General features: G+C 68.4%; 57 protein-coding genes and 1 tRNA gene (1 of these 58 only partly in view). 28 read left to right on the top strand and 30 right to left on the bottom strand.

The window, feature by feature from the left end; all coding sequences use genetic code 11:
• The first annotated feature begins 56 nt into the window (after positions 1-56).
• Complete coding sequence (locus MSZK_RS06495; protein ID WP_099246058.1) at positions 57-407, top strand: heme-binding protein; 351 nt, start codon at positions 57-59, stop codon at positions 405-407.
• A 93-nt stretch (positions 408-500) separates the two neighbouring features.
• Here MSZK_RS06495 and MSZK_RS06500 read toward each other — a convergent pair whose 3' ends face one another.
• From MSZK_RS06500 to MSZK_RS06510, 3 genes are all read right to left on the bottom strand, one after another.
• Positions 501-1,952: a hypothetical protein gene (locus tag MSZK_RS06500; RefSeq protein ID WP_099246060.1), complete on the bottom strand. Its 1,452-nt coding sequence runs from the start codon at positions 1,950-1,952 to the stop codon at positions 501-503.
• Positions 1,949-4,123, bottom strand: a complete 2,175-nt coding sequence (locus MSZK_RS06505; RefSeq protein ID WP_099246061.1) for a hypothetical protein — start codon at positions 4,121-4,123, stop codon at positions 1,949-1,951. The genes MSZK_RS06500 and MSZK_RS06505 overlap by 4 nt, the downstream gene beginning before the upstream one ends.
• A gap of 81 nt (positions 4,124-4,204) precedes the next feature.
• Positions 4,205-7,855: a hypothetical protein gene (locus tag MSZK_RS06510; protein ID WP_099246063.1), complete on the bottom strand. Its 3,651-nt coding sequence runs from the start codon at positions 7,853-7,855 to the stop codon at positions 4,205-4,207.
• A 233-nt stretch (positions 7,856-8,088) separates the two neighbouring features.
• Here MSZK_RS06510 and MSZK_RS06515 point away from each other — a divergent pair, with 233 nt between their 5' ends.
• A complete protein-coding gene (locus MSZK_RS06515) occupies positions 8,089-9,309 on the top strand; it encodes an APC family permease (RefSeq protein ID WP_099246065.1) in 1,221 nt (406 codons plus the stop codon).
• Positions 9,310-9,367: 58 nt separating this feature from the next.
• Here the strand turns inward: MSZK_RS06515 and MSZK_RS06520 are convergent, their stop codons facing one another.
• The 3 genes from MSZK_RS06520 to MSZK_RS06530 form a co-directional block, all read right to left on the bottom strand.
• Positions 9,368-9,832 carry a hypothetical protein gene (locus tag MSZK_RS06520; RefSeq protein ID WP_099246067.1) on the bottom strand — a complete coding sequence of 155 codons (465 nt, stop codon included), beginning with the start codon at positions 9,830-9,832 and terminating at the stop codon, positions 9,368-9,370.
• Between the two features lie 2 nt (positions 9,833-9,834).
• Positions 9,835-10,695 carry a mycofactocin-coupled SDR family oxidoreductase gene (locus MSZK_RS06525; protein WP_099246069.1) on the bottom strand — a complete coding sequence of 287 codons (861 nt, stop codon included), beginning with the start codon at positions 10,693-10,695 and terminating at the stop codon, positions 9,835-9,837.
• Positions 10,696-11,357: 662 nt separating this feature from the next.
• Positions 11,358-12,434 (bottom strand): GGDEF domain-containing protein, encoded by a 1,077-nt coding sequence (locus MSZK_RS06530; protein WP_099246071.1) that lies wholly within the window; start codon positions 12,432-12,434, stop codon positions 11,358-11,360.
• Positions 12,435-12,636: 202 nt separating this feature from the next.
• On the opposite strand from MSZK_RS06530, the gene MSZK_RS06535 reads away from it, so the two are divergent.
• Positions 12,637-13,410: a hypothetical protein gene (locus MSZK_RS06535; RefSeq protein WP_142389883.1), complete on the top strand. Its 774-nt coding sequence runs from the start codon at positions 12,637-12,639 to the stop codon at positions 13,408-13,410.
• A 49-nt stretch (positions 13,411-13,459) separates the two neighbouring features.
• On the opposite strand, the gene MSZK_RS06540 is transcribed toward MSZK_RS06535, so the two are convergent.
• Positions 13,460-13,542 (bottom strand) — tRNA-Tyr (locus tag MSZK_RS06540).
• Positions 13,543-13,644: 102 nt separating this feature from the next.
• Here MSZK_RS06540 and MSZK_RS06545 point away from each other — a divergent pair.
• From MSZK_RS06545 to MSZK_RS06555, 3 genes are all read left to right on the top strand, one after another.
• Entirely contained in the window at positions 13,645-14,136 is a 492-nt protein-coding gene (locus MSZK_RS06545; RefSeq protein ID WP_099246075.1) for a YajQ family cyclic di-GMP-binding protein, read from the top strand.
• 77 nt (positions 14,137-14,213) lie between these two features.
• Positions 14,214-15,728 carry an NAD(P)/FAD-dependent oxidoreductase gene (locus tag MSZK_RS06550; RefSeq protein WP_099246077.1) on the top strand — a complete coding sequence of 505 codons (1,515 nt, stop codon included), beginning with the start codon at positions 14,214-14,216 and terminating at the stop codon, positions 15,726-15,728.
• Between the two features lie 154 nt (positions 15,729-15,882).
• Complete coding sequence (locus MSZK_RS06555) at positions 15,883-16,908, top strand: NAD(P)H-dependent glycerol-3-phosphate dehydrogenase (protein ID WP_099246079.1); 1,026 nt, start codon at positions 15,883-15,885, stop codon at positions 16,906-16,908.
• Between the two features lie 5 nt (positions 16,909-16,913).
• Here MSZK_RS06555 and MSZK_RS06560 read toward each other — a convergent pair whose 3' ends face one another.
• Positions 16,914-17,465 carry a hypothetical protein gene (locus MSZK_RS06560; RefSeq protein WP_099246474.1) on the bottom strand — a complete coding sequence of 184 codons (552 nt, stop codon included), beginning with the start codon at positions 17,463-17,465 and terminating at the stop codon, positions 16,914-16,916.
• Between the two features lie 179 nt (positions 17,466-17,644).
• Between MSZK_RS06560 and MSZK_RS31970 the strand changes: the two genes are divergently transcribed.
• Both MSZK_RS31970 and MSZK_RS06570 read left to right on the top strand, forming a co-directional pair.
• Entirely contained in the window at positions 17,645-18,553 is a 909-nt protein-coding gene (locus MSZK_RS31970; RefSeq protein ID WP_142389884.1) for a hypothetical protein, read from the top strand.
• 112 nt (positions 18,554-18,665) lie between these two features.
• Positions 18,666-19,583, top strand: coding sequence for a mechanosensitive ion channel family protein (locus MSZK_RS06570; RefSeq protein ID WP_099246081.1), 918 nt, complete (start codon positions 18,666-18,668; stop codon positions 19,581-19,583).
• Here MSZK_RS06570 and htpX read toward each other — a convergent pair.
• Complete coding sequence (gene htpX / locus MSZK_RS06575; RefSeq protein ID WP_099246083.1) at positions 19,580-20,446, bottom strand: zinc metalloprotease HtpX; 867 nt, start codon at positions 20,444-20,446, stop codon at positions 19,580-19,582. The genes MSZK_RS06570 and htpX overlap by 4 nt on opposite strands.
• Positions 20,447-20,522: 76 nt before the next feature.
• Positions 20,523-21,530 carry a nonaprenyl/(2E,6E)-farnesyl/geranylgeranyl diphosphat synthase gene (grcC1, locus tag MSZK_RS06580; protein WP_199203219.1) on the bottom strand — a complete coding sequence of 336 codons (1,008 nt, stop codon included), beginning with the start codon at positions 21,528-21,530 and terminating at the stop codon, positions 20,523-20,525.
• 20 nt (positions 21,531-21,550) lie between these two features.
• On the opposite strand from grcC1, the gene menJ reads away from it, so the two are divergent.
• Together menJ and MSZK_RS06590 are read left to right on the top strand one after the other, a co-directional pair.
• Positions 21,551-22,774: a menaquinone reductase gene (menJ, locus tag MSZK_RS06585; RefSeq protein WP_099246087.1), complete on the top strand. Its 1,224-nt coding sequence runs from the start codon at positions 21,551-21,553 to the stop codon at positions 22,772-22,774.
• 133 nt (positions 22,775-22,907) lie between these two features.
• Complete coding sequence (locus MSZK_RS06590; RefSeq protein ID WP_099246089.1) at positions 22,908-24,473, top strand: NAD(P)/FAD-dependent oxidoreductase; 1,566 nt, start codon at positions 22,908-22,910, stop codon at positions 24,471-24,473.
• Positions 24,474-24,534: 61 nt separating this feature from the next.
• Here MSZK_RS06590 and MSZK_RS06595 read toward each other — a convergent pair whose 3' ends face one another.
• Together MSZK_RS06595 and MSZK_RS06600 are read right to left on the bottom strand one after the other, a co-directional pair.
• Positions 24,535-25,152, bottom strand: coding sequence for a haloacid dehalogenase type II (locus tag MSZK_RS06595; protein WP_099246091.1), 618 nt, complete (start codon positions 25,150-25,152; stop codon positions 24,535-24,537).
• A 9-nt stretch (positions 25,153-25,161) separates the two neighbouring features.
• Complete coding sequence (locus MSZK_RS06600; RefSeq protein WP_099246093.1) at positions 25,162-25,851, bottom strand: demethylmenaquinone methyltransferase; 690 nt, start codon at positions 25,849-25,851, stop codon at positions 25,162-25,164.
• Between the two features lie 56 nt (positions 25,852-25,907).
• On the opposite strand from MSZK_RS06600, the gene MSZK_RS06605 reads away from it, so the two are divergent.
• Positions 25,908-26,732 carry an SDR family oxidoreductase gene (locus MSZK_RS06605; protein ID WP_099246095.1) on the top strand — a complete coding sequence of 275 codons (825 nt, stop codon included), beginning with the start codon at positions 25,908-25,910 and terminating at the stop codon, positions 26,730-26,732.
• Here MSZK_RS06605 and MSZK_RS32595 read toward each other — a convergent pair whose 3' ends face one another.
• Entirely contained in the window at positions 26,733-26,897 is a 165-nt protein-coding gene (locus MSZK_RS32595) for a hypothetical protein (RefSeq protein WP_199203220.1), read from the bottom strand.
• A gap of 135 nt (positions 26,898-27,032) precedes the next feature.
• Entirely contained in the window at positions 27,033-28,172 is a 1,140-nt protein-coding gene (locus tag MSZK_RS06610) for a glycosyltransferase family 1 protein (RefSeq protein ID WP_099246097.1), read from the bottom strand.
• A 118-nt stretch (positions 28,173-28,290) separates the two neighbouring features.
• Between MSZK_RS06610 and MSZK_RS06615 the strand changes: the two genes are divergently transcribed.
• A complete protein-coding gene (locus tag MSZK_RS06615; protein ID WP_099246099.1) occupies positions 28,291-28,941 on the top strand; it encodes a nitroreductase family protein in 651 nt (216 codons plus the stop codon).
• A 29-nt stretch (positions 28,942-28,970) separates the two neighbouring features.
• A complete protein-coding gene (locus MSZK_RS06620) occupies positions 28,971-29,633 on the top strand; it encodes a thioredoxin domain-containing protein (RefSeq protein WP_099246101.1) in 663 nt (220 codons plus the stop codon).
• Here the strand turns inward: MSZK_RS06620 and MSZK_RS06625 are convergent.
• The 7 genes from MSZK_RS06625 to MSZK_RS06655 all read right to left on the bottom strand — a co-directional run bounded on the left by MSZK_RS06625 (position 29,594) and on the right by MSZK_RS06655 (position 36,413).
• On the bottom strand, positions 29,594-30,097 hold the full coding sequence (locus tag MSZK_RS06625; RefSeq protein WP_371411298.1) for a DUF3592 domain-containing protein: 504 nt from the start codon (positions 30,095-30,097) through the stop codon (positions 29,594-29,596). The two genes, MSZK_RS06620 and MSZK_RS06625, sit on opposite strands and share 40 nt — an antisense overlap.
• A gap of 17 nt (positions 30,098-30,114) precedes the next feature.
• Complete coding sequence (gene menD / locus MSZK_RS06630) at positions 30,115-31,740, bottom strand: 2-succinyl-5-enolpyruvyl-6-hydroxy-3-cyclohexene-1-carboxylic-acid synthase (RefSeq protein ID WP_099246476.1); 1,626 nt, start codon at positions 31,738-31,740, stop codon at positions 30,115-30,117.
• A 42-nt stretch (positions 31,741-31,782) separates the two neighbouring features.
• Entirely contained in the window at positions 31,783-32,571 is a 789-nt protein-coding gene (locus MSZK_RS06635) for an alpha/beta fold hydrolase (RefSeq protein WP_099246105.1), read from the bottom strand.
• Positions 32,568-33,311: a DJ-1/PfpI family protein gene (locus tag MSZK_RS06640; protein ID WP_099246107.1), complete on the bottom strand. Its 744-nt coding sequence runs from the start codon at positions 33,309-33,311 to the stop codon at positions 32,568-32,570. Before MSZK_RS06640 ends, MSZK_RS06635 begins: the two co-directional genes overlap by 4 nt.
• Positions 33,312-33,322: 11 nt before the next feature.
• The gene (locus tag MSZK_RS06645) at positions 33,323-34,270 is read right to left on the bottom strand and encodes a GlxA family transcriptional regulator (protein WP_099246109.1); all 948 of its coding nucleotides are present in this window, start codon (positions 34,268-34,270) and stop codon (positions 33,323-33,325) included.
• A gap of 63 nt (positions 34,271-34,333) precedes the next feature.
• Positions 34,334-35,479: an LLM class flavin-dependent oxidoreductase gene (locus MSZK_RS06650; protein WP_099246111.1), complete on the bottom strand. Its 1,146-nt coding sequence runs from the start codon at positions 35,477-35,479 to the stop codon at positions 34,334-34,336.
• Positions 35,480-35,528: 49 nt separating this feature from the next.
• Positions 35,529-36,413, bottom strand: coding sequence for an SDR family oxidoreductase (locus MSZK_RS06655; protein WP_099246113.1), 885 nt, complete (start codon positions 36,411-36,413; stop codon positions 35,529-35,531).
• A 76-nt stretch (positions 36,414-36,489) separates the two neighbouring features.
• Between MSZK_RS06655 and MSZK_RS06660 the strand changes: the two genes are divergently transcribed.
• Positions 36,490-37,044 (top strand): TetR family transcriptional regulator, encoded by a 555-nt coding sequence (locus MSZK_RS06660; protein WP_099246115.1) that lies wholly within the window; start codon positions 36,490-36,492, stop codon positions 37,042-37,044.
• 81 nt (positions 37,045-37,125) lie between these two features.
• On the opposite strand, the gene MSZK_RS06665 is transcribed toward MSZK_RS06660, so the two are convergent.
• A complete protein-coding gene (locus MSZK_RS06665) occupies positions 37,126-38,079 on the bottom strand; it encodes an o-succinylbenzoate synthase (protein WP_099246117.1) in 954 nt (317 codons plus the stop codon).
• Entirely contained in the window at positions 38,080-39,648 is a 1,569-nt protein-coding gene (locus MSZK_RS06670) for a long-chain-fatty-acid--CoA ligase (protein ID WP_099246119.1), read from the bottom strand.
• A gap of 98 nt (positions 39,649-39,746) precedes the next feature.
• Here MSZK_RS06670 and fadD8 point away from each other — a divergent pair, with 98 nt between their 5' ends.
• The 7 genes from fadD8 (at position 39,747) to MSZK_RS06705 (ending at position 45,334) form a co-directional block, all read left to right on the top strand.
• Positions 39,747-41,348 carry a fatty-acid--CoA ligase FadD8 gene (fadD8, locus tag MSZK_RS06675; protein ID WP_099246478.1) on the top strand — a complete coding sequence of 534 codons (1,602 nt, stop codon included), beginning with the start codon at positions 39,747-39,749 and terminating at the stop codon, positions 41,346-41,348.
• Between the two features lie 25 nt (positions 41,349-41,373).
• Positions 41,374-41,916 (top strand): hypothetical protein, encoded by a 543-nt coding sequence (locus MSZK_RS32600; RefSeq protein ID WP_199203221.1) that lies wholly within the window; start codon positions 41,374-41,376, stop codon positions 41,914-41,916.
• Between the two features lie 20 nt (positions 41,917-41,936).
• Positions 41,937-42,626, top strand: a complete 690-nt coding sequence (locus MSZK_RS06685) for an HAD family hydrolase (protein WP_099246121.1) — start codon at positions 41,937-41,939, stop codon at positions 42,624-42,626.
• 16 nt (positions 42,627-42,642) lie between these two features.
• Positions 42,643-43,122 (top strand): nitroreductase family deazaflavin-dependent oxidoreductase, encoded by a 480-nt coding sequence (locus MSZK_RS06690; RefSeq protein ID WP_099246123.1) that lies wholly within the window; start codon positions 42,643-42,645, stop codon positions 43,120-43,122.
• Positions 43,119-44,021 (top strand): 1,4-dihydroxy-2-naphthoyl-CoA synthase, encoded by a 903-nt coding sequence (locus MSZK_RS06695; RefSeq protein WP_099246125.1) that lies wholly within the window; start codon positions 43,119-43,121, stop codon positions 44,019-44,021. Before MSZK_RS06690 ends, MSZK_RS06695 begins: the two co-directional genes overlap by 4 nt.
• A 71-nt stretch (positions 44,022-44,092) precedes the next feature.
• Positions 44,093-44,938 (top strand): SDR family oxidoreductase, encoded by an 846-nt coding sequence (locus MSZK_RS06700; RefSeq protein ID WP_099246127.1) that lies wholly within the window; start codon positions 44,093-44,095, stop codon positions 44,936-44,938.
• Positions 44,939-44,953: 15 nt separating this feature from the next.
• Positions 44,954-45,334, top strand: coding sequence for a VOC family protein (locus tag MSZK_RS06705; RefSeq protein ID WP_099246129.1), 381 nt, complete (start codon positions 44,954-44,956; stop codon positions 45,332-45,334).
• 3 nt (positions 45,335-45,337) lie between these two features.
• On the opposite strand, the gene MSZK_RS06710 is transcribed toward MSZK_RS06705, so the two are convergent.
• From MSZK_RS06710 to MSZK_RS06720, 3 genes are read right to left on the bottom strand one after another with little or no spacing between them, the layout of a single operon-like run.
• The gene (locus MSZK_RS06710) at positions 45,338-45,649 is read right to left on the bottom strand and encodes a DUF3349 domain-containing protein (RefSeq protein WP_099246131.1); all 312 of its coding nucleotides are present in this window, start codon (positions 45,647-45,649) and stop codon (positions 45,338-45,340) included.
• Positions 45,650-45,656: 7 nt separating this feature from the next.
• Complete coding sequence (locus MSZK_RS06715; RefSeq protein ID WP_099246133.1) at positions 45,657-45,941, bottom strand: hypothetical protein; 285 nt, start codon at positions 45,939-45,941, stop codon at positions 45,657-45,659.
• 42 nt (positions 45,942-45,983) lie between these two features.
• Positions 45,984-47,243, bottom strand: coding sequence for an inorganic phosphate transporter (locus tag MSZK_RS06720; protein ID WP_099246135.1), 1,260 nt, complete (start codon positions 47,241-47,243; stop codon positions 45,984-45,986).
• Between the two features lie 230 nt (positions 47,244-47,473).
• Here MSZK_RS06720 and MSZK_RS06725 point away from each other — a divergent pair, with 230 nt between their 5' ends.
• From MSZK_RS06725 to MSZK_RS06750, 6 genes are read left to right on the top strand one after another with little or no spacing between them, the layout of a single operon-like run.
• Positions 47,474-47,776: a DUF3349 domain-containing protein gene (locus MSZK_RS06725; protein WP_099246137.1), complete on the top strand. Its 303-nt coding sequence runs from the start codon at positions 47,474-47,476 to the stop codon at positions 47,774-47,776.
• A 50-nt stretch (positions 47,777-47,826) separates the two neighbouring features.
• A complete protein-coding gene (menE, locus tag MSZK_RS06730; protein ID WP_233211144.1) occupies positions 47,827-48,972 on the top strand; it encodes an o-succinylbenzoate--CoA ligase in 1,146 nt (381 codons plus the stop codon).
• A gap of 39 nt (positions 48,973-49,011) precedes the next feature.
• Positions 49,012-49,881: an alpha/beta fold hydrolase gene (locus MSZK_RS06735; RefSeq protein ID WP_099246141.1), complete on the top strand. Its 870-nt coding sequence runs from the start codon at positions 49,012-49,014 to the stop codon at positions 49,879-49,881.
• Complete coding sequence (locus MSZK_RS06740) at positions 49,878-50,291, top strand: TIGR03668 family PPOX class F420-dependent oxidoreductase (protein ID WP_099246143.1); 414 nt, start codon at positions 49,878-49,880, stop codon at positions 50,289-50,291. Before MSZK_RS06735 ends, MSZK_RS06740 begins: the two co-directional genes overlap by 4 nt.
• Before the next feature lie 46 nt (positions 50,292-50,337).
• A complete protein-coding gene (locus MSZK_RS06745; RefSeq protein ID WP_233211145.1) occupies positions 50,338-51,126 on the top strand; it encodes an alpha/beta hydrolase in 789 nt (262 codons plus the stop codon).
• 43 nt (positions 51,127-51,169) lie between these two features.
• The gene (locus tag MSZK_RS06750; protein WP_099246145.1) at positions 51,170-52,525 is read left to right on the top strand and encodes a hypothetical protein; all 1,356 of its coding nucleotides are present in this window, start codon (positions 51,170-51,172) and stop codon (positions 52,523-52,525) included.
• 389 nt (positions 52,526-52,914) lie between these two features.
• Here the strand turns inward: MSZK_RS06750 and MSZK_RS06760 are convergent, their stop codons facing one another.
• The 4 genes from MSZK_RS06760 to MSZK_RS06775 are packed head-to-tail and all read right to left on the bottom strand — an operon-like array spanning position 52,915 to position 56,003.
• Positions 52,915-54,045: a molybdopterin-dependent oxidoreductase gene (locus tag MSZK_RS06760; protein WP_233211146.1), complete on the bottom strand. Its 1,131-nt coding sequence runs from the start codon at positions 54,043-54,045 to the stop codon at positions 52,915-52,917.
• A complete protein-coding gene (locus MSZK_RS06765) occupies positions 54,042-54,671 on the bottom strand; it encodes a class I SAM-dependent methyltransferase (protein WP_099246147.1) in 630 nt (209 codons plus the stop codon). The genes MSZK_RS06760 and MSZK_RS06765 overlap by 4 nt, the downstream gene beginning before the upstream one ends.
• 1 nt (position 54,672) lies before the next feature.
• Positions 54,673-55,350 (bottom strand): DUF2064 domain-containing protein, encoded by a 678-nt coding sequence (locus MSZK_RS06770; protein ID WP_199203236.1) that lies wholly within the window; start codon positions 55,348-55,350, stop codon positions 54,673-54,675.
• On the bottom strand, positions 55,347-56,003 hold the full coding sequence (locus MSZK_RS06775) for a glycosyltransferase family 2 protein (protein ID WP_099246149.1): 657 nt from the start codon (positions 56,001-56,003) through the stop codon (positions 55,347-55,349). The genes MSZK_RS06770 and MSZK_RS06775 overlap by 4 nt, the downstream gene beginning before the upstream one ends.
• 93 nt (positions 56,004-56,096) lie before the next feature.
• Between MSZK_RS06775 and MSZK_RS06780 the strand changes: the two genes are divergently transcribed.
• A protein-coding gene (locus tag MSZK_RS06780; protein WP_099246151.1) for a response regulator transcription factor crosses the window boundary here: on the top strand, positions 56,097-56,214 show its 5' portion. 587 nt of this gene lie beyond the right edge of the window; 118 of the gene's 705 nt are visible here — the first part of the coding sequence; its start codon is at positions 56,097-56,099; the stop codon falls past the right edge of the window.

The following is a 56,214-nucleotide window of genomic DNA, read 5'->3' on the forward strand; positions in this document are numbered from 1 at the left end:
CCGCCCCGACCGGGCCCCCGCAACTAGGTCCATCCCACATCCTTAGGAGCAGTCCCATGGTCATCCGCAACGTCATCAGCGCCGCCCTCATCTCCGGCGCCATGCTCGTCGGCAGCACGGCCACCGCAGCCGCCGACGAACCCAATTGCACGGCAGGCGATCTCACCCAGGTCCTCTCCGGCGTCAACGCGGGCATGTCGGTCTACCTCTTCACCCATCCCGACGTGAACGCCTTCTTCACCAGCCTCAAGGGCATGTCCCGCGAGGAGATGCGCAGCGCGGTCTCCGATTACCTCGCAGCGAACCCCGACATCAAGGACCAACTCAAGGCGGTGCGCCAACCCGCCGCGGACTTCCGGGCCCGCTGCGACGCGACCATGCCTGACGACATCGGCCCGGTGGGCTGACGGGCCGATGTCCCCGACCGCGAAATTGACGTCACGCAGGCGTGCTCTCGCACTTCCCCTGCGTGGCGTCGATTTCGGCGCCGCACAACCCCGCTAGCGCGCCGACCGCTTGCTGCCGGCGGTGCCGGACTTCTTGGCCGACTTCGACCCACTGTCGCCGGCCTTGGCCGCCGAGGACTTGTTGCCGCTGGGCACCTTCGCCCCGCCGATGCGGAAGTTGTTGATCGCGATGCCCGGGTTCACCTTGGTGACGTTCTGACCGTTTGCGAAGATGGTGCCGGCCAAGGCAAGCGGACCGGGGCCCGCCTTCACGGTGTTCGTCCCGCCCAGGACGTTGAAGCCGGCGCTGAAGTTGCCACCCGCTCCGCCCGCGGACACCGTGTTGCCGCCGCTGAGCGTGTTCAGCGTCAGGTTCCAGTTGCTGCCCGCACCACCGACAGTCAAGGTGTTGTTGCTGCCGATGAAGTTGAACACCGCGTTCTGGTAGCCGCCCTGCGAGATGAGTTGGTTGTTGACGCCGCCGATGAAGTTGGTGGCGGTGTTGTAGATGCCGGCCGTGATCGAGACGACGTTGCCGGTGCCGAACCAGTTCTGCGCGTTGTTCCCGTAGCCGCTGCCCGTCGACGTGACAGTGTTGTTGCTGCCGAAGAGGTTTCCGACGGTGTTCTGGTAGCCGCCGGTGGCCGTGACGGTGTTGCCGTTGCCGAAGATGTTGCGGCCCCAGTTCGCATAACCACCGGTGGTCGTGACGGTGTTGTTGCTGCCGAACAGGTTGGTCGCGGTGTTCACCAAGCTCCCGGCCGTCACGACGGTGTTGTTGTCGCCGAGCAGGTTGGTGGCCCAGTTCCAGACCCCGCCCTGCGCGGTGACCACACTGTTGCTGCCGAACAGGTTGGTGGCCAAGTTGATCACCGAACCCGTACCCGCGGAGCCGGACTCGACGATGTTGTTGCGCCCACCCCAGTTCGAGGCGATGTCGAAGAAGCCGGCCGCCACCACCCGCATGCTGTTGGGATCACCGGCAGTCCCGCGGCCGAACAGATTCAGCGCGATGTTGCCCAGTCCACCGGTGCCACCGGCGGTCACCGTGCTGCTGGTCGTCGGCGCATTCGGCGGGGTGACATTCAGCGCGATGTTGAGCCCGAAGTTGGCCAGCGAGCCCGAACCTTGCGTCACCGCAGCGCCATTCGGCCCGAGCTGAGTGGCGATACCGAACAAGCCTTCGGCGTTCGCCGACGACCCGTTGCCGACCGCGGTCGCGATGGTGAACGCGTCACCGGTGGTGGCGGCGGCGTTGGTCCCGACCGCGAAGGCGCCGCCGAACAGCCCGCTGGCGTGTGCGGTGGCACCGGACCCGAGCGCGACGGCGATGCTCAGCGGCGTGCTGGAGCAGCTCGCGTTGTTGCCCAGACCGAAGAACGAGGCGCAGCTCGCATTCGCCGTGGGGGCCGACCCCAGGGCCGCCGCAGCGAGCACACTGCCGGCCGCCGCGCCGGCGACGAGGATGCCGGTGAGGGTCGAACGAGACTTGGTGACGGCGGTCATGCGGTTGCTCCGATCAGAACGTAGTGAGAAACGATGCGCGAGTTCGCGGCGGCTGCCGCGCTCCCGGCCGGGTTGAACCACAGCGCTGCGCCGGACGCCATCCCGAAGAACAGCGCCAACGCCGCGCCGGCCAGCTTGCCCACGGCGAACCCGATCGGGTTGTCGCCGAACAACGCGCCGATTCCGGTTCCGACCGCCATGCCGAGCGCAACCTGAAGGTCCTGGCTGTTCATCACGGCCGCGATCACGGTGCTCACCAGCTCGGCTGCCGGGACCCCGTTGAGGATGTCGCCGGCGAGCCCGCCGATCAAGTCCTGGGCGGCCGGGTTGGATACCAGGGAGTCCACCGCGGCCTTCGTCACCGTGCCTGCCAGCGGCTGGAGGACCGAATTGGACAGCGCTGTCCGATCGAGCAGGTCCACGACGAGACCCTGCGCCACGACGCTGACCACCTCTTGCACGGCGGGCGCTTTCAGAACACCTTGCAGTGCGGCCGGGACCGTGGCATTGAACGCTGCGACGACGGCGGCGTCGGCCTGCAGCGAGCCCAACGCCGCGAGTACCGCATCCGAGAGCGACGTTCCGGCCAGCAGCGCGGCGACGATCTGGGTGGTGGCCGCGGACAAGGCGTCGGCCACGCCGGCCTGGCCGAGGAAGCCGGTCACCACCGCACCCGCCGTCGCGGCGAGCTGCGCCGCCGAGGCCGGATCGGCCAGAGTGTTCACCAACGTCGGGCCGTAGCTGGGGCCGAGTAGCGCGCCGAGGTAGTCGCGGACGGCGGCGTTGCCGGCAACGTCGTTGACCAGCGCGGTGACGGTGCTACCCAACGCCGAGACCACGCCGGTATTGGTGGCCAACGAGGACACCGCGGTGCCGGCGGCGGGCGCCAGGGCCGCGACGAAGGCGGAATCCGACAACAGTCCTTGCCATGCCGTGTCCAGTGCGTCGAGCCAGTTCTGCCCGCCGAGGTATCCCGTGCCGAACGCGGTGACGAAATCGCCCAACGCGGCGGAAACACCGGGGGTGGCCAAGATGGTGGTCACCCCCGCCCCGACGGCCGAGGCCAGTCCCTGCATCGCGGCGGAATTGCTCAACAAGCCCTGCACCGCGTTGCCGACGGCGCTGCCGAGGCCGTCGGCAACGGCGCCGCCTCCCAACGCCTCCGACACCCACCCGTCGGCGAGGTCACCCAGCCAGGTGGCCAGGGCCGGGCCGCTGGTCAGGTCGACGATCGCTTGGGAGGTGGCCGACGCCAACGCGGCCCGCACCGTCGCGTTACCGAAGAAGGCGGCGACCTCGTCGGACGAGGTGGCGATCAGTGAGGTGAGGTAGTTGCCCAGCGGTGCGAGGTCGTCGGTGGCCAGGCCTGCGACGATCGCGTCGTACTGCGCCCCTGTCGGCTGCGACGTGGCGGCGATCGCGTCGATGGCCCCCTGCACACCCGGGTTGCCGAGCACGGTCCGCACCAGGCTGGCCGCGGTGTTGCCGATGACCGTGCCCACCGGCTTGGGCACGCCGAAGTAGGCGTCCAGCCCGTTGGAGATCTTCGCCGAAAAGAACTGCAGGATGGTGTTATTCGTGGCCAGCCGGTTGATCTCGGCGCCCACCGCGCCGTTGGTCAACAGATCCTGGATGCCGTCGGCGACAATCGGCGCCAGTTCGTCGGCGATCGGGCTCCACCCGCGCAGCCGGGTGTCGATGAAGTTCCTTACGGCGCTGTTCAGCGCCGGGCTGGCAGTCGGCGCCACCGGCGGATCTCCGGTGTCACTGGCACTGGGTACCAAAGGCGCTGCGCTGCTGACGGTTCCGCGGCTGGGAAGCTCGATCAGGCGGGCTGATCCGGCGAATTCGCGGCGAGTGGCCGCCGCCACCGCCCACGACAGCGGCGTGGCGGCTGGCGCCGGAGCGTTGCCGGTTCCCAGCCGGTCCACCGGTGTGCGGCCGGCCGCCGACAGCGCACCGTAAGGCTTGGCGGCCTGCTTGGCGGCGCGAGTGGCGGGCTTCGCCGAGTGGCGCGGCGCGTGCTTGCCGGAGGACGAGGTGCTCTTGCCCGAGTCGCCTGCTCCGGTGTCCGCGGACGCCACCGCGGGCAGTGCCGCGATCACGCCGCCGACGCCCAGAGCCACGGCCAATGCCCCGACTCGACCGATGTAGCGACCTTGCTGTCCCATGCATCCACCCGACGTTGACGTGATAGCTAATTTGCTAGGGGTATAGCACACCGCGACGTTGACGCGGAGGTGTATGAGCGGCTAACTGAATTCAGCCGCGCCCGACCAGGCCGGATAACTCGGCCGCAACACACCCCCGCCGCGCCCGTCGCCGACGATCACGGTGACCGCAAACGCGCCGGACGCCCCCTGATCGACCAGGTACGCGTTGCCGACGGCCGCCGCCGGGGCCGTCACGGACCTGATCCGCTCGACCAACAGAGCCGTTCCCGACGCCATCCCGATCGCCAGCGCCGCCGTCGCACCGATCACCCGGCCCACCAGGAAGCCGACCGGATTGGCCCCGAAGAGCGACCCGACCCCCGCCCCGACGGCCATACCGAACGCGATCTGCAGTTGCGGGCTGTCGATGACGGCCTGCAGCACGGTGCCGACCAGGTCGCTGGGCGGCGTCCCGTTCAGCAGGTCGCCGGCCAGGCTGCTGATGAGGTTCTGCGCGGCCGGGTTGGCCAGCAGCGAGTCCACCGCACCCTGGGTCACCTGACCGGCCACCCCGTCCAGCAGCGGATTGTTCAGCGAGGTCCCCTCCAGCAGGCTCACCACGACATCACGCGCGGCCGCACCGAGGGCCTGCTGGACCGAGGGCACCGTGAGTACCTGCTTCAACGCCTCCGGCACCACGGCGTCGAGCGCGGCCTTGATGACCTGGTTGGTCTCCAGCGATTGCAGCGCGCTCTGCACCGCGTCGGACACGCTGGTGCCGGCCAGGACGGCAGTGACGATTCCGATAGCGGTGTGCGACAACACGGTCGCCACCCCGGTCTGCGCCAGGACACCGGTCACCATCGACCCTGCCGCCGCCGCCAACTGAGCGGCCGCACCCGGATCGGCCAGGATGCTGACGAGAACCGGGCCGTACTTCGGACCGACCAGTCCGCTGAGGTACGCCTGCACCGCGGTGTTCGGCGCCAAGTCGGCGACCACGGCGGTCACGGCTTCGCTCAGCGCCGAGACCAGACCGGAGTCGGTCACCACCGCATACACCGCGTTGCCTGCGGCCGCTGCCAGCGCCCCGGTGAACGCCGAATCAGCCTGCAGCCCTTGCCACGCGGTCTGCAGCGCCACCGCGGGATCGGTTCCGATCACCAGCGCCGACACGATCGTCGCCGCCGCGCCGGCCAGCGCCTCCGGAACACCGGAGGTATCCAGCAGCGTCGACACCGCCGAACCGAGCGTCGCCAGCACGCCGTCGACGACCGCCGGATCGGCCACCAGACCCTGCACGGCACTGCCCACGGCCGCGCCGACTGCCGCGGCGATCGGATTGGCGCCCATCGCCGCCGTCACCAGCTGCTGCACCCGCTGCCCGATAATCGTCTGCACCGCCGGATCGGCTGCCGATCCGGTCACGATGTCGGAGATCATCGTGCCCACCGCCGATACCAGCGCGTGGTCGGTCACCAAAACCTTCACGGCTTTGCGCACGGCGGGGCCGACGGCGTCCTGGAAGGCGCTCTGGCTCAACAGATATTGCCCGGCCACCGCCGGGTCGGTTCCGGCTGCCAGCGCTGCTGCCAGCTGGCCGGCCGCCTCGCCGAGGGTCACCTTCATGCCTTGGGCATGCAGCAGGCTCGACAGCCCCGAACCCACTACTGCCAAAAGGCCGTCGACCGCCGCCGCATTGGCCACCAGACCCTGCACCGCGACCCCGACCGCGTTGCCGACACCCGCCGCCACCGGCCCTCCGCCCAGCGCCGACGTCACCGCGTGCACAACGGCTTGTCCGACAGCGGCTTGCACCGCCGAGTTGGCCGCCGACTGCGAGATCAGCGTCTGCACCGCCCCGGCGAGGGAGTTGACCGCGTTCTCGTTCACCAGAAGTTCGATCACCGCATCGGCGACGGCGGTGCCGACAGCGCCGGTGACGTCGGTGTTGGCCTGCACGCCTTGTAGCGCGGCCTGTAATGCCTGAGCAACCGGGGTGCCGCCGACAACGGCGGTGCCGAACTGAGACACCGCACCGGCCAGCCCTTCGACGGCCTTGGCATCGTTGAAGAAACTGTCCACCACCGATTGCGCGAACGTCGCCAGACCTGCCACGGCCTGCGCGTCGCCCAGCAACCCCTGGACCGCGGCACCGACCGCGCTGCCCAGTCCCGCGGCCGCGGCGCCGCCACCCAGTTGCGTCGTCACCCACCCGGCGAGCACGGCGCCGAGCGCCGCGGGCACGTCCGGCCCGTCGGCGAAGCCGTTGATCAGCGCCGCGACCACCGAACCCACTTGGTCGACGGTCTGAACGTCGCCGAAGAACACCGACACCGCATTGGCGACAGTGGCCACGACGGCGGGCGGGAGCGCCGAGGGCTGCGTCACCGGTCCGCCCTCGATGCTCTGCACAATGAAGAGGGCCAGTGCGTCGGCCACCCCGGCTTGGCCGAAGAAGAAGGACACCGAATCACCGAGCGCCCCGGCGATCGGATGACTCAGGCTCTCGATCGAGTTCACCACCCACGCATTGATGCTCGCGGAGACTTGCAGCGCGGCATCCGCATAGGCCGGGTTGCCGCCGAACAGCGCCGCGGCCACCGCGGCACCGACCTGATCGCCGAGGTATGCCGTAAGGGCTTGAGAATCGTAGGCGGACAACCATTTCGGCACGGTTTCGCCGGTCAGGACATTCACCGCCTCCGCGGTCGCGGTGGCCAGTGCGGACGCGAACGCGCCGTCCGCGAACAGGACCGCAAGCCCCTTCTCGGAGTTGGGGACGATCGTCTCGATGTAGTCGGCGAGTGGTTGAAGATCGTCGACGGCAAGCGCGATCAGGATCGTGCCCGGATCCGACGGCCGCACCGTCTTGACGAACTCGTTGATCGCTTCGCGGACCGGGGCATTGTCGGGTCCGCCGAACGCCGTTCGAAACCAGGTGACCGCAGCGTTGCCGACCACCACCGCGACCGGCTTGGGCACGTTGTTCGTCTCCAGCGCCGCAGCGATTTGCTGTGCGGCGAAGGTCAAGATCGCGTCGTTGGTGGCCAGCGCGTCGATCTCGGGGGCAACCGAACTCAACGTCAGCACGTCCCCGATCAGGTTGGTGACGATCGGCGCCAACTCGTCGGCAATCGGCGACAACTGCGTGTACTGCCGCAGGGCGTCGCGGACCGCGATGTCGACGGTGTGTTTCACCAACTCCCAGGCCAGGTTGTAGTCCTCGATGTCACCGGGCGTGGACGGCACCGTATCCGTCGTCTCGCTCGTCGTGATGACGGATGCGGCTGCGGCGCTGGGCTTTTCATCGGCACTGGCGGTGTTGACAACGCGGGCCGAATGAGCCACTCCGGCGGCCGGCTCGCCGGTGGTCGCCACGGCCACTGGAACCCGCAGGGCGGTGGGACGTGCCAATTCGCGCCGGGTGACCGCCAGCACTGCCCACGACAGCGGCTCGGTGATCGGAGCCAACGGGTTGTCACCCGCCCCCAGTTGGGCCACCGGGCGGCGACTGGCCACCGAGACGGTGCCGGTCGGCTTGGCAACCGCGACCGACTTTGGCGCGCGGGTTCCGGACTTGGCCGAACCGCGGGGGGCATGCTTACCGGCCGAGGAGGTGGTCTTGCCCGAGTCGCCGGTGTCGGCGTCGGCCACCGCCGGCACCGCGGCGATCAACCCGCCGACGCCCAACGCCACCGCCAAAGCTCCGACCCGACCGATGTAGCGGCCCTGCTGCCCCAAACCCATGGCACCCAACCCCCAACCTTGACGTGCAGGATAATTTGCTAGGGGTATAGCACACCCGAACGTCACTCTGGTTGCGCACTCCCAAAAATGCGTTGCTGGCCGCGGCGTTGACACCGAGCGGCTCGAGCCCCGATTACACTGCGCCGCATGGGCGAAGCGAGACGTTTCCCGGCCTTCGCTCGCCCAGGCGCGGTCGCCGTCTGCGCCGCCGTGGCCGAATCCTCGACCCGGTCATGACGGATACCACCGGCGGCAACGCTCGCCTGAATCGAGCCCTCGGACTGCCCCTGGTCACGCTCTACGGCCTCGGCAACATCCTCGGTGCGGGCATCTACGTGCTGGTTGGGAAAGTGGCGGGGTTCGCGGGATCCAGCACCACCCTGGCCTTCCTCATCGCGATGATGACAGCCACGGTCACCGCGCTGTCCTACATGGAACTGGCGGGCCGCTATCCGGTCAGCGCCAGCGTGTCGGTATACCTGCACCGGGCATTCGGAAAGCGTTGGCTGTCAACGCTAGTCGGCCTGACGATGGTCGGCGGGGGCGTCGCCTCGGCCGCTGCCCTGGCCCAGGGCTTCGCCGGCTACCTGTCCACCTTCGTCGACGTGCCCGCCGTCGTGGGCAGCGTCGGCCTGCTGGTGGTGCTCGGGGCGATCGCGATCAAGGGGATCGGCGAGTCGGCCACGATGGCCGCGCTGTTCACCGGCTTGGAAGTGCTGGGCTTGCTGTTGGTCATCTGGTTTGGCCGTAAAGCCTTCACACACATCGATGTTGGCCGCTTGCTTGCGATCGACCCGGCCGTCGGCCTGGGCGGGGTCTTCGCCGGCGCCTTCCTGGCGTTCTACGCCTTCATCGGGTTCGAGGACATGGTCAACGTCGCCGAGGAAGCCAAGAATCCCAGCCGGACCATGCCGCTGGCCATCCTCTTCGCGCTGATGACCTCGACCGTGCTGTATCTACTGGTTGTCGTGGTCTCGACGACTCTGGTCTCACCGGCCGAACTCGCCGGCAGCGAAGCGCCGCTCACACTGGTTTTCCAGCGCAGCGGCGCCAGCCACGGCGTCTTCCTCAGCGTCATCGGGATGATCGCCGCGATCAACGGCGTCATCGTGCAAGTCATCATGGGCTCGCGGATTCTCTACGGCCTGGCCAAGGAAGGCTGGATCCACGGCAGACTCGGCCACGTCCACCGGTCCTACCAGACACCGGTGACAGCCACACTCGTCGTGGTGGCCGCCATGGCCGTCGGCACCCTGGTGCTGCCACTGGTGTCGCTGGCTCAATTGACCAGCCTGCTGGTACTGGCGATATTCACCATGGTCAACGCCTCGTTGATCGTCATCAAGCGGCGCCACCGCGATCACCGGGGCTATATCACCGTCCCGGCGCCGATCCCCTACCTAGGCGTGGCGCTCTGTCTGGGAACCATCGTCCTGGCGGCCGTCAACTGGTGAGCGTTCCCGCCCCGGGCCCGCAACCGCTTCTCGGACAACGTGGCGCCAGTCGGGGCCCTTAGTCCTCGCCGATACCGGACGCCCGCGCCTGTTTGGCCGAGCCGAAGGCACCCACCGTGTCAAGAAATTGCTGGAGTTGTCCGGCATCCGTGGCAGCGGAGGTCGCCACCTCCCAGCCGCGACGGCCGGCGCCGCGGCACCGTCTCAGTTCCAGCGCCTGAACGGGTTCCCGAAAGACCAGCGACACCAGCGGTGCGGCCTGCCCGGCCGATCCGGTGAGCCCGTCGCGCTGATCAACGATGGCGACTTGCAACGGCCTGCCGTCGACGCGATCCACGGTCACCGAACGCGGTCGCTTGCGGACTCGGAGCGCGCCGGTCTGCGGCGCGTCGCGAACACCGATGTGGACGATGTCGTCGCACAACGGAACGCTCAGAGTGACGGTGCCGCAGCAGATCTTCTCGAAGGCTTCCGACCGGATGGTGATCGATGTGCGGCCGCGGCCCGGCGTCACCACCGTCATCGCTACACCCCGAGCTTGAGGGCCGCTCCGCCGTCGATGAACAGCTGCTGGCCAGTGATGTAGCGCGACTCATCGGCGGCAAGATAGACAACGGCATAGGACACGTCGCTGGGCTCGATGTACGGAATCGGCATGGCCTGCATGAACGGGAACGTCAGTTCCGCGTCCTCGCGCGTCGGATTCTCCAGGTCGGGGCGAAATGTTCGGTACATGGCCGGGTTCTGCAGCATGTCGGTGTTGACATTCGTGGGATGTATTGCGTTCACCCGGATGTGGTGGGGCCCCAGGGTAAGGGCCAATGACCGCGTGTAGTCGCGGATCATCTTCTTCGCCAAGCCGTATCCGTCGCCGCCGGGCCCCTGAAGACCGCCCTGGCCGTTCACACCGCCGGCCTGGGGCACCAATCCGGCGACCGACCCGGTCACGATGATCGATCCGCGCTCGGTGAGGTGCGGCAAACCGACATGGACAGTGTTGACGACGCCGATGAAGTCGACATCGAACGCATCGACGAAGCCCTGGACCGACACGTCGTGACCGAGCGGGCAGATGCCGGCATTGGCGACAATGACGTCCAGGCCGCCCAGTTCGGCGACCGCCTCGTCGAGAACCTTCTTCAGGCCGTTGCGATCACGCACGTCAACCTGGGCGGCAACGACTCGCCGTCCGGCCTTCTCGATGAGGGTTGCGGTCTCATCGAGGTCCTCCCGGCTCGCCAGGGGGTAATGGTTGGTGGCGATATCGCCAGCGGCGTCGACGACGATGATGTCGGCGCCTTCATCGGCCAAATGCACTGCGTGGCTGCGCCCCTGGCCGCGCGCCCCGCCAGTCACAAAGGCGACCTTGCCGGTCAGTCGACCCATGTTCACACTCCTTGCTCCAAACCCAGCCGCTGACGACCCCACGGGGCCGCGGTCACCACGCCGGGTTCTTATTGAGAATGATTTTCGACAACGCTCGTGTCGCACTGTAGCGTGAAGTCGGGTCAATTGAAAACGGTTGTCAATAAGGATCGGCTTCTCCCGGCAGCCCAGGCGCGCGGGACCGACCATGCACAAGTGCGGCATCCGGAAAGGGGCTGAGATGGCGGACCAACGCCATACCTGTCGGCCATTCACCGTGGTCATCTGCCGGCGCTGCGTAGACGAGACGGCTGTGTCGTTGATGGGGCCGCTCAGCGAAGTCGTCAGCGGCTGCCCGCACGCCGTCCTCATTGCCAGTCAATGCCTGCTGGGCGAATTCGCCTGCGCAACAAGAGGCACTGAGCGCGGGGCGACGGTGGTTCTGCAGCCGTGCACACCTGACCGAACCCCGACTGCGCCGGCGGTATGGATCGGTCCGATCAGATCCGACGCCGATGCGGAGACGGTGTGCAGATGGATTTCCCACGGCCGGTGGAACACTCACGAACTGCCCGACCGATTGCGGCTCACACTCAATCTAGCGCGGGCCGCCGCGGCCAACTGACCAGCTGGGCGAGCATCTGCGGCCGGGCTCTGGATCGCTACGCGGCCAACCGCTGCACCTAGCTCTGCCCGCTCGAGTCGACGAGTTGTTCGGAGAAGTAGGCGCTCTTACCGCGGCCCAGTCGCTTCGCGTGGTACATCGCCAGATCCGCGTCCCGCAGGATGGCGGCCGCATCGCTCTCGCCGTGCTCGCCGATGGGGGCGATGCCGATGCTGGCCGTCATGCCCAGAGTGGCATCGCCGATGCTGACCGGCTCGGCCAGCGTGGCATGCATTCGCTCACTGAGCCCGTCGAGCACCTCGCGAGTCGTCGGCCCGAAGACCAGCGCGACGAACTCGTCGCCGCCGAGCCGGGCAACCACATCCCCGGCGCGCACCGATCGCGCAAGTCGTTCGGCCGCAACCTGGAGCATCGCGTCGCCCGCCTCGTGCCCCCATGAGTCGTTGACGACCTTCAGATTGTCGACATCGAGAAACAGCACGGCAGACAACGCATCTCGCCCCTCCTTGCCGAGGGCGTCGGTGATGCGCGCCAACACATACGCCCGGTTGGGTAGCCCGGTCAAGGTGTCATGGGTGGCCTGGTAGGCCAGTCGCTCGCTTGCCGTTCGCTCCGAAGAGATTTCGGCGATCTGGCGCGAGTGGACGTACGTCGCGAGGAATGCCGCGCAACAGAGGTAGGCGTACACCGCGACCAGAAACCAGGCCGCCGGCCAACCGATCTTCTGGTGGATCGAGGAATCGGCCAGCAGCGTCCCGAGAAACGCCACCACACTGAGCGAGAGGATGACCGCCGCACGCTGCCAGGACAAGTCGACGATCACCATCAGGGGAAGCAGCCCGACGAGCAGCAGCGGCACGTACCCGCCCGAGGTCAGCAGGTGAAAGCCCGCCAGCGCCACGATGTCGGTCGCGGCAGTGGCGATGCGCCACCGCGGACCGCTGATCAAGCGGCCGGCCGGCGAGACCGCGAGGAGGCCCGCTCCCACCGCGGCCAGTGCGTACACCCCGATCCAGATACATTCGGCGAGCCAGTCGTCCGGCGAGGTGCCGATGATCATCGCTCCCACCATGATCAGCACGACGCCCAACCGCAGCACCGCCTGGCGGGCGCGACCCAGGGCTACCAGGTCCATCGCAGCTCAGCCCCTACGTCGAAGCCAACACCGACCGGAATTACGCACTCGTCAATAATTTCACAAACCTCCGAGAAATGATGATCGGCGCCTCCGGCGCCGGAGAGTGCGCGACGCGCAGGCCGCCGGCACAATGAACGATTCTTTGCCACGCTTCCTGATAAATTCTCAGGATTCATCCGCCTACGGATCGAGGACCCGCGTGACCACCATCTGCACCGGGCTGCGCACTGTTTGCGCCACAGGACTGGCCGCAGCCCTACTGGCAGCGGGGTGGGGAGCCACCGCACAACCCGAGGTCACCCGGCCACACGCCGCCCCGATACGACATCTGGAGGCCACCCTCACCGCGGCGGTCACGGCGACAGTCGCGTCGTCTGAAATGTCATATTCCGTTGGGGAAGAACGGAACTCGGGCGCGAGTGCGGCGGCGTCGGATACTGCGCTGAATCTCGGTCAAGCACTGGTGTTCACCGCAGCGGCAGTGTTGGTGACTCCGCTGTGGTACGTCGGCTTTCCGGTCACGATTCCGCTGACCGGGGCCTTCCTTTTCCTTCTCCTGCGACCGTTTGTGGCCGCCGAAGGCGGAACAGTCGGCGCCGGCCTCGCCGGCGTCGCGCTCGCGATGGGGGCGATCGGTTGGGCGATCCTGCCCCCGGCGGCGATCCTCGGAGGCCTGCAAAACGTGTGGCAGGGATTGTTCCCGAAAGGCGCCTTCGCCAAGCCCGCGGCTGCCGCGGGCAAGGCACACCGCGACGCGAGCAGTGCGGGCTCCCCGGCCACCGGCCGCTCCGGTCGCGCCGCTGCGATGCCCAGCCGCCCGCCGGCGAACGCCGTGCCGCGCCGCCCGGCACCGACCGCTGCCGCCGTTGCCCTGAAGCGCGGCAACTCCCCCGCGGCGGGCGCCTCGCCGAAGAAGTCGACCGACACCGCCGGCGCGAAGCGAGCGGTGGGGAACAGCGGACGACACCGCTGACCCGCCCCGAAAACGAAGCAGGCCCGGTATTCACCGGGCCTGAACAACGTGGCAGGTACAGGATTCGAACCTGTGTAGGCTTCCGCCGACGGATTTACAGTCCGCTCCCATTGGCCGCTCGGGCAACCTGCCTGGGTGCGCCGCACCGGGGATCCGGTTTGGTGCGACTAGCAGGGTACAACGAGGATGTACCCCAGACACAAACCGGCCGATCAACCGAAGGGAACGAGTCCAATGGCGGATTCATCATTCGACATCGTGAGCAAGGTCGACCGCCAGGAGGTCGACAACGCGCTGAACCAGGCGGCCAAGGAGCTGAGCACCCGGTTCGACTTCCGCGGCACTGACACCACCATCGCCTGGAAGGGCGAGGAGGCCATCGAGATCGTGAGCTCCACCGAGGAGCGGGTCAAAGCCGCCGTCGACGTCTTCAAGGAAAAGCTGATTCGCCGAGACATCTCCATGAAGGCCTTCGACGCCGGAGAACCGCAGGCCAGCGGCAAAACCTACAAGGTCAGCGGCGGCCTCAAGCAGGGCATCGACCAGGAGAACGCCAAGAAGATCAACAAGCTGATCCGCGACGAGGGCCCCAAGGGCGTCAAGACCCAGGTCCAGGGCGACGAGATCCGCGTCAGCTCCAAGAAGCGCGACGACCTGCAGGCCGTCATCGCCCTGCTCAAGTCCGCCGATCTCGACGTCGCCCTGCAGTTCGTCAACTACCGGTAGGCCAAAGCCCCTCGCTCGACCAACCGCTCAGTGCCTAATGTGGTGAGCACCACATCCGTCACGAAGCGAGGACCGCGATGACCGCTACCCCGGCGACCGAGCCCGTACCCGCCGAGACCGACGGCGGCTCCTACGACGTGGTGATCATCGGCGCCGGATTCTCCGGGCTGGGCGCGGCCTACCGGATCGCCGAACGCAACCCCGGCACCCGCTACGTCGTGCTGGAGCGCCGGGACCGCATCGGCGGCACCTGGGACCTGTTCCGCTACCCGGGCGTGCGCTCCGACAGCAGCATCTTCTCGCTGTCCTGGCCGTGGGAGCCGTGGACCCGTAAGGAAGGCGTGGCCGACGGTGACCACATCCGCGAGTACATGGAGGACACCGCCCACAAGCACGGCATCTACGACCACATCCACTTCCACACCCACGTGCGGTCGGCCGACTGGGACTCGACCACCGACACCTGGACCGTGCACGTCACCGAACACGGTCAACCCAGGACCTACCGCGGTCGCTTCGTGTTCTTCGGCTCCGGCTACTACAACTACGACGAGGGCTACACCCCCGACTTCCCCGGCCTCGACACGTTCGGCGGCACGATAGTGCATCCCCAGTTCTGGCCCGAGGACCTGGATTACACCGGCAAGAAGATGATCGTCATCGGCAGCGGCGCCACGGCCGTCTCGCTGATCCCCGCGCTGGCGCGCAAAGCCGCCAAGGTGACCATGCTGCAGCGCTCGCCGACGTACCTGCTGGCCGGCTCGCGCGTCAACCCGATCATCGAAATCGTCCGGAAGCTGTTCCCCCGCAAGTTCTCCCACGCATTCGCGCGCTATTTCGCGGTCGCCTTCGAAAGCATCGTCTGGTTCATCGCCCGCACCGCCCCCGGACTGGCCCGAAAGATCATCCGCGCCCAGAACGCCAAGGAGCTGCCGCCCGGCTATCCCGTCGACGTGCACTTCAAGCCGCGCTACAACGTGTGGGATCAGCGGCTGTGCCTGGTGGCCGACGGCGACCTGTTCGAGGCCATCTCCAGCGGCCGCGCCGAGGTGGTCACCGACCACATCGACCACTTCGACCCGACCGGAATCATGCTCAAGTCCGGTCAGCACCTGGACGCCGACATCGTCGTCACCGCCACCGGCCTGCAACTGCAGGCGCTCGGCGGCGTGCGAATCACATTGGACGGCACCGAGATCAAGCCGCAGGACCGGTTCTCCTACAAAGCCCACATGCTCGAGGACGTGCCCAACCTGATCTGGTGCATCGGCTACACCAACGCCTCGTGGACACTGCGCGCCGACATGACCGCCCGCGCCGCGGCCGAGCTGATCGCCCACATGCGCTCACACGGCTACACCCACGCCTTCCCACACCTCGGCGGTGAGCCGATCGCCGAGAAGCTGGCCTGGGACATCCAGGCCGGCTACGTGCTGCGCAACCTGCACGCGCTGCCCAAGTCGGGCCTCAAGCGGCCGTGGGTGGTGCGGCAGAACTATCTCGCCGACGCCATCGACTACCACTTCATCGACAAGGTCGACGAAGACATGACCTTCGGCCGGATCGCGTCCCCGGCTCGGGTGACCGGATAGTTCGGCTGCGGGTGGGTCGGTGCGCATTTCCCGAATGCGATATCACCGGTGATATCGCATTCGGGAATAGACACCCACCCTCCCGGCCCAACCGCGCACCCCGATTGCCCGAACTCCCCATGAACAACGAGGGGTTCGCAATACCCTGAACGCCATGACGTCTGAGCGCCGCGAACCCAAAGTTGTCGTACTCGGTGGCGGATCCTGGGGAACCACCGTCGCATCCATCTGCTCCCGCCGTGGGCCGACGCTGCAGTGGGTGCGTTCGGAGGAGACCGCCAAGGACATCAACGACAACCACCGCAACTCCCGCTACCTGGGCGACGACGTCGAACTCTCGGAAACCCTGCGCGCCACCACCGATTTCAGCGAAGCCGCCGAATGTGCCGACGTCGTCGTGATGGGTGTGCCCTCGCACGGCTTCCGCGGCGTGCTCGCCGAACTGAGCAAGGAACTGCGGCCGTGGGTGCCGGTGGTCAGCCTGGTCAAGGGCCTGGAGCAGGGCACCAACATGCGGATGAGCCAGATCATCGACGAGGTGCTGCCCGGCCATCCGGCCGGCATCCTCGCCGGGCCCAACATCGCCCGGGAGGTCGCCGACGGCTATGCCGCCGCCGCGGTGCTGGCCATGCCCGATCAGCACCTGGCCGCCAACCTCGCGAAGATGTTCCGCACCAGGCGTTTCCGCGTGTACACCACCGACGATGTGGTGGGCGTCGAGATCGCCGGTGCGCTGAAGAACGTCTACGCCATCGCCGTCGGCATGGGCTATTCGCTGGGCATCGGCGAGAACACCCGAGCCATGGTGATGGCCCGGGCCGTGCGTGAGATGTCCAAACTCGGCGAAGCCATCGGCGGCCAGCGCGACACCTTCTCCGGCCTGGCCGGCATGGGCGACCTGATCGTCACCTGCACGTCCAAGCGCAGCCGCAACCGCCACGTCGGCGAGGAGCTGGGCTCCGGCAAGACCATCGAGGAGATCATCGCCTCGATGAACCAGGTCGCCGAGGGCGTCAAGGCCGCCAGCGTGATCATGGAGTTCGCCGAGAAGTACGGGCTGAACATGCCGATCGCCCGCGAGGTGGACGCCGTGGTCAATCACGGCGCCAACGTGGAGCAGGCCTACCGCGGCCTGATGGCCGAGAAGCCCGGCCACGAGGTCAACGACTCACACTTCTAGTCGGCTCAGCCGGGGAACGACGGGAACAGCGGGTTGGAGTTCTTCGGTCGATCCAGCATCGGGCTGGGCCCCGAGGTGAACGTCGCCCCCGGCCCGACGACGAACCCGACCTGGTCGTGGTTGTTCACGCAGGCGACCGTGCCTCCGCCGTCGACACCGCAGCTGATGTCGCGAAAACTCAGCCGGGTGTTCGGCGGCAGCGGCTTGACCTCACCGGCCGCGGCGTAGATCGACGCGCCGGTGCTGGAGAACCCCGGCTCGCCGGACGGGCCGCCGCTGACCAGGTTGGCGCCCCCGGGGGCGCCCGGCAGCGCACCGCTGCAGCCGTAGCTGCCGTTCTGCCGGTCCAGCACGCAGGTCACCCCGGGCGGGCCTGCGAAGGCGTACCAGTTGCCGCCCATCACCGAATAGTCGACCGGGCTGACCGGCGTATAGGCGTTGACGTTGGGAAGGACCGGGGCCGGGGCGGCATCGGGGTCGGCCGCGGCAACGCCCGGCACACCGATCGCAGCTGCTCCCGCAGCACCCACCAGGCCGATCAGGATTCTGCTCAGCATCTCCACACCCTACGTAGGCACCGCTCGCGGCGCAGTTTGCGTCCTCACCCGTACCTTCGGCGCAGCGGTGCCGATTCGTTACCGTGTCACCGATTCCGACCGGCGCGTTCGGGTCAGATCCGGCCTACACTTGAACGATTCCGACTTGACTCTGGAGAGGCTGTTCGGTGCAGGGGCAGATGGGGCGGCGACCACTGCGCGCAGGCGCGGTGGGGGTGAGCCTCGCTCTCGCGGCCATGGTGGTGGCCGCCACTGAACCGCAGACCGTCAGCACGCCCGTCGTCGGCCTGGCGGGGCTGGTCTTTCCCGACGCCACCGTCCACCCGGCGGCTGACGCCATTGTCGAGTTCTTCGACTACAAGATCCTGCCCGCCGACCGCGACAGCGCACTGCTGTCCATCGGCGGCCCGGACGACGCCGCCACCCTCGCCGAACTCTTGGACTCGACCGCCCCGTCGACCAACGTCTTCCACGTCAACTACGAATTCGACGCCGACGCCAAGGTTCAGGTACTCAACGTCTTCACCGACGCCAACGCGCTGAACACCCATGACTCCACCAAGTCGGTCGATCCCTCCGGCGGGGTGAACTGCACCGGTGCCACGATCTGCCACACCGATCCGCGCACCCACACCACCACGCTGACCTACCCGGACGGCGTCGTCGCCGTCGTCGAACGCATCAACGACCTTGCCGTCGTCGCCTACCGGTCGCTGGGTGCGGCCGTCCTCGGCCATCTCGACCCCCTGCCCCCCGCCGAGCCCGCACCCGAACCCGCGTCGGTGCCCGCATCGCCGGCACCCGACCCTGCGCCCGCCGACGAGCCGGCCGGTGCCCCGGCCGCTCCCGCCGCCAGCGTCGGGCCACGGCTGAACGTCATGCGGCCTGCACCTGACTTCACCCCGGGCCGGCCCGCCGCACCGAGCAGCTCCGGTGGCGCCAAGCCCGCGCTGGCCGACACCACCGAGAAATTCGTGACCAACGTGCTGACCCAGGTGTCGGACACGGTCAATCGCCTGTTCAAGCGCGACGGCGCGCGCTCCGGTGTCGGCAAACCGAGCACCCCGGCGCCCACCGCCGACGAATGATCGAGGCCACCGGCGAGGTGTAAAACCCGCCGGATCGGGAACGCAACGACGGTCCCCCGGTGCTCGCCGCACGTCAAACGAGCGCCACTTCAAGGCAATTCGCGACAGGACCATGAACTCACTGACGACCACGTATCTGGCTGACGGCCAGTGGCACGACTTCTGGAACGGCAACCTCGGCGAGTGGCTGCGCACCAAGGGACTGCACATCGTGCTGGTGATCGTCGCCGCATTGCTGGCCACCCGGTTGATCCGGTGGATCGCCGGCAAGATCGCCCGTCGCCTGGACACCGGACACGAGTTGGTGCGCTCGGAGACCGCCAAGCACCGCGCCGCCGTCGCCTCGGTGATCTCCTCGGTGGCGATTGCACTCCTGTACGTCCTGGTCGCCGTGGACATCATCGACCAACTCGGCCTGCCGATCGGTTCGCTCGTCGCGCCGGCCGCCGTGCTCGGCGCCGCCCTCGGTTTCGGCGCTCAGCGGGTGGTGCAGGACCTGCTGTCCGGGTTCTTCATCATCACCGAGCGGCAGTACGGCTTCGGCGACCTGGTGTCGCTGACGGTCACCGGATCCTCGGAGGCGCAGGGCACCGTCGAGGACGTCACCCTGCGGGTGACCAAACTGCGCACCAGCGACGGCGAAGTGTTCACCATCCCCAACGGCCAGATCGTCAAGGCGCTGAACCTGTCCAAGGACTGGGCCCGCGCCGTCGTCGACATCCCGGTGCCGACCAGCGCCGACCTGAACACGGTCAACGACGTTCTGCACGACGTGGCGACCGCGGCGACCACCGACGCCCGCCTGGAGCAGCTACTGCTCGACGAGCCCGCCCTGATGGGCGTGGAAAGCATCAAGCTCGACATCGTGAATCTGCGGATGGTGGCGCGCACCCTGCCGGGCAAGCAGTTCGAGGTCGGCCGGGTGCTGCGCGCCATGGTGCTGCGCTCGCTGCATCAGGCCGGGATCGCCAGCTCCGCCAAGACGACGACGGTCAGCACGATGGCCGGCACCAGCTCCGGGACGGGCTAGTACCCGGCCATCTTCTCCAGCCGGGCGATCCGGTCCGGGATCGGCGGATGGGTGGAGAACAGCTTGCCGATCTTCTCGCCCGAGCGAAACGGGCTGGCAATCATCAGATGCGCCTGGTCGGCCAGCTGTGGCTCGGGCGGCAGCGGGGCGTTCTCGACGCCACCGCTGATCTTGCGCAGCGCCGAGGCCAGCGCCAGCGGGTCGCCGGACAACTCGGCCCCGGACTCGTCGGCCTGGTACTCCCGCGAGCGGGAGACCGCCAGCCGGATCAGCGAGGCGGCGATCGGACCCAGCAGGGAAACCAGCAGCAGCGCAAACGGATTGGCACCGCCTTCGCGGTTGCCGCCACCGAACATCCCGGCGAACATCGCGACGTTGGCCAGTGCGGTGATCACCGAGGCCAGCGCACCGGCCACACAGGAGATCAGGATGTCGCGGTTGTACACGTGCGACAGTTCGTGACCCAGCACCGCGCGCAGTTCGCGTTCGCTGAGCAGGTCGAGGATCCCGGTGGTCACGCAGACCGCCGCGTTGCGCGGGTTACGACCCGTCGCGAACGCGTTCGGGTTGGCGGTGTCACTGATGTAGAGCCGCGGCATCGGCTGGTGCGCGGTGGTGGCCAGCTCGCGGACCATGGCGTAGATCTGCGGGGCCTGCACCTCGGTGATCGGCTGAGCGTGCATGGCGCGCAACGCCATCTTGTCGGAGTTGAAGTACACGTAGGCGTTCATGCCGAGGGCGAAGATCAGCGCCAGGAACATCACGTTGCGGCCGAACAGCGAACCGATGAAGACGATGAGCGCCGACATCCCGACAAGCAGCATGAACGTTTTGAACGTGTTGGCGGTCGGGTGCCAGGTCATCGAGTTCCTCCTAGGAGCAAACGCACTCTCACGGGAGGTTAACGCCTCGAACCGACTACCAGGTTCCGCGAATCGCTCAGCCGTGCCGGTTGATCGTGTAGTCCATCAGCGAAGCCAGCGCACGCCGGCCCGGGACATCGGGCAACCCGGCCAGCTCCTGGCCGGCCTCCTCGGCGTAGCGCTGCACGGTGGCCTTGGCTTTGGCGATGCCGTCGCCGGCGCGCAGCAGCGCCAGCGCCTCGGCCAGGGCGTCGTCGTCTTCGATCGGGCCTCTCACCAGCTCACGTAGCCGGTCGGCGTCCGGGCCGGTACCTTGCAGCGCGTACAGCACCGGCAGGGTGTGCACCCCTTCACGCAGATCGGTGCCGGGCAGCTTGCCCGACTCGTCGGGGTCGCTGTCGATGTCGATGATGTCGTCCGAGATCTGGAATGCAGTACCGACGATGCCGCCGAGCCGGCTCAGCCGCTCGACCTGGTCCTCGGTGGCCCCGGCGAAGGTCGCACCGAACCGGCCCGAGGCCGCGATCAGGCAGGCGGTCTTCTCGTAGACCACCTTCAGGTAGTGCTCGACCGGATCGACGCCGTTGGTGTTGCCCTTGGTTTCGCGCATCTGGCCGGTCACCAGCTGGGCGAAGGTCTCGGCGATGATGCGCACCGCGTCCGGGCCCAGCCGGCTCACCAACCGCGAGGCCGTCGCGAACAGGTAGTCGCCGGCCAGGATCGCGATGTTGTTGCCCCAGCGGGCGTTGGCGCTGGGCGCCCCGCGGCGCATCTGCGCCTCGTCCATCACGTCGTCGTGATACAGCGTGGCCAGGTGTACCAGCTCGATGACGGCGCCGGCCACGGTCACCTGCCAGGCGTCCGGGTCGGGGCCGATCTGCGCGGAGAGCACCGTGAACAGCGGCCGGAACCGCTTTCCGCCGGCCTCGAACAGGTGCACCACGGCCTCGGTCATGAGCTCGTCGCCGCCGCGAAGTTCGATGCTCATGAGCTCTTCGACCCGGCCCACACCGTCGCGGACGCTCTGGGCGAACGCCGGGTCGCCGAAGTCCACCCCTGCTACCACCGTCGCCGGAGTTCTCACCCTGCCAACATACTGGGGGCATGGATACTCGGTCAGACGTGGTCGTCGTCGGGGCCGGGCCCGCCGGGTCGGCGGCCGCCGCCTGGGCCGCCCGTGCCGGCCGCGACGTGCTGGTGATCGACGCCGCCGAGTTCCCCCGGGACAAGCCCTGCGGCGACGGCCTGACCCCCCGCGCGGTGCTGGAGCTGCAGCGCCTCGGCCTGGGCGACTGGCTCGACGGCCACATCCGCCATCACGGTCTGCGACTGACGGGCTTCGGCGCCGACGTCGAGGTGCCCTGGCCCGGCCCGTCGTTTCCGGGCAGCGGGTCGGCGGTGCCCCGCACACAACTCGACGACCGGATCCGCAAGGTCGCCGAGGATGCCGGCGCGGCGATGCTGCTCGGTGTCAAAGCCGTCGACGTTTCGACCGACTCGCACGGCCGGGTGGACGCGGTGATCTTGGCCGACGGGTCGCGGGTGTCGTGCCGCTGGGTGATCGTGGCCGACGGCGCGCGCTCCCCGTTCGGTCGCGTGCTCGGCCGGCAGTGGCACCAGGAGACGGTGTACGGGGTGGCCGTGCGCGGATATGCGGCCTCGCCGCGGTCCTCGGAGCCGTGGATCTCCTCGGATCTCGAGCTGCGGTCTGTCGACGGGCAGGTGCTGCCCGGCTACGGCTGGATCTTCCCGCTGGGCAACGGCGAGGTGAACATCGGCGTCGGCGCGCTGGCCACCGCCAAGCGGCCCGCCGACGTGGCATTGCGCCCGCTGATCAAGCACTACACCGACCTCAAGCGGGCGTCCTGGGGCTTCGACGGGCCGCCGCGGGCGGTGTCGTCGGCGTTGCTGCCGATGGGCGGCGCGGTATCCGGCGTGGCCGGACCCAACTGGATGCTCATCGGCGACGCCGCGGCGTGTGTGAATCCGCTCAACGGCGAGGGCATCGACTACGGCCTGGAGACCGGGCGGCTGGCCGCGCAGATGGTGGAGGACGCCGGCGATCTCTCTCAGGCCTGGCCGGCGCTGCTGCAGGCGCACTACGGGCGCGGCTTCTCGGTGGCCCGCCGGCTGGGCCTGCTGCTGACCCTGCCCCGGTTCCTGCCGCTGACCGGGCCGATCGCGATGCGGTCGTCGCGGCTGATGGGAGTGGCCGTGCGGGTGATGGGCAATCTGGTGACCGACGAGGACGCCGACCTGGTGGCGCGGGTCTGGCGGGTCGCGGGCACAGGGTCGCGGATGGTGGATCGGCGCAAGCCGTTCAGCTGAGAGCCGCCACGTTGAGTGAGCGCTGACGCAGCGATCGACGGGGTTTTCGCGCCGTCAGCGCTCACTCAACGACGCGACCGTCCAAATGACAAATTTGACAAAACTTGGGCCGGATATGGCTAAGCTCCGCCGCATGACTGATTACGACGCGATCATCGTCGGGGCCGGACACAACGGCCTGACCGCAGCGGTGGTGCTGCAACGAGCGGGGCTGCGCACGCTGTGCCTGGAAGCCAACACCTACAGCGGCGGTATGGCGGCGACCGTCGAGCTGATCGACGGGTTCAAGTACGAGATCGCCGGATCCGTGCGGTTCCCCACTGCGCAGAAGATCAACAGCGAACTCGGCCTGGACACCCTGCCGACCATCGAGTCGGAAATCATGTCGGTCAACCTCGGCGAACACGGCGAGGAAGCGATGGTCTTCCACAGCGACCCGATGGCGATGATGACCCATCTCAACGAGAAACACGGCATGGAAGCCGTGATGGCGATGGCGAATCTGTACGCCTGGAGTACCGGCCCCGGCAAGGCGCTCGGCCGGTTCGACGCGTTGGCACTGCCCAAGACCATCGACGAGATGTACGCGTGTGCCGCCGACGAGAACGAACGCCGAGCAATCCACGAGATGCTGTTCGGCTCGGCGATGGACGTCATCGACCGCTTCCTGCCCGACAAGGAAAAGCACGCCGTCATCCGGGGCATGCTGGCGTTCTTGGCGGTGAACTCCACCTACCGCGGCCCGTACACCCCCGGCAGCGCAACATGTTTGGCGTTCGCGATGGCGATGCCCCCAGAAGGTGGGCAGATGACCACCAAGCTCAAGGGCGGCATCGGGGTGCTCTCCGACCATCTCAAAGCACTGTTCACCGAGGCCGCCGGACAGATCCGCTACCGCACCAAGGTCGAGCAGATCCTCGTCGAGGACGGCAAGGTGACCGGAGTTCGACTCAAGGACGGTGAAGTGATCACCGCACCCATCGTGGTGTCGAACCTCGCGCCCGAGACCACGCTGCTGGACCTCGTTGGGGTGGACCATCTTCCGTCCTCGCTGGTGACCCGCCTCGGCGGCCGCGACCACCGGGCGTCGTTCATGCAGATCCACTTCGCCCTCGATGGGCCGCCGGAATACGCCGCGCCCTACGACTTCCTGAACGCCCCCGGCATGCAGATGTCGGTGGGCATGTTCGGCTCGCCCGAAGAACAACAGCGCCAATGGGAGATGGCGCGTGCCGGTGAGGTCCCCGACAACCCCGCACTGTCGATCCAGATGCCGACGGTCGGCGATCCCGAGATGGCTCCCCCGGGTAAGCACGCGGCCAGCGTGTACGCCTACGGCTTCCCCATCGAGGCGCCGCGCGACCAACACGGCCACCTGAAAACCGTGATGGCGCAACGGGTCGTCGACAAGATCACCCGGTATGCCCCGAACTTCAAGGACATCCTGATCCGCGACATCACCTTCGCGCCGTATCACATGAACACCATGTTCGCCGCGCCCAACGGTGACTTCTGCCACGGCCTGTTGCAGCCGGAACTGATGGGGCCGAACCGGCCGGGGCCCAAGGGTTTCCTGGACGAGCCGATCCCGATCGAGGGGCTCTACCTCGGCGGCGCCGGCTGCCACGGCGGCCCGGGCATCACGTTCATCCCCGGCTACAACGCCGGCTACCAGGTGCTGGCCGACGCCGGCCGCTAGCGTTTTCTAGCGATTTCGGCGCGTTTTCCGCCGCTGAGCGAACGAAAACGCGCCGAAATCGCTACTTGCCCAGGGCATCGGCGATCGCGAGCAGGTCGGTGCCCACGATGTCGGGCTGCGGGCCGATCGGCATCAGTGCCTGGCCGGCGCGCGCCACGAACGCGCCACGACAGCCTGCGGTGAGCGCGCCGGCGATGTCCCAGCCGTGTGCGGCGACGAGACGCACATCGCGCAGCGGCACCCCGAGTGTGCTGCTGACATGCCGGTAGGCCTCGGGGCGCGGTTTGAGGGCGCGCACCGTGTCCGCCGACAGGATGGCGTCGAAAAGCGCTGTCACACCGTTGAACTCGAACTGTTCAGTCACCACCGACAGCGGCGAGTTGGTGAGCGCGACCACCGTGAAGGCGCGCAGCCGCTCCAGGGCGGGCACCACATCGGGGTGTAACGGCAGCTCCCGCATGCGGTCGGGCAGCTCATCGGCGCCGGGCAGGCCGAGCATCTCCAACGCCGCACGCTGAGCGCTCGGATAGTCGACGTAGTCGCCGGTGAGCCCGCCGACGAACGAGATCTGCAGCATCTGGGCGAACCACCGCCTGCGGTTGTCCGCGCCGCCCACGAGCTCGTCGAGCGGGCTGAGGTCGAGCAGGGTTTCGTTGACGTCGAATGCGAGGACCGGCATCCCTCCGGCCTACTCCGGTTTGACCGCCGCGTGCAAGGCGACGATGCCGCCGGTGAGGTTGCGCCAGCGCACATCCGCCCAGCCGGCGTCGCGGATCTGCCGGGCCAGCGTCGCCTGATCGGGCCAGGCCCGAATGGACTCGGCCAGATAGACATAGGCCTCCGGATTGCTCGACACCGCGCGGGCCACCCGCGGCAGCGCCTGCATCAGGTACTCCTTGTAGACGGTCGAGAACACCGGAACGACCGGGGTGGAGAACTCGCACACCACCAACCGCCCGCCGGGGCGGGTCACCCGGGCCATCTCGCGCAGACCGGCCGGGTGGTCGACGACATTGCGCAGCCCGAAACTGATCGTCACCGCGTCGAACACCGCGTCGCCGAACGGCAGTTTGGTGGCGTCGGCCGCCGCCTTGGGCACGGGCCGCGCGGCGCCGGCGCGCAGCATGCCGACCGAGAAGTCCGCCGCCACGCACCATGCCCCGGAGCGGGCCAGTTCGACCGTCGACACCGCCGTCCCGGCCGCCAGGTCCAGCACCCGGTCGCCGGGCCCGATGCCCAGCGCCGCGCGGGTCGCCCGCCGCCACGAGCGGTCCTGTCCCAGCGAGAGCACGGTGTTGGTGATGTCATAGCGACGCGCGACGGCATCGAACATCGACGCCACATCCCGGGGATCCTTGTCCAGCGTCGCGCGGCTCACGGTGCCGACGCTACCCGAGTGGGAATCATCGGCGGGCGCAGGCGTTGGCTACGACCATGAGCGAAAAAGTCTGGTTCATCACCGGCACGTCCCGCGGCTTCGGCCGGGAGTGGGCGATCGCCGCCCTGGAGCGCGGCGACAAGGTCGCCGCCACCGCCCGCGACACCGGCACCCTGCGGGATCTGGTCGCCAAGTACGGCGACGCGATCCTGCCGATCCAGCTCGACGTCACCGACCGGGAGGCCGACTTCGCCGCGGTCGCGCGGGCCCATGACCACTTCGGCCGGCTCGACATCGTGGTCAACAACGCCGGCTACGGCCACTTCGGCTTCATCGAGGAACTGTCCGAATCCGACGCCCGCGACCAGCTCGAGACCAACGTGTTCGGCGCGCTGTGGATCACCCAGGCCGCCCTGCCCTATCTGCGGGCCCAGGGCAGCGGCCACATCATCCAGGTGTCGTCGATCGGCGGCATCACCGCGTTCCCGCTCGTCGGCATCTACCACGCCTCCAAATGGGCGCTGGAGGGTTTCTCCCAGGCACTGGCCCAAGAGGTTGCGCCGTTCGGCATCCACGTCACGCTGATCGAGCCGGGCGGCTTCGACACCGATTGGTCCGGCTCGTCGTCACGTACCTCCGCAGAGTTGCCCGATTACGCCGACCTGCACCGTCAGGTCGCCGAGGCCCGCAAGCAGCGCTGGTCCAAGCCCGGCGATCCGAAGGCGTCGGCTTCGGCCATCCTGAAGGTCGTCGACGCCCCCACCCCGCCGCTGCGGGTGTTCTTCGGGGAGTCGCCGCTGCAGACAGCAAAGGCGGACTACGAGAGCCGCATCGCGAACTGGGAGCAGTGGCAGCCTGTCGCCGTCGAGGCCCAGGGGTAGCTACATCGCCTGCGCGTCGACTCTCGGTAATTGACGCGCGCGACTGGCCATGCGTTCGCTGAGGTGAATCAGGCGATCCTCGTGGCCGGCGGGCATGGTGTAAGCCAGCTTACGGAGTTCGACGGCAAACTCGCCGAGGTCTTGGCGATACGACGCGTCACTCATCAGACGTTCCCCCGTCGTGGAGAGGTGTGTTGACATTGGCGTTTTGCGTTCCCCCGCTATGGGTTTCAGTCTGCTCCAGCCCGTAAGGGATGGAAAGGTTTCTCAGCAACAATTAAGAGTACGGTACGGCGTGGCTCAGGCCGCACGGCTACGGCGACGACGGCGTCCCTCGACGCGTACCGCCTCGTAATGCCCGATTAGCTGGTCGCAGATCGCCGGCCAGGTGCGGCCGAGCACGCTGCGCCGCGCGGCCAGCGAGTAGCGCGCCCGCTCGTCGAGCAGATGATCCACCGACTGGGCCAGCCGCGACTCGAATTCGTCGACCTCCAGCAACAGTCCCGTGCGATATGGCGCCACCAGGTCCCGGGGTCCGCCCGCATTAGGCGCGACGACCGGCAGGCCCGAGGCCATGGCCTCCTGCACGGCCTGGCAGAAGGTCTCGTGCTCGCCGGGGTGGACGAAGACGTCCATGCTCGCGTACGCGGCGGCCAGCTGCCGGCCATACAGCGCGCCGGTGAACACCGCCGACGGCAGCAGCGCCTGCAACTTCTCCCGGTCGACGCCGTCGCCGACGACCACCAGCTGAAGATCGTCGCGACGGGCCAGCACCACGAGCCGTTCGACGTGCTTCTCCGGCGCCAGGCGCCCCACGAAGCCGACGATCGGCTTGCCAGCCGGTGACCACCGCGCGCGCAACCCGCCGTCGCGCGCCGAGGGCGCGAACCCCGTGACGTCGACCCCGCGACCCCACAGATGCACGCGAGGGATGCCATGGGCAGCAAGGTCTTCCATCGCCGCATGCGACGGCGCCAGGGTGCGGTCGGCGCGAGAATGCAGGTGCTTGTTCCAGGCCCAGGCCGCGCGGGAGGCGGCACCGATGCCGTAGCTCTGGGCGAACCCGGCGATATCGGTCTGGAACACCGCCACCGTCGGCACGCCGAGGAACCGCGCCGCCTGCAGGCCGCCGTACCCCAGCAGCGCCGGTGAGGCCAGATGCACGACGTGCGGGTCGAAACCACGCAACACCCGCACCATGGCGGGCCGCGGCACGCCCAGCGGAAGCGACGTCACCTTGGGAAACATCTTCGACGGCACCCGATGCACCCGGATCCCGTCGTGAATACGCTCAGCCGCCGGCTCGCCGCGCGGGGTGTCCGGGGCGATGACCAGCGCCTCGTGACCGGTGCGGCGAAGGTGCTCGAGTACCCGCAGCACCGAGTTGGTGACTCCGTTGACGTTGGGCAAGAACGACTCAGCGACAATCGCAACGCGCACACTGCGACACTGTCAGCAGCGCCTGTCAGCGAGGTTGCGGCCAGGCATACACGACGCGAAAAGCTGGTGGGATGCCTCGCGGGGATTAACGTGGGCGCAAGGCCGCGTTGCGCAGTGAATGCACAATCTGAGTCTGACCGCCGACGACGTGCTGACCACGACGAGGGCGGTGCGCCGACGCCTCGACCTCTCGCGACCAGTGCCCCGCGAGGTGATCACCGACTGCGTGCGCATCGCGACCCAGGCGCCCAGCGGACGCAACCGGCAACGCTGGGACTTCGTCATCGTCGACGATCCGGCCGTGCGCGCCAAGGTGGCGCAGGTGTGGCGCAAAGGGCTGCTCGCCCCAACCGGCCTCGCCACGACGGCAGGCAGCCGCATGGACTTGGCCGGCACCGAGTGGAACAGGATCGCCGACAGCGTCGACCGGCTGGCCACCGTGCTGGATGACGTCCCAGCGCTGCTGGTCGCCGGTGTCCGGGTGGACGGACGCGACGAGCTCAACACCATCCGCGGGCAAGCTGGTGCCTGGGGCTCGGTCCTGCCCGCCCTGTGGAGTTTTATGCTCGCCGCTCGTGAACGCGGTATCGGAACTGCCTGGACCACATGTCATCTCAGCTACGAGAAGGAGATGGCCGAGGTACTCGGCATTCCCTACGCGGAGGTCGTACAAGCCGCGCTGACGCCGGTGGCCTACACCGTGGGCACCGGCTTCCGCCCGGCGCATCGTGCCGATCCGGACGCGTTCGTCCACTGGAATTCCTGGTGAGCCGACGCGCCCGCGGGTACCGTGCCAGCATGCGGTTGTGGTCTTCGCTGGCACTCACGCTGGTCGTCCTGCTCAGCGGCTGCAGCCGCGACATCACCGGTGTGGCACAAGTGGATCCGCGCGGGCCGGCGACCGCGGTGAGCAAGGACGGCTTCGGCATCGTCGCCGGTGACCCGAACGCGCGCGTGCAGATCGAGATCTACACCGAACCGCAATGCAGCCACTGTGCGGATCTGCAGAAGGATTTCGGTGACGAACTGTCCCGGTACATGAACCTGGGCCAGCTGGTCGTCACCTACCGGCCGTTGACGTTCCTGGACGACAAGCCGGGCGGCTACTCTGACCGGGTCAGCAACGCAATGTTCCTGGCGGCCGGACCCGACACCTCCGCCAAGGCGTTTCAGGCCTTCGTCCAAGACCTTTGGGGCCACCAGGAGACGGGCGGCAAGGGGCCCACCGACACCGAGATCGCCGAGATGGCCCGCGAAAGCGGTGTCCCGCCGCCTGCCGTCGACGCGATGCGTGCGGGCAAGCCCGCGCTGGACGTGGCCGAGATGGCGAACACCAACTTCGAGTACCTCTACGAGATCGATCCGATCAACACCGGCACCCCGACCATCTTCGACCTGAACACCAACAAGACCCTCGACGTCTACGACAACAATTGGCTGTCCAAGCTGATGTCGTCCTGAGCCAGGCGACGCTCGGCCAGCACCAGACCGGTCAGCACCAGAGCGCCGATCAGCCACCCCACGACCGCGATCGAGCCGGCCGGGATGATCGCCAGCGCGGCGGTGCGGTGTTGCACCCGAACCAGATCCGGATCGCTGCGGTCGTATTCGACATAGATGCGCATACCCTCGGCGAGTTCCGACGGGTAGAGCACACCGAGCTCCGGACGGTAGGTGACCCGGTCGGGAGTGACGAACTCGATCGTCGAGCGGCGCGGCCCGGCGGACAGCACCTCGGCCTGCGCGACCCCCATGTTGTTTTCGATCTGACGGTCATTGCGCCACGCACCGGCCACCAGCAGAATCGACTGCAACGTCACCAGCCCGAGAATGATCCAGACGGCACACTTACTCCAGCGCAACACTTTTCGCTGCACAGTGTCCACGACGTCGGGATTGCGCCGGGGCAGCGCGGATTTCAGCAGGGCCGACAGCCTGCCGATCACAGCGCCGCCCGGATCGCGGCGTGCAACTGCCGCAGCGACGAACGGTCGGCCTTGACCTCCAGCACCCGCATCCCGTCGTAGGGCTCGGCGAGCGCGGGGCCCAGCTCGTCGACCTCGATCTGGCGGGCCTCGATGTGGTAGGCGCGGCACAACGCGCCGACGTCGACGTCGTGCGGAGTGCCGAAGACCCGCGACGACACGTCGGAAAATCGCGGATCGCCCTGTTCGAGCAGCTCGAAGATGCCGCCGCCGTTGTCGTTGGACACCACGATCGTCAGGTTCTTCGGGGTGGGCTCGGTGGGGCCGATCAGCAGACCGGAGCTGTCGTGCACGAACGTCAGGTCGCCGATCAGACCGATGGTGCGGCCCGAGTGTGCCAGCGCCGCACCGATGATCGTCGACACCGTGCCGTCGATGCCGGCCACCCCACGGTTGGAGCGCACCTTCACGCCCTCGGTGTTGAGCCCGACCAGCGCCGCGTCGCGCACCGGGTTGGACGCCCCGAGGACCAGTTGGTCACCCGGGCGTACCGCGTCGGCGACCGCGGCCGCCACATGCAGACCGGTGGTCAGCGGGTGCGCGGCCAGCTGGTCGCGCACGGCGGCCACCGCGTGGCGGTTGGCCTCCGCGCAGCGTTGCAGCCACGCCGGGTCGGGGGACCCGCTGGTCTGCGCCCGGGTCCCGGTGGCCTGCGAATTGCCCGAGACGTCCGGCCAGCGCGGGCCGGTGGTCAGCGCATACACCGGCAGCCCCGGGTCGGCCAGCAGCGTCGAGACCGGCCGGTGCAGCGTCGGGCGGCCCAGCATGACGACCTGGCGCGGGCGCAGCAGCGGCAGTGCCAGCGGATGCAGCGGGTTGGCGGCGTGTGGCGCGGTCGGCTCGGCGACGGTGGGCAGCGCGGCCAGGTTGGGATGCACACCGGCGCCGTGCCCGGCGATCACCACGGTGTCGGGGGTCAGGTCGATCTCCAGCGGCTGGTCGAAGACCACCGGCGGGCTGTAAGTCCACGGCTTGCCATCGGGGCGGCCGGGCGGGATCTCCGCGGAATCAGAATCCGCGTCGGGCACCAGCGGTTCGCGCAGCGGGATGTCGAACTGCACCGGACCGGCGTTGGCGGTGCGGGCGCCGGTCGCGGCGGCCAGCACCCGGCAGGTCGCCGAGCGCCACTGCGCGTTCAGCGCGGCCAGCTTGTCCGCGGATTCCTCGGCAAGACCCAGGCTGATCGCCGCGCGCACCTGGGTGCCGAAGTATCCGAGCTGCTCGAAAGTCTGGTTGGCGCCGGTGCCCAGCAGCTCGTATGGCCGGTTGGCCGACAGCACGATCAGCGGCACCCGGGCGTAGTTGGCCTCGACGACCGCGGGACCCATGTTGGCCACCGCGGTGCCCGACGTCATCGCCACACAGACCGGCGCCCGCTCGGCGACCGCGAGCCCGATCGCCAGATAACCGGCCGTGCGCTCGTCGATGCGCACGTGCAGCCGCAGTCGTCCGGCCCGGTCGGCGTCGGACAACGCGAAGGCCAGCGGGGCGTTACGGGAGCCAGGGCATAAGACGACGTCGCGCACGCCGCCGCGAATCAGTTCGTCGACGACGACACGCGCCTGGGCCGTCGATGGGTTCACCACTACAGCGTGTCACAGCGCCGGATTCTCGCCCAAAGGGCGCTAGACCAGCGTCCCGCCGAAGAAGTCCAGCATCGCGTTGTTCACGGTGTCGGGGCGCTCCAGGAAGCCGAGATGCCCGGTGTGCCCGATCTGCACGTAGCGGCCGTTGGGCAGGGCGTCGGCGACTTCGCGGCCCAGTACCGCCGGGGTCAGCACGTCGTCGGCAAACCCGATGACCAGCACCTCGTTGCGGATCGCGCGGTAGGCGCTCAGCCGGTTCTCCTTGGGGTACACCTCGAGCTGCGCGGCCAGGCCCGGGGTTCGCTTGATCGGGAACGCCGTGAACATCTCCATCCAGTCCCCGATCGCCTTCTCGTCGTTGATGGTCTTGGGCGAGAAGTTCTCCAGCACACGCACTTTCGCGGCGTAGGCGGCCGGCAGCTTGATCTCGGCCTTGGTGAGCTCGACGTCGGCGGCCCGGATGGCCTTGCGAACGCGGTCCAGGCGCCCGCGGGTGCCCATCAGCACGGCCTGGCTGACCAGCTCGGGGCGGACCAGCATCAGCTCTTGGGCGATGTAGGCGCCCATCGACATCGCCACCACCCGCGCCGGGCCACCGGCGACCTCCTCGATCAGGGCGGCGGTGTCGGCGACCATCTGCTGGGTGCCGAACCCGCCGGCGTTCTCGGTGGCCCCGATCCCCCGGTTGTCGAAGGTGATGCAGCGGTAACCCGCCGCCACGAACGCCGGGACCTGGTGAATGTGCCAGGTGCGCCCGGCGCCGCCGGTGCCGGCGATGAACAGCACCGGGTCGCCGGAGCCGTTTTCCTCGTAGGCCAGGTTGATCACCTGGCAGAGGCTACGCGCCCCCGTTTGCGCCTGCTCCGCGACCGGGCCGCTTCGATCGCGCCGGTCCACACCAACGACGTCATCGCCTTGAGCTGGGTCGGGTTGGCCAGGTCCTTGGCCATCAACGCGGCGGCCGCGGCCTTCGTCGTCGTCGAGGCCTTCGACATGTGCCCGGAGTCGAACGGCGGCTGCGGGTCGTACTCCATGGACAGCTGGATCACCTTGGCGCGTTCCTCGCCGCCGATCTGGCCGGCCAGCCACAGCGCGAGGTCGATCCCGGCCGACACCCCGGCACTGGTGACGATGTCTCCCTCGTGCACCACCCGTTCGTCGCCGACCGGGGTGACGCCCAGCGCCCTGAGCGCCGTCAGTGCCATCCAGTGCGACGTGGCCCGCTTGCCGGTGAGCAGCCCAGCGGCGGCCAGGATCACCGAACCGGAGCACACCGACGCCGTCCAGGTGGCGCTGCGGTGCGCGGTGCGCACCCAGGCCAGCAGCTTCTCGTCGCGGGCGTGCTCCATCGTCGTCATCCCACCGGGCACGAGAATGACGTCAGGGCTGGGGGTTTCGTCGAACGAGTGGGTAGCGCCGATGACGAGCACGCCGGAGTCGGCGGTGATCGGACCGGGTTCATGCCACAGGAAGCGAATCTCTGCATCGGGCAGCCAGCGCAACACCTCGTAGGGCCCGATGAAGTCCAGGGCGGTGAAGCCGGGATACAGCACTATGGCGATCTGCATGGGAATCTCCTTTATCCGAAGGTCTTGCGGTAGTGGTCCGGCGAGACGCCGACCCGGCGAACGAAGTTGCGGCGCATAGTTTCCGATGTTCCAAACCCGCAGCGCGCGGCGATCGTGACGACGGTGTCGTCGGTCTCCTCCAGCTGACGCCGCGCCGCCTCGATGCGGACCCGTTCCACGTAGGCACCCGGTGCCTCACCCACCTCCTCGGTGAACACCCGGGTGAAGTGCCGCGGGCTCATCGCGGCGCGGCGGGCGAGTTCCGAAATGCTGTGCGCGGCACCAGGTTCTGCTTCGATCGTCTCTTGGACGTCACGGATGGGCTGACGACGGGCCCTGGGCATCCACACCGGCGCGGCGAACTGGGTCTGCCCGCCCGGCCGGCGCAGATACAACACCAAATGGCGGGCGATGGTCTGGGCGACCTCAGTGCCGTGGTCGTCCTCGACCAGCGCCAACGACAGGTCGATGCCCGCGGTCACCCCGGCGGCCGTCCATACGGTCGACGAACTGCGCAGGAAGATCGGCTCGCGGTCGACGGTCACGGCCGGGAACTCGCGGGCCATCCGGTCGGCGAACGCCCAGTGGGTGGTGGCCCTGCAGCCGTCGAGTAGCCCCGCCTGCGCAGCCAGAAACGAACCGGTGCAGACGCTGACGACGCGGCGGCTGTTGGCCGCGGCCCGCTCGATCCAGGACATGGTGGCGGGGTCCTGTCGCGCGCCGTCCACCCCGGCGCCGCCGGGCAAGATCAGGGTGTCGATGCCGTGCGGGTCGGGCATCGCCTCGGCGAGGAACGCCAGCCCACTCGGGGTGCTGACGGGCTGCCCGTCGAGAGAGGCGACGTGCACGCGGTAGCCGCCCTCGGTCAGCAGGGCGGCGCCGGCGAACACGTCGTGCGGCCCGACTATGTCCAGCGCCTGCACCCCGGGGAAGCCGAGGATCACCACCGATCGCGCCATGGCGTTCAGTCTCGGCCTCCACCCGCCATGGCGTCTACGACACGTACCCCACAGATCAGGACATCACAGCTTTTTGAGCCGGCGCACGGCTTGCAGCAGCGGCAATGCCGTCATCAGGCCTTTGCCCAGGTTGCGCTGGAGCATGCCCATGTTGGCCAGCACCACGTAGCGCACCCCGCAGTCCCGCCACTGCGCGACCCGATCGACGATGTCGTCCGGGGTGCCGCACAGCAGCGAATCGCGGACCACCGCGGTCGGGATCTTCTTGATGTGCGACAGCGCGGTCTGCTCGTCCATGTCCTGCGGCAGGATGTCCTGCGCACCGGTGAAGCCGATACCCAGCGGATGCTGCGCACCGTGCCGGGCGTAGAACGCGTCCGGGGCGTTGAGTGCGGCCGACCTGATCACCTCGGAGTCCAACGCCTCGTCGAGGTCGTCGCGGTTGCGCGTCACCAACGTCATCAGCCAGATCGCCGGCGTGATGGCCATCGGGTCGCGCCCGGCGTCGGACGCAGCGGTACGCACGGCCTCCAGCCGCTGGGCGTACTCCTCGGGTGCGTGCGGGAACGCCGGATAGAAGGCGTCGGCGTAGCGGCCCACCGCCCTCAGCATCCGGGGACCGTGGGCTGCGATCCAGATCTCCGGCCACCGGCCCCGGTACGGCGGCAGATCGAACAGGGCGTTGCGCAGCGGGAAGAACGGCGAGTCGCGATTGACCAACTCGCCGTGGGAATCCCACAACGCACGGATGGTCGCCATGGCCTCCTCGAAGCGCGCGACCGGCTTGGACCAGTCCACCCCGTAGGGTTCGTTGCCCTCGCGCTCACCGCTGCCGATGCCGAGGATCGCGCGGCCTCGGGTCAACAAATGCAGGGTGGCGGCGGCCTGCGCGGTGACGGCGGGGTTGCGCCGTCCGGTGTCGGTGACGCCGACGCCCAGGCGCAGGCGTGCTCGGTTGCGGGCGGCGAGGTGGCCGAGCATCGTCCACGGTTCCAGGTACGCGTCGGCCCGCGGCAACAACTTCGCTCCGCCGCAGTAGTTCGGGTTGTTCCACAACGACCGCGGGAACAGGGCGTTCAGGTGATCCGGTACCCAGAAGGAGTCGACGCGCGCCGCGGCGGCCGCCGCATAGTTGGCCTTGGTGACGGCGTCGACGACGGGGCGCGCGGCGATGATCGGGTCCATCATGCCGACGCGAATAGATGACATTCACCGATCGTGGGCGCGACCGCGCAGGCCCACTAGCGTAGGGCGCTACTTAATCGGCGGCGAAGTAGTGCCGGTCGAGATCCTCGAGCAGTCCGACGTTGATGGGCTGCCACCCGAACCGTTGTTGGGTGATCGCACTGCTGGCCGGCATGTCGATGCCGAAAAACGCTCCGATCCAACCGAAGTGGTCGAAGGCGGCGTCCGGCGCGATGCTGGTGACCGGTACATCGAGGTGGCGCCCGAAGTTCTCGGCGATGTCCCGGGTGGCGACGGCCTGCTCACCGACCGCGTGCAGGATCGTCCCGGTCTCCGCGGATTCAGCAGCCAGCCGAAACAGCACCGCGGCATCATCGCGGTGCACCGCCGACCAGCGGTTGGTCCCGTCGCCGGGGTATGCCGACACCCCCTTGGCACGGGCGACGCCGATCAGCACGGGGATGAAGCCGTAGTCACCGTCACCGTGCACGGTGGGTGCGAGGCGCACGATCGATACCCGCACGCCGCGGTCCGCGAAGGCCAGTGCGGCGGGCTCGGAGGTGCGCGGTGATTGCGGGTTGGCCGGCTGGTCTTCGGTGAGAAGTTGGCCGGGAGCATGCCCGGCGGTGCCGCTGGTGACGACGAGTGGGCGACCGGATCCTTCGAGCGTTTCGCCGAGGGCGGTGATCGCCTGGCGGTCGAGTTCGCCGGCGTCGACGAAGTTGTCGAAATCATGATGGAACGCCAGGTGAATCACGCCGTCGGCCTGCGCGGCGCCGCTGCGCAGGCTGTCCAGGTCGCTCAGGTCGCCACGATGGACCTCGGCGCCGGCCGCGGTCAGCTTGGTCGCGGAGGCCTCCGAACGAGCCAGGCCCACCACCTGATGGCCCGCACTTATCAGTTCGGGGACCACCGCCGAGCCAACCCAGCCAGACGCTCCCGTGACGAATAGTTTCATCGCGTACCTCCATGTCAGTCACTGTCATCAACACTAGCTTTGATGTCAGCAGCTGTCATCACAGTAAAATTCCCCCATGAGTCGCTGGGAGCCGGACGCACAGGGACGCCTGCAACAGGCGGCCCTGGCGTTGTACTCCGAGCGCGGGTTCGATCAGACCACCGTCGCCGAGATCGCCGAGCGGGCCGGGCTGACGGAGCGGACCTTCTTCCGGTACTTCGCCGACAAACGTGAGGTGCTGTTCGCAGGCCAGCGACCGCTGCTCGAACAGTTGACGAAAGGTGTTGTCGAAGCGCCCGATTCGGCTGGTCCCTTGGATGCCGCAAGTGCGGGACTGCAAGAGGGCATGGCCTTCCTCAGCGCCCGTCGTGAGGGATCGCGGCTACGGCAGGCCGTCATCGACGCGAACCCGGCATTGCAGGAACGCGAGCTGGCCAAGCGCGCCGCGATGGCCGCCGCTCTGGTCGACGGGCTGCTGCACCGCGGTGTCGCCGAGGCGACCGCCCGGGTGGCCGCCGAAACCGCCGCGGCAGTCTTCGGGCTTGCCTTCGAGCAGTGGCTGGCCGCCGACGACCACGATCTGGCGTACTTCGTGCGCCGCTCGATCGCCGAGCTCAAGGCGCTGGTCTAGCGTTCGCCGAGATCGACGTTTTGGCGCGATCTTCTCGCGAATGTTCTGCCAGATGTCGGTTTGGGCGACAGGGGCCCCCGGTCAGAGCAGGGCGTGACAGGCCCGAACGCGATCGACCCACCAGTCCCGGCGCTCGGCAGGCGCGGCGAGCGCCGCCAGCCGTGCCGGGTCGGGCGTCACGTCGCCGACCGGCAGGCCGCCGTCGACCGGCGCGATGTCGGCGACGTCCTCGACGAACAACCCGCCGGTGCCCAGCCCGCAGGCGTGCTCGAGTCGCGGCAGCGCGGCCGCGGCGGCCAGCCCGGCGGCGATCCCGACCGCGGTATCCAGGGCACTGGAGATCACCACCGGGATGTCGATCTCGGCGGCGATGTCCAACAGCGCGGCCACCCCGCCGAGCGGCGCCACCTTGAGCACGGCGACATCCGCGGCCCGGGCCCGCACCACCGCCAGCGGGTCGGCGGCCTTGCGGATGCTCTCGTCGGCGGCCACCGCGACCCGCACCCTCCGGCGCACCTCGGCGAGTTCAGCCACCGTCTTACACGGCTGCTCCAAATACTCCAGCGGGCCGTCCGCAGTCAGCGCCGCCGCCGCGGCCACCGCCTCCTGCACCGTCCACCCGCCGTTGGCGTCCACCCGCACCGTCGGGATCACCTCCCGCACCGCGTTGACCCGGGCGACGTCGTCGGCCAACGTCTGTCCCGGCTCGGCCACCTTGACCTTGGCCGTGCGCGCTCCGGGAAACCGTTCCAACACCTGCGGCACCTGTGTGGCGGGCACCGCCGGAACCGTAGCATTGATCGGCACCACCGAGCGAACCTCGGGAGGCCTTGCGCTGTAAGCGGATTCGATTGCCGAGGCCAGCCAGTGCGCGGCCTCGGGCGGCTGATACTCGACGAACGCGCCGAATTCACCCCAGCCGCACGGCCCGTCGATCAGGGCCGCCTCGCGAACCATGATGCCGCGGAAGCGCACCCGCATCGGCAGCGCGACAACGTGCAGACGCTCCAGCAGCTCGTCGACCGGCGGGAGCATTCAGATCGCGCGGTCGCGGTTTTCCCAGTACGGCTTGCGCAGATCGCGCTTGAGCAGCTTGCCGGTGGGGTTACGCGGCAGCGCCTCGGAAATCTCCACGCTGCGCGGGCACTTGTAATGCGCCAGATGCTCCCGGCACCAAGCGATGAGTTCCGCTTCGGACGTGCTCTGCCCGCCGGACAATTCGACGACGGCTTTCACCGTCTCGCCCCATTTGTCGTCGGGAACGCCGAACACCGCCGCGTCGAGCACCGCCGGATGATCGGTGAGCACCCGCTCCACCTCGACGGAGTAGATGTTCTCGCCACCGGAGATGATCATGTCCTTGAGCCGGTCCTCGACGAACACGAAGCCGTCCTCGTCGACGCGGCCGATGTCCCCCGACCGGAACCAGCCGTCGTCGGTGATCGCCGACGCGGTGGCGTCCGGCTTGTTGTGATAGCGCAGCATCAACTGCGGTGTGCGGAACCATAATTCGCCGGGCTGCCCGGACGGCATCTCCGCACCGGTGTCGGGGTCGACGACCTTGACCTCGACCTCCCGGGCGGGCTGCCCCGCGCTGACCAGACGGTCGGGGCGCGACTCGTCGCGATGCACCTCCGGCGAGAGCTGGGTGATCGCGCCGCACACTTCGGTCAACCCGTACACCTGGATGAAGTCGGTGTCGGGCCAGGCCTTCAGCGCAGCCTTCAACAACGCCGGCGGCATCGGCGAGGCGCCATAGACGAACGTCTTGAGAGCGCTGAAGAGCTTGATCGCGTCGTCGCCGGACTCCAGCACCTTCGCCAGCACCGCGGGCACCAGGAACGTGCGATTGGCGCCCTGCAGGATCGCGCCCGCCAGCGCCGCACCGTCGGCCTCGCGGGTGATGATCGTCGGGATGCCGGCGTGGATGCCGTACTGCACATAGGACGAGCCGCCGACGTGGAACAGCGGCATCGCCACCATGTTCTTGTCGTCGGGACCGAACTCGAATGTGCCGGCATTCAATGTGTGCGCCAGCAGGTTTCGCTGGCTGAGCGTCACACCCTTGGGGTGGCCGGTGGTGCCCGAGGAGTACATGATCAGGCACGCGTCGTCTTCGGTCACCTCAGCCGAGCGGCCGACCGGGCTCGCCGCGGCCAGCATGGCCTCGTATTCGTCACCGGCCCCGCCCTCGGGGGTGACCTCGATGACGTGTTGCACGTGGACAAGCTGGTCGCGGATCTTCGCGATGGCCGGCATCAGCTCGGCGCCGACCACCAGCACCTTGGCGCCGCAGTCGTTGAGGACGTAGTCCATCTCCTCGCCGGCGAGGCGGAAGTTGATGATCGCCGCCGCTGCGCCCAGCGACGCCGCGGCCAGCGTCACCTCCACACAGGCCGGGTGGTTCTTGTCCAGGAAGGCCACCACGTCGCCGCGGCCGATACCCCGCTCCGACAGCGCGCCCGCGCACCGGCGGATCCGGTCGTACCACTGCGACCAGGTCCAACTGCGGTTGCCGTAGACGATCGCCTCGTTGTCGGGCGTGTGCTCGGCCCAGTAGGCGGGCCGGTCGTCGAGGAAGCGCGGTTGCGGGGGTTGTTGCATACCGCACAGGGTGCCATGCCCGCTGGATCGCGGGCTCAAAACGGCGCGGCCGACGGTTCCCTTCCATCAAATCTGGAACACGTTCTAGTGTGGACCGCATGAGTGATGACCTCCTTCGCCATCCCATTCATTCCGGACACCTGACCGTGGGCGCGCTCAAGCGCAACAAGAACAAGCCCGTGCTGCATCTGGGTGACACCACGCTGACCGGCGGCGAGCTCGCCGACCGCATCAGCCAGTACATTCAGGCGTTCGAGGCGCTCGGCGCGGGCACCGGCGCGACGGCGGGACTGCTGTCGCTGAACCGGCCCGAGGTGCTGATGATCATCGGCGCCGGCCAGACCCAGGGCTACCGGCGGGTGGCACTACACCCTCTCGGTTCGCTGGACGACCACGCCTACGTGCTGAACGACGCCGGAGTGACGTCGCTGATCATCGACCCCAATCCGATGTTCATCGAGCGGGCCCAGGGCCTGCTGGAAAAGGTGCCCGCCCTCAAGCAGGTGCTGACGCTGGGCCCGGTTCCCGACGCGCTGGCCGACTCGGCGGTCGATCTGATCGCCGAGGCCGCCAAGTACCCGCCGAAGCCGTTGAAGGCCGCCGACCTGCCGCCCGATCATGTCGGTGGCATGGCCTACACCGGCGGCACCACCGGCAAGCCAAAGGGTGTGCTGGGCACCGCACAGTCGATCACCACGATGACCACCGTGCAGCTCGCCGAGTGGGAGTGGCCGGAGAACCCGCGGTTCCTGATGTGCACCCCGCTGTCGCATGCCGGCGCGGCGTTCTTCGTGCCGACCGTCGTCAAAGGCGGCGAACTGGTGGTGCTCACCAAGTTCGACCCGGCCGAGGTGTTGCGGGTGATCGAAGAGCAGAAGATCACCGCCACCATGCTGGTGCCGTCGATGATCTACGCGCTGATGGACCATCCCGATTCGCACACCCGGGACCTGTCCTCTCTGGAGACGGTGTACTACGGCGCCTCGGCGATGAACCCGGTGCGCCTGGCCGAGGCGATCCGCCGGTTCGGCCCGATCTTCGCCCAGTACTACGGGCAGTCCGAGGCCCCGATGGTGATCTCGTATCTGGGCAAGAAGGACCACGACGAGAAGCGGCTCACCTCGTGCGGTCGGCCCACCCTGTTCGCCCGGACCGCGCTGCTCGACGCCGACGGCAACGAGGTGCCCCAGGGCGAGGTCGGCGAGATCTGCGTGTCCGGTCCACTGCTGTCCGGCGGGTACTGGAACCTGCCCGAGGAGACCGCCAAGACGTTCAAAGACGGCTGGCTGCACACCGGTGACATGGCCCGCGAGGACGAGGACGGCTTCTGGTTCATCGTCGACCGGGTCAAGGACATGATCGTCACCGGCGGTTTCAACGTGTTCCCTCGCGAGGTGGAAGACGTCGTCGCCGAGCACCCAGCCGTCGCGCAGGTCTGCGTCATCGGCACCCCCGACGAGAAGTGGGGCGAGGCCGTCACCGCGGTGATCGTGCTGCGTCCGGATCATCCCAGCGACGAGGAGTCGGTGGCGAAGGTGACCGTCGAGATCCAGGCCGCGGTCAAGGACCGCAAGGGCTCGGTGCAGTCCCCCAAGCAGGTGATCGTCGTCGACTCGGTGCCGGTGACCGCGCTGGGCAAGCCGGACAAGAAGGCCGTGCGGGCGCAGTTCTGGGAAGGATCCTCGCGCGCCATCGGCTGACGCCTTGTCGGGCGCATAATGGGTGATGCTGTCCCGGATCATCCCGCTCGAGTACCTCAAAGAGCGAGACGTGATGTTCTGGCTACCGCCCGGCGGCCAGGACAACGAGATCTGGGCAGACACCTGGGTGATCATCGCCGAACTCGACGCCGCTGACGCCGACCCCGTCCTGGACCTCCTGCGCGACAACGACATCGGCGGCTACATCGCCACACCGAGCGGGCGCCGGGGAGCACCCGGACCCGGCCGCCAGCTCTACGTGGACCGCGAGCAACACAGCAAGGCCGCCGACGTGCTGATGCTGTTCCTGCGTTCCCGGAACCAGCCGGCGCTCCCGGCGGGGGCGACGCGCAGACCGGCGCGCAGCGAGCCTGCGGTCCACACGGTGCGGCCAGGGTGGCTGCGCGTCCTGGTGATAACGCTCAAGATCGTTGCCGGGGCGGCGTTCATCGCACTGTTCCTGCTGCTCATGTACCACCAGGGCCCGCGCTTGTTTCCGACCGTGCATCCACCGCAGCACCCGGTGTCCAACACCGACGCACCTGCCATGACCGACGGTCGCCCCTGAACCAGTGCGACGATGGTGCCATGCCCACCACCGCCGTCCTCTTCGACTTTTCTGGCACCCTGTTCCGTCTTGAGGAGGACGACAACTGGTTCGCCGGGATGGAGCTGATCGACGACGACGGCCGGCGAGCAATCGACGACCACGCCAAGGCAGAACTGATGGAACGCCTCACCCATCCGACCGGTGGATCGGTGACCAGAACCGAGGATGCCTACCGCGCGTGGGTCAACCGTGATCTCGAGCCGGCCCTGCACCGCGAGGCCTACCTGCACGCGCTGACCGACGCCGGCCTGCCCGATGTGCATGCCGAGACGCTGTACCAGCGCGCGATCGACCCCGCGTGCTGGGTGCCCTACCCGGACACGGTCGAGGTATTGCGGTCACTCAAGGCCAGCGGGCTGCGCACCGCTGTGGTCTCCAACATCGCGTTCGACATCCGCCCGGCGCTGCAGGCAGCGGGAGCCGAGTTCGACGAAATCGTCTTGTCCTTCGAAGTCGGCGCGGTCAAACCCGATCCCCGGATCTTCCAGATCGCGCTGCAACGTCTCGGCGTATCCGCCGGCGAGGCTGTGATGGTCGGCGACAGCGAAGAGAACGACGGCGCCGCCCGCGCGCTGGGCTGCGATTTCATCCTGGTCGATCCGCTGCCGGTCGCCGACCGCCCGACCGGGCTGATCGACCCACTGCGCGACCGCGGCATCGAGGTCTAGGCGTACGTTCTTTGCCATGGCCGACTCCGAGCGCATCAGGCCGCCGTGGTGGCTCAAGCCGATGAACAAGGTGTTCATGGCGGTGATGCGCATCGGCATCCCGTTCGGCGCCGAAAGCCCGATGGTGCTGACCGTGGTCGGACGTAAGTCCGGCAAGGCGCGGTCCACGCCGATCACCCCGTTCACCGTCGACGGCAGGCGCTACGTCGTCGGCGGCTTCCCGGGTGCGGACTGGGTGCGCAACGCCAGGGCCGCCGACGTGGCCACCCTGACCCAGGGCAAGCGCACCGAGCGGGTGCGGATGGTGGAACTGTCCGCCGACGACGCCCGCCCGCTGCTGCGGGCCTTTCCCACGCTGGTGCCCACCGGGGTGAGCTTCATGAAGAATGCCGGTCTGGTCACCGAGGGCAGACCAGAGGAATTCGAGGCACTGGCCGGTCGCTGCGCGGTGTTCCGATTCGACCCAGTAACCCAGGATGGAGATCAAACCCCTTGACCGACAACCCCTTTGACCCGTCACAGTGGAAGACCATCGACGGCTTCGAGGACCTGACCGACATCACCTATCACCGGCACGTGTCCGACGGAACGGTGCGGGTGGCCTTCGACCGGCCCGAGGTGCGCAACGCCTTTCGCCCGCACACCGTCGACGAGCTCTACCGCGCCCTCGACCACGCCCGGATGTCGCCCGACGTCGGCGTGGTGCTGCTGACCGGCAACGGGCCGTCGGCCAAGGACGGCGGTTGGGCGTTCTGCTCGGGCGGCGACCAGCGCATCCGCGGCCGCAGTGGCTACCAGTACGCCGCCGGTGAGACCGCCGAGACCGTCGACCCTGCCCGCGCCGGGCGGTTGCACATCCTGGAGGTGCAGCGGCTGATCCGGTTCATGCCCAAGGTGGTCATCTGCCTGGTCAACGGCTGGGCCGCGGGCGGCGGGCACAGCCTGCACGTGGTGTGCGACCTGACGCTGGCCAGCCGCGAACACGCCCGGTTCAAGCAGACCGACGCCGACGTGGGCAGCTTCGACGGCGGCTACGGCAGCGCGTATCTGGCCCGCCAGGTGGGCCAGAAGTTCGCCCGGGAGATCTTCTTTCTCGGCCGCACCTACACCGCCGAGCAGATGCATCACATGGGTGCGGTCAACGAGGTGGTCGACCACGCCGAGCTGGAGAACGTAGCGGTGCAGTGGGCCAAGGAGATCAACGGCAAATCGCCTCAGGCCCAACGCATGCTGAAGTTCGCCTTCAACCTGCTCGACGACGGGCTGGTGGGGCAGCAGCTGTTCGCCGGGGAAGCCACCCGGCTGGCCTACATGACCGACGAGGCCGTCGAGGGCCGGGACGCCTTCCTGGAGAAGCGCGACCCCGACTGGAGCCCATTCCCCCGCTACTTCTAGCGATTTCGGCGCGTTTTCCGCCGCTCAGCGAACGAAAGCGCGCCGAAATCGCAACCTCGAGGAGCCCGGCCGTGAATCCTTTGCGCCGACTGACCGACGCCATCGCCCTGACCGGCATGCGCCCGCCGCTGAGCATGCCCACCGGGGTCAACATCGACCTGCGCGGCAAGCGGGTGCTGATCACCGGCGCCTCGTCGGGCATCGGTGCCGCGGGCGCCGAACTGTTCGCCGCGCGGGGCAGCGAGGTGGTGATCGTCGCCCGGCGCGCCGACCTGCTCGGTGAGGTCGCCGAACGCATCACCGCCGCAGGCGGATCCGCGACCGCGCTCCCCTGCGACCTGTCCGATCTCGACGCCGTCGACGCCCTGGCCCGCGACGTCGGCGTGGTCGACATCTTGGTGAACAACGCCGGCCGGTCGATCCGCAGGCCGCTGGCCGAGTCGCTAGATCGCTGGCACGACGTCGAGCGGACGATGATGCTGAACTACTTCTCGCCGCTGCGGCTGATCCGCGGACTGGCGCCGGCGATGATCGAGCGCGGCGACGGCCACATCATCAATGTCGCGACGTGGGGCGTGTTCAGCGAGGCCTCCCCGCTGTTCGGGGTCTACAACGCGTCGAAATCGGCGCTGAGCGCGGTCAGCCGGGTCATCGAGACCGAATGGGCCGGCTACGGCGTGCATTCGACGACGCTGTACTACCCGCTGGTGGCCACCCCGATGATCGCGCCGACCAAAGCCTACGACGGTCTGGCCGCGCTGACCGCCGAGGAAGCCGGGCAGTGGATGATCGACGCCGCCCGGCACCGCCCGGTGCGGATCGCCCCGCGCATCGCCGTCACCGCCCGCGCACTCGACGTCGTCGCGCCCGGTGTGATCAGCCGGGTGATGAAGCGTCAGCGCCTGCAGCCCAACTGAGGTAGACACGACGGCATGGAGATCCTCGCGAGCCGGATGCTGCTCCGGCCGGCGGATTACGCGCGCTCGGTGGCGTTCTACCGCGACGCGCTCGGCCTCGCGATCGCCCGCGAATACAGCGGTGGCATCGTGTTCTACGCCGGGCAATCACTGATCGAACTGGCCGGCCATGGCGCGTCGGAACATTCGGTCGGGCCGGCATCGCTGTGGCTGCAGGTCCGCGATCTGTACGCCACCGAGAAAGAACTCGCCGGACGCGGGGTCGAGATCGCGCGAGCGGCCCGTCGCGAACCGTGGGGACTGCACGAGATGCATGTCATCGACCCGGACGGGATGACGTTGATCTTCGTCGAGATCCCCGAGGACCATCCGCTGCGCCGCGACACCCGCGGCTAGCGGTCAGTGCGATTCGAGCGGCCAGCCCACCGAGGCCAGCCGCGCGGCAACCTGGTTGCGCTCTTCGGGCGTCGGGTCCTTCTCGATGACCTGGCGGATGGCGTCGCGGATCTGCTCTTCGGTCACCGGAGTGTCGAAGTCACCGTCGCGCAGGATCGACCGGGCGGCCTGCACCACCTCGTCCTCCGACAGCGACCTCTTCAGCAAGGCCAGCAGCGGGTAATAGTCCTTGGGCGGAACGCCTTCCGGGTAGCCCTTGTGCAACCAGCCGAGAACGTTCTCCAAGAAGGCGGGCTGCTGCTGTTCGACGGTCATCGCACGCTCACTTCTTGGGCAGCATCGGGAAGAGGTCGATCCCGAAGTGATGGATGATCGTCGCTCGGGTGATCCAGGCGACGGCCGTCAGAATCACCAGGGAGACGAACACGAAGAGCAGGATCCCCAGCACCTTCAACACCGGGTTCGGCTTGTGGATCACGTGGTCGGCTTCCTCGCCGCCCGCCCCGAAGGAGTAGGCCAGCATGCCGCTGGCGAACAGCGCGGGCAGCCCGGCGCCGAGCACCAGCCCCACGACCAGAACTTTCAAGATCGACTCGAAGTACGTCATCGATGCGTCCTTATGTGCTCGTAGCGGCGATCAGCCCGGCCGTCAGACCGTGGCTGCGGGCTTGGCCGGCTTGGTGTCCTTGGTGGTGGCCGCCCGCACCTCGGCCGGGACCACCGAGTTCGTGGAGGTGTCCCAGTCGGCGTTGACATTGCTGTGGTCGACCTTCTGCTGCTGGGCGCGCCACCACATGTAGAACGACAGGCCGACCAGGATCAGGAAGATCAGGCCGTCGCCCATCAGCTGGGAATTGGTGACGTCCTTGACGAGGTAGCTCAGCCAGTAGGACAGCGCCCCGACCAGGGCCGCGGCCGGCAGGGTGACCAGCCAGGCCACCGCCATCCGTCCGGCCACCGCCCAGCGCACCTCGGCGCCGGGCTTGCCGACGCCGCTGCCGAGGATCGATCCGGTGGCGACGTGCGTGGTGGACAGCGCCATGCCGGCGGCACTCGAGCTGAGAATGATGGCGGCCGAGGAGGCTTCGGCGGCCAGACCCTGCGGCGACTCGATCTCCACCAGGCCCTTGCCCAGCGTACGGATGACCCGCCAGCCGCCGATGTAGGTGCCCAGTCCGATGGCGACTGCGCAGCTGAAGATGATCCAGAACGGCAGGCCGTCCTTCTTCACGTCGCCGGTCAGGTGACCGGTGGTGATCAGGGCCAGCGCGATGACGCCCATCGTCTTCTGCGCGTCGTTCGTACCGTGCGAGAGCGCGACGAGGGAGGCGGTGGCGATCTGGCCCCAGCGGAAGCCCTCCTCGCGGCGGCGGGCCAGCACCTTGCGGGTGATCCGGTAGACCAGCCAGGTGCCGCAGGCGGCGACCAGACCGGCGATCACCGGAGCCGCGATCGCCGGGATCAGGACCTTCTGGGTGACCCCGGCCCAGTTGACGCCACTGGTGCCGAGCGCGGCCAGGCCGGCGCCGATCAGGCCGCCGAACAGGGCGTGCGACGAGCTGGACGGGATGCCGAACAACCAGGTGAGCAGGTTCCACAGGATGCCGCCGATCAGGCCGGCGAAGATGATCGTCAAGCCCATCGACGCGTCGATGCCGGGCAGCAGGTGTCCGGTCTTGGCGTCCTGCACCTTGAGCACGGAGGTGGTCACCGTGACGGCGACCTCGACGGAGAGGAATGCGCCGACCAAGTTGAGAACGCCGGCCAGCAGCACGGCGGTCTTGGGCTTGAGCGCTCCCGTGGCAATCGAGGTCGCCATGGCATTGCCAGTGTCGTGGAACCCGTTGGTGAAGTCGAAAGCCAGGGCCGTGGCGATCAACAGCACCAGGATGATCATCTCCGCGCTCATAGCTGAGATTGTGGTGGGCGAAGGGACTCTTTGACCAGCTGCCAAAGGTCCTCGAACTGCGCATTTGCGAACGTCCCGCAGGTGTTCATCGGTTGTTAACCTGGTGGCCGTCCGGGGTTCGTCTGAGCCCGAGGATCGGGGGTACTACTGGTGGGCGCGGCCAGCAGATGCGCCGTCTAGGATTCTCGTATCCACTGGGCGCCCCACGCCCCCGTAAGGGAGATGCCGCGGTGACGAAGTTCCTCACCAAGATCGTGGCTTGGATCAAAGCGGGTTACCCGGACGGGGTTCCGCACCCCGACCAGGTGCCGCTGTTCGCGCTGCTGCGCCGCCGCCTCAGCGAGGAGGAGGTCATCGCCGTCGCCGAGGTGATGCTGGAGCGCGGCGACTTCGACCACATCGACATCGGCGTGCTGATCACCGAGATCACCGACGCGCTGCCCAGCACCGAGGACATTGACCGGGTCCATGACAAGCTCGCCGCCTACGGGTGGCCGCTGGACGATCCGCGCGACAGTGAGGACGTCGAATAACCACTCTGCGAGCGCTCGCCATCCCGCCCGGCCCGTCGGCGCAGTCGGTGATGGCCGCCCTGGACGGCGTCCTGGACGGACGCGACGCCCCACTGGTCCCGATCCCGGCCGGCGATCTTCGGGAAAGCGAGTTGCTGACCACGTCGTTGCGGGTCGGCGAAGAGATCGAGGACGACGTCGCCCTGGTGGTGTCGACGTCGGGGACCACCGGAACTCCCAAGGGGGCGTTGCTCACTCCCGCGGCGCTGATCGCCAGCGCGTCGGCCACCCACGACCGGCTCGGCGGACCGGGCACCTGGCTGCTGGCGCTGCCGACCCATCACATCGCCGGACTCCAGGTGCTGGTGCGCAGCCTGCAGGCCGGCACAGTCCCGGTCGAGCTGGACATCTCCGCGGGCTTCGATACCACCCAAGTGCCCACGGCCGTCGCACAACTCGGCGCCGGCCGGCGCTACACCGCGCTGGTGGCCACTCAGCTGGCCAAGGCACTACTCGACCCCGCGGCCACCGCGGCACTGGCCGATCTCGACGCGGTGCTGCTCGGCGGCGGCCCCGCCCCCCGGCCCGTGCTGGAGGGCGCGGCGGCCGCCGGGATCGCGGTGGTGCGCACCTACGGCTCCAGCGAGACGGCCGGCGGCTGCGTCTACGACGGGGTGCCGTTGGACGGGGTGACGATCCGGCTCGACGACGGGGCCGAGCCCGGCCAGGGGCGGATCGTCCTCGGCGGACCGACCCTGGCCATGGGCTATCGCAACCCGCCCGACCCGGATCCGTTCGCCGAGCCCGGCTGGTTTCGCACCGACGATCTCGGCCTGCTCGACGAAGCGGGCACCCTGACCGTGCTGGGCCGGGTCGACGAGGCGATCAGCACCGGCGGGCTGACCGTGATGCCCGCGCCGGTGGAGGCGGTGCTGTCCCGGCACCCGGCGATCGCCGACTGCGCGGTGTTCGGCCTGCGCGACGACCGGCTCGGTCAGCGGGTGGCGGCCGCTGTGGTCCTTGTCACCGGCGCGCTCGAGCCGACACTTGACCACATCCGCGACTACCTCGCCGAGTCACTGGACCCCACGGCCGCACCCCGTGAACTGCACATTGTCGACGAACTGCCGCGCCGCGGCATCGGAAAGCTCGACCGCCGCGCGCTGCGTGAGCGGTTCGCCGACGGCGGTGACCTACCCGGCGGCTACGGCTGGTGAACAATGGTTTGCGCAGCCACACAGAGGGGACATGTTGGTATGGACGAGCTGAAGTTTCTCGACCTGCACGGCGACCGGGTGGCCTATCTGGACGAAGGCCAGGGCGACGTCATCCTGCTGCTGCACGGCATGGCGGGCAGCTCGCAGACCTGGCGCCAGATGATTCGCCCGCTCTCGCGCAGATATCGGGTGATCGCTCCGGACCTCCCCGGGCACGGCAGCTCGGACAAGCCGCGCAGTGACTACTCGCTAGGTGCGTTCGCGGTGTTCCTGCGCGACCTGCTCGACGAACTCGGCGTGACACACGCCACCGTCGTCGGGCAGTCGCTGGGCGGCGGCATCGCCATGCAATTCGTCTATCAGCACCCCGACTACTGCCGGCGACTGATCCTGATGAACAGCGGTGGCCTGGGGCCGGACGTCGGATGGACCCTTCGACTGCTCTCCGCGCCCGGCGCCGAGCTGATCATGCCGATCATCGCGCCTCCACCGGTGCTGGCCATCGGCGAGAAGGTGCGGTCCTGGTTCGGTAAGGCCGGTATCCAGTCGCCGCGCGGCGCCGAGATCTGGAGCGCCTACAGTTCCTTCGCCGACGCCCAGACCCGGCAGGCGTTCCTGCGCACGCTGCGTTCGGTGGTCGACTATCGCGGGCAGGCGGTCAGCGCGCTGAACCGACTGCACGTCGCCACCATGCCGGTCATGGTCATCTGGGGCGATCAGGACGCCATCATTCCCGTCGAGCACGCGTACTCCGCCCACGAGACGCGGCCGGACGTCCGGCTCGAGGTACTGGCCGGCGTCGGGCACTTCCCTCAGGTTGAGCGCCCGATGGAAGTCGTCGAACTGATCGATGACTTCATCGCCACCACCGCGGGGGCCGACATCGAACAGCCCGCCACCCAGACGTGACCGAAGCCGCCGACCGGTTCGCCGCCGCGGCCGTGGCGCGGCTGGCCACGGTGACCCCGGACGGTCCGCCGCATGTGGTGCCGATCGTCTTCGCCGTGGCGGAATCCACCGTCTACACCGCGGTGGACGGCAAGCCCAAAACCACTCAACGGCTGCGGCGGCTGGCCAATATCGAGGCAAACCCGCGGGTGAGCATTCTGGTCGATCACTACGACGACGACTGGTCGCAGCTGTGGTGGGTCCGTGCCGACGGGGTCGCGACCATCCACCACGACGACGCGGTGTGCGCCCGGGGCTGCGAGCTGCTGCGCGCGAAGTACCCGCAATACCAAGCGGTTCCGCTGGACGGCCCGGTGATCGCAGTCGACGTCGACCAATGGACGGCCTGGCCTGCATCGGAAGTCAAGTAGTCAACTACTGTCGCCGGATCGGCAGGAACAGACGATGCTGGCCTCCATGCCACAGCTGGAAACCATCGACAAAGGTCGTTGCACGCCGACCCATCCCGCACCACTGCTCTTCGTCCACGGCGGCTGCCACGCGGCATGGTGCTGGGACGCCGGATTCCTGGACTTCTTCGCCGACAAAGGCTTTCGCGCAGTCGCGGTGAGCCTCCGCCATCATGGCAACAGCTCCGGGGATCGGTCACTGCACCGCTGCTCGATTGCCGACTACGTCGAAGACGTGAAGGCCGCGGCCGATGACCTCGACACGTCACCGGTCGTTGTCGGTCACTCGATGGGCGGGTTCATCGTCCAACGCTATCTGGAGGACCACTGGGCGCCGGCGGCCGTACTGATGGCGTCCTTACCGCCCAGCGGGGTCAGGGGAGCCACATCGCGGTTCGTGCGGAAACATCCCTTGGTTGCGCTGCGGTCCAACTTCTCCGGCCGACCGCAACTCATCTTCCAACAGCCGCTGACGCGTGAGGCGCTGTTCAGCCCGGGGACCCCTCAACCCGTGGTCGATGACTGTGCCGGCCGTGTCGAAGCAGAAAGCATGCGAGCGTTGTGGTTCGACGTGCTGTTCCGGCTACCAAAGCCGGAACAGGTTTCCACACCGATGCTGGTCCTGGGTGGCTCGGCGGACGGGTCGGTGACCACCGACGAAGTACACGCAACTGCGCGCGCCTACCGCAGCACCGGTGAACTCTTCCCGGACATGGGCCACAACATGATGCTCGAGCCGGGTTGGCCCGCAGTGGCGCACCGGATCGAAGAGTGGCTCGGCGGGCGGGGCATGTAAGCCGTCAGCACCACTACCGTGTTCGCCCGTACGCTGGAACCTTGTGAACATCGGTCGCAAGGAGGCGATCGCGGTCACCGTCGGCGTGCTGCTGGTGGCCGCGGCGTTCGCCGTACCGCACCTGCACCTGGGCATCGTCACTCCGCTGATCAACAGCTCCCCCGCCGAGATCAAGAGCTTTGCCGACACCGCGCCGATCTTCGGCTGGTGGAACGCCCACGTCGGCTGGGGCACGGTCCCGGCGATCCTGATCGGAGTGGCCGCCGTGGTGTGGGGCGCGTCGCTCGCCCGGCGGCTGCCCTGGCGCCCGCTGCTGGCGACCACCTGGGCGACATCGCTGGCCTGGGCGTTCGCGCTGGCGATGATCGACGGTTGGCAACGCGGCTTCGCCGGCCGACTCACCGCCCGCCACGAGTATCTGCGCCAGGTGCCGACGATCACCGACATCCCCGAAGCCGTCCGCACCTTCGCCAGCAGAATCCTGGATTTCCAGCCTGATTCGTGGATCACCCACGTCTCCGGCCATCCGCCCGGCGCGCTGCTGACCTTCGTCTGGCTGGACCGCATCGGGCTGGGCGGCGGCGCGTGGGCCGGGCTGTGGTGCGTGTTGTTCGGCTCCTCGGCCGCCGCCGCGATCCTGGTGGCGGTGCGCGCGCTCAGCGGTGAGGACACCGCGCGACTGGCGGCGCCGTTCGTCGCCGTCGCGCCCACCGCGATCTGGATCGCGGTGTCCGCCGACGGCTACTTTGCCGGGGTGGCGGCGTGGGGTATCACCCTGCTGGCCTTGGCCGTTCGCCGCACCGTGCGGTGGCCTGCGCTGGCCGCCGCGGCGGCCGGTCTGGTCCTGGGCTGGGCGATCTTCCTCAACTACGGGCTCGCGTTGATGGCGCTTCCCGCGGTGGCGGTGCTGTGCTGCGCGGCCTCCTGGCGCGACGCGATGCGAGCGCTGACGGTGGCGGTGGTAGGTGCGCTGGGGGTCGTGGCCGTGTTCGCCATTGCGGGCTTCTGGTGGTTCGACGGCTACACCCTTGTCCAGCAGCGCTATTGGCAGGGCATCGCGCTGAACCGGCCGTTCCAGTACTGGAGCTGGGCCAACCTGGCGTCGGTGGTCTGCGCTATCGGGTTGGGCAGCGTGGCCGGGATCGGCCGGGTGTTCGACATCGCGGCGATCAGGCGCCGCAGCGGGCTGCACCTGCTGATCCTCGGCGCGCTGACCGCGATCCTGTTCGCCGATCTGTCGATGCTGTCGAAAGCCGAGACCGAACGGATCTGGTTACCGTTCGAGGTCTGGCTCACCGCCGCCGGCGCCCTGCTGCCGATCCGGGCCCAGCGATGGTGGTTGAGCCTGAACGTGATCGGAGCTCTGATTCTCAACCACGTCATCCTGACCAACTGGTAGTACCCGGTCGCCGACCAGGTAGAGCAGCGCCGAACTCCAGACCACGGCCAGCGCGATCCAGAACCCCGTCGCATAGTCGCGGTCGAGCACCGTGAGGTTGTCCAGATGCAGGCCGGGCTTGTCGTACACCGGAATCGCCAGCAGCACCAGGACGACGGTCAGCAGCGCGGCCACCAGGATCGGCGTCCACCACCGGTGCGGAAGCAGACGCCGGCCCGCGAAACCCAGTGCCACACACAGTGGTGCGAACACCGCGTCGTGCAGCAGCACGCCGATCAGCGCCCACACCACGATGCGGATGATGACGTCGGTCGAGTTCTGCGCCACCAGTACCACGCCGTAGACCCCGAGCGCCACCCCGAGCGCCACCAGGAAAAGCCGGGTCGACGTCACGTCACCACCTCGATTCTGGAGAGCCATTTGGTCTGCAGCACACCGGGTCTCGTCGGTGCGATCAGCCGGCACGGGTAACCGTGATCGAGATCCAGCACCTGTCCGTTGAGCTTCAGCGCGATCAGCGTCTGCGAGTCACGGGAGTGGCGGGCGGGCAACACCGTGCGCGAATACGGACCTGGCGGCTCCAGCGAAACCATTCGGACATCGGTATCGGCTTGGCTGCCAACCGCTTTGAGAAGATCAGCCAGCACCACACCGGTCCAGTCCGCGGTGGCGCTCCAGCCTTCCACACAGGCGATCGGCAGCCGGTGGGTGGCCTGCGGCATCGCCGCGAGCTCGGCGAGGGTAAACGCCCGGACGGTGTCACCGTTCACCACGGTCAGCCGGTAATCGGGCGAGCGCGCGCTGCCCAGCACACCCGCCGCGAACGCCGACCGGTTCACCGGAACGCCCTGCGGCCCTTGACCGGACCGCGGTGCCAGCACCGAGACGAACCGCAGCCACGAAATCGTCTGGCCGGCCGTCACGATCGTCGCCGCACCGACGGCCAGCCAGGTACCGGCCAGCACCGCGCGCCGACTCGGACCGGTGCGTAGCTCGCCCGTCGGGATGTCCTCGAGGGGTTCGCCGAGAGCTGTGCGAATCACCGGCAGCTTCACACCCACGTGCACCAACACCGCACCAGCCGCCACATAGGCCATCGCGTAGTGGCTGGTGGTGAAGAAGAACCCGAACGCGTACCACTGGGCGATGTTCATGATCCCGGTGGACAGCTGAAAGATCATGGAGCCCACCAGAACCAGGATCGACGCCCGCTCGATCTGCCGGGTCAGGCCGCCGATGATGGGCCGTTCGAACAGCTTGGGGTACACCGACCACAACTTGACCACCAGCAGCGGAATCGCCGCGATACCGGCGATCACATGCAGGCCCTGGGTCAGCTGGTAGAGCCACACCGGCCGGGTCGGCCAGAAGAACCACGGCTGCGGATGTTGGATGAAGTGACTGATCAACCCCGTCACGAAGCAGACGGTGACGGCGACACCCAGGGCGAGCCCAACCCGAGCCGTCACTGCGGTGCCACGCAGACGGGCCTCGGCGGTGTTCGGAATCTGCGGCGTCACGTCAGCGTGAGTGTAGCCACGACGCGTTGACCGACCGGGTGAAAACCGGCTAACGCCAGACCAACTTCTTCGGCCAGCGCGGCCGCGCAGTCGACGCCGACCGACGCCCACTTGAACCAGGGCCCGATGCTGTTCGACGACTCCAGACGCACCCATCTGGCCCGCACACCGGCGGTGGCCGGATCGAATTCGGCCACACAGCGCCCGCCCGAGCGCAGCAGCTCACCGGCGCGCCGCAGGACCCGGCGCGGGTCACCGGCCAGGCCGACGTTGCCGTCGGCGAGCAGCACCGTCTGCCAGCGGCCGGTGCCGGGCAGTGGCTCGAATACGTCGCGCAGCAACGCCGGGGCACCGCTGCGCCGGGCCAGCCGCACGGCGGTGGCCGACTGGTCGACGCCGAGGGCCGGGATACCCCGCTGGATCAGGTGGGCGACCAACCGGCCTGGGCCACAACCCAAGTCGATCGTCGGCCCGTCGCACAGCGCCACCACGGCCGCGTCGAACGCCGCATCGGCGCCGCGACCACCCAGCCAGCTGTGCACCGGAAGCCGGTGCACCTGCCCGTCGTCGTGGCGCAGCCAGCAGCGTTCGCCGGTCAGCGCCTGCTCATAGAGCGCTCCGAGCACCTCATACCTCCCGGGTGGCGTGGGCGAACCGGCTCGACGATCGGCAGGCCGCGCGGACCGTCGGGATGTCGTCGACGGTGTCGACGTCGGGTAGTTCTTCGACAAGGGTCACAGAGATTCCGGTGTGCTCCAGGGCAGCCAGCGTTACAGCGCCGGTGTCGGCACGCGACATCGGCACCTCGCGCACACAGTCCGCGGTGGCCACATCGGCGACGCCGAGCACCCACCAGCCGCCGTCGCACGCCATTCCCAACACGGCCGGCGCGGCGAGCAACCGGCGGGCACACCCCTCGAGCAGGTCGGGGCGCACCTGCGGGGTGTCCATCCCGATCTGCAGCACCGGCTGCCCGCCGGCCGCCGCGGCCGCGTCGGCGTGCGCGTTGGCCAGCCGGTCCCCGAAGGTCTCGCCACGCTGGTCGACCACGGTGAACGCGACGAGCCGGGCACGGATCTCCTCGGCCCGGCAGGCCCGGTCGAGGTCGCCGGTCAGCGCGACCACCCGGTGCGCGACCGGGGTGGCGACCACCGCGTCCAGCGTGTCGAGCAGAGCCGCAGCCGCGATCTCGGCCGCGGCCTGCTCCCCCAGCGTGGCGGCCAGTCGGGTCTTGGCCAGCCCCGGTACCGGAGCCTTGGCCACCACCAGCACGGCTACCGGGATCTCCTGGGGGCTCCGCGTCACGAGATGGCCTTCCAGAAGTCGACGGCAGCGGTGAAGCTTCCTCGCACCGACCCGCTGACCTTCGACTTCCCGCCGGTGCGCGGGCCGTAGTCCACGTCGACTTCGACCACACGCCATCCCGCGGTCGCGGCACGGACCAGTAATTCCAGCGGGTACCCCGAACGGCGGTCGGTCACTCCGAGCGCCAGCAACGCATCGCGCCGCACCACCCGCATCGGGGCGATGTCGTGCACGGCAAGCCGGTGCCGGACCCGCAACCGCCAGCAGACCACCGCCGTTCCCGCCCGCGCATGCCACGGCCATTTCAGGCCGCGGACCGGGCGGCGACGGCCGGTCACCATATCGGCGCCGCGGTCGAGTTCGGCGACCAGCCGGGGCAGGTCGGCGGGATCCAGCGAACCGTCGCCGTCGAGTACGGCGATCACCGGCGTGCGGGCGGCGAGCACCCCGGCGTGCACGGCCGAGCCGTAGCCCGGCCTCGGTTCGCTGACCACGTCGGCGCCGTGCCGGCGCGCGACGTCGCCGGTGCCGTCGGTGCTGTTGTTGTCGACGACCAGTGCCCGGTAGCCGGCCGGGATGGCCGCGAGCACGGCAGGCAGCGATTCCGCTTCGTTGAGACACGGCAGCACCACGGTGACCGCACACTGCTCCATAGCGCCCAACCTAGGTGAGACCCCCACCGCAGTGCATGACGAAACCGTGACATCGGTGCAGGTGGAGTGCAGTGTTGGTTACTGTTTTGAACTATGACGGCCCGGGTTTTGATCGCCGACGACGACACCGTCGTGCGGGATGTGGTGCGCCGGTACCTGGAACGGGACGGCTTGGAGGTCACCGTCGCCGACGACGGCAACGAGGCACTGC

Origin of the sequence: Mycobacterium sp. shizuoka-1, from assembly GCF_002723835.1 — a bacterium.
Lineage (GTDB): Bacteria > Actinomycetota > Actinomycetes > Mycobacteriales > Mycobacteriaceae > Mycobacterium.

Excerpts from the sequence above, each read along its gene's own strand:
- MSZK_RS06495 (WP_099246058.1), top strand. The coding sequence starts at position 57 with ATGGTCATCCGCAACGTCATCAGCGCCGCCCTCATCTCCGGCGCCATG.
- MSZK_RS06500 (WP_099246060.1), bottom strand. The coding sequence starts at position 1,952 with ATGACCGCCGTCACCAAGTCTCGTTCGACCCTCACCGGCATCCTCGTC.
- MSZK_RS06505 (WP_099246061.1), bottom strand. The coding sequence starts at position 4,123 with ATGGGACAGCAAGGTCGCTACATCGGTCGAGTCGGGGCATTGGCCGTG.
- MSZK_RS06510 (WP_099246063.1), bottom strand. The coding sequence starts at position 7,855 with ATGGGTTTGGGGCAGCAGGGCCGCTACATCGGTCGGGTCGGAGCTTTG.
- MSZK_RS06515 (WP_099246065.1), top strand. The coding sequence starts at position 8,089 with ATGACGGATACCACCGGCGGCAACGCTCGCCTGAATCGAGCCCTCGGA.
- MSZK_RS06520 (WP_099246067.1), bottom strand. The coding sequence starts at position 9,832 with ATGACGGTGGTGACGCCGGGCCGCGGCCGCACATCGATCACCATCCGG.
- MSZK_RS06525 (WP_099246069.1), bottom strand. The coding sequence starts at position 10,695 with ATGGGTCGACTGACCGGCAAGGTCGCCTTTGTGACTGGCGGGGCGCGC.
- MSZK_RS06530 (WP_099246071.1), bottom strand. The coding sequence starts at position 12,434 with ATGGACCTGGTAGCCCTGGGTCGCGCCCGCCAGGCGGTGCTGCGGTTG.
- MSZK_RS06545 (WP_099246075.1), top strand. The coding sequence starts at position 13,645 with ATGGCGGATTCATCATTCGACATCGTGAGCAAGGTCGACCGCCAGGAG.
- MSZK_RS06550 (WP_099246077.1), top strand. The coding sequence starts at position 14,214 with ATGACCGCTACCCCGGCGACCGAGCCCGTACCCGCCGAGACCGACGGC.
- MSZK_RS06555 (WP_099246079.1), top strand. The coding sequence starts at position 15,883 with ATGACGTCTGAGCGCCGCGAACCCAAAGTTGTCGTACTCGGTGGCGGA.
- MSZK_RS06560 (WP_099246474.1), bottom strand. The coding sequence starts at position 17,465 with ATGCTGAGCAGAATCCTGATCGGCCTGGTGGGTGCTGCGGGAGCAGCT.
- MSZK_RS31970 (WP_142389884.1), top strand. The coding sequence starts at position 17,645 with ATGGGGCGGCGACCACTGCGCGCAGGCGCGGTGGGGGTGAGCCTCGCT.
- MSZK_RS06570 (WP_099246081.1), top strand. The coding sequence starts at position 18,666 with ATGAACTCACTGACGACCACGTATCTGGCTGACGGCCAGTGGCACGAC.
- htpX (WP_099246083.1), bottom strand. The coding sequence starts at position 20,446 with ATGACCTGGCACCCGACCGCCAACACGTTCAAAACGTTCATGCTGCTT.
- menJ (WP_099246087.1), top strand. The coding sequence starts at position 21,551 with ATGGATACTCGGTCAGACGTGGTCGTCGTCGGGGCCGGGCCCGCCGGG.
- MSZK_RS06590 (WP_099246089.1), top strand. The coding sequence starts at position 22,908 with ATGACTGATTACGACGCGATCATCGTCGGGGCCGGACACAACGGCCTG.
- MSZK_RS06595 (WP_099246091.1), bottom strand. The coding sequence starts at position 25,152 with ATGCCGGTCCTCGCATTCGACGTCAACGAAACCCTGCTCGACCTCAGC.
- MSZK_RS06605 (WP_099246095.1), top strand. The coding sequence starts at position 25,908 with ATGAGCGAAAAAGTCTGGTTCATCACCGGCACGTCCCGCGGCTTCGGC.
- MSZK_RS32595 (WP_199203220.1), bottom strand. The coding sequence starts at position 26,897 with ATGAGTGACGCGTCGTATCGCCAAGACCTCGGCGAGTTTGCCGTCGAA.
- MSZK_RS06615 (WP_099246099.1), top strand. The coding sequence starts at position 28,291 with ATGCACAATCTGAGTCTGACCGCCGACGACGTGCTGACCACGACGAGG.
- MSZK_RS06620 (WP_099246101.1), top strand. The coding sequence starts at position 28,971 with ATGCGGTTGTGGTCTTCGCTGGCACTCACGCTGGTCGTCCTGCTCAGC.
- MSZK_RS06640 (WP_099246107.1), bottom strand. The coding sequence starts at position 33,311 with ATGCAGATCGCCATAGTGCTGTATCCCGGCTTCACCGCCCTGGACTTC.
- MSZK_RS06645 (WP_099246109.1), bottom strand. The coding sequence starts at position 34,270 with ATGGCGCGATCGGTGGTGATCCTCGGCTTCCCCGGGGTGCAGGCGCTG.
- MSZK_RS06650 (WP_099246111.1), bottom strand. The coding sequence starts at position 35,479 with ATGTCATCTATTCGCGTCGGCATGATGGACCCGATCATCGCCGCGCGC.
- MSZK_RS06655 (WP_099246113.1), bottom strand. The coding sequence starts at position 36,413 with ATGAAACTATTCGTCACGGGAGCGTCTGGCTGGGTTGGCTCGGCGGTG.
- MSZK_RS06660 (WP_099246115.1), top strand. The coding sequence starts at position 36,490 with ATGAGTCGCTGGGAGCCGGACGCACAGGGACGCCTGCAACAGGCGGCC.
- MSZK_RS06665 (WP_099246117.1), bottom strand. The coding sequence starts at position 38,079 with ATGCTCCCGCCGGTCGACGAGCTGCTGGAGCGTCTGCACGTTGTCGCG.
- MSZK_RS06670 (WP_099246119.1), bottom strand. The coding sequence starts at position 39,648 with ATGCAACAACCCCCGCAACCGCGCTTCCTCGACGACCGGCCCGCCTAC.
- fadD8 (WP_099246478.1), top strand. The coding sequence starts at position 39,747 with ATGAGTGATGACCTCCTTCGCCATCCCATTCATTCCGGACACCTGACC.
- MSZK_RS32600 (WP_199203221.1), top strand. The coding sequence starts at position 41,374 with ATGCTGTCCCGGATCATCCCGCTCGAGTACCTCAAAGAGCGAGACGTG.
- MSZK_RS06685 (WP_099246121.1), top strand. The coding sequence starts at position 41,937 with ATGCCCACCACCGCCGTCCTCTTCGACTTTTCTGGCACCCTGTTCCGT.
- MSZK_RS06690 (WP_099246123.1), top strand. The coding sequence starts at position 42,643 with ATGGCCGACTCCGAGCGCATCAGGCCGCCGTGGTGGCTCAAGCCGATG.
- MSZK_RS06705 (WP_099246129.1), top strand. The coding sequence starts at position 44,954 with ATGGAGATCCTCGCGAGCCGGATGCTGCTCCGGCCGGCGGATTACGCG.
- MSZK_RS06710 (WP_099246131.1), bottom strand. The coding sequence starts at position 45,649 with ATGACCGTCGAACAGCAGCAGCCCGCCTTCTTGGAGAACGTTCTCGGC.
- MSZK_RS06715 (WP_099246133.1), bottom strand. The coding sequence starts at position 45,941 with ATGACGTACTTCGAGTCGATCTTGAAAGTTCTGGTCGTGGGGCTGGTG.
- MSZK_RS06720 (WP_099246135.1), bottom strand. The coding sequence starts at position 47,243 with ATGAGCGCGGAGATGATCATCCTGGTGCTGTTGATCGCCACGGCCCTG.
- menE (WP_233211144.1), top strand. The coding sequence starts at position 47,827 with ATGGCCGCCCTGGACGGCGTCCTGGACGGACGCGACGCCCCACTGGTC.
- MSZK_RS06735 (WP_099246141.1), top strand. The coding sequence starts at position 49,012 with ATGGACGAGCTGAAGTTTCTCGACCTGCACGGCGACCGGGTGGCCTAT.
- MSZK_RS06745 (WP_233211145.1), top strand. The coding sequence starts at position 50,338 with ATGCCACAGCTGGAAACCATCGACAAAGGTCGTTGCACGCCGACCCAT.
- MSZK_RS06775 (WP_099246149.1), bottom strand. The coding sequence starts at position 56,003 with ATGGAGCAGTGTGCGGTCACCGTGGTGCTGCCGTGTCTCAACGAAGCG.